The organism is Flavobacterium mesophilum (assembly GCF_039581405.1).
Taxonomy (GTDB): Bacteria; Bacteroidota; Bacteroidia; order Flavobacteriales; family Flavobacteriaceae; genus Flavobacterium.
Genome location: NZ_JBCPXZ010000004.1, coordinates 287,722 through 345,392, shown reverse-complemented (window position 1 = coordinate 345,392; position 57,671 = coordinate 287,722). Strand labels below are relative to the sequence as shown.

Here is a 57,671-nt window from a genome sequence, read left to right as displayed (position 1 = left end):
CTATTTCGTTTTGTAAAACAACATTATAGAACACGTTGGGTATTCTTATTGTTTTTGAATTTATTTCTTTATGAAAAACGTTTAGCTCTATTGCCGCTTATATTTTGTTTCTTATATAACAGAAGGAAAATAAAAAAAGATGTGTTGGAAAATATTGCAGTACAGTCAAATAAGAAAGTACTTGATACAGGAACAATTGACGTAATTATTCCAACCATCGGAAGAAAAGAATATTTGTTTAATGTTTTAAAAGATTTATCCGTTCAGACTCAATTGCCAAAAAAAGTAATCATTGTAGAGCAAAATCCAAATCCTGAAAGTACTTCCGAACTGGATTATTTAACTAATAACGAATGGCCTTTTGTAATCAAACATATTTTTACACATCAGGCGGGCGCATGCAATGCACGAAATTTGGCCTTAGCAGAAGTTGAAAGCGAATGGGTATTTTTAAATGATGATGATAATGAATTTAATGCTGATTTAATTAAAGAAACGCTTTCAAATTGTGTAAAATACGGGACAGCTGTTGCAAGTAACTCTTATTTGACATCAAATGATATAAAAACAATGAATCACATACATCAGGCTTCTTTTTTTGGTTCTGGAAATAGTTTTGTTTTGAGTAAATTACTTGAAAAAGTTTCCTTTCGAATGGGATTCGAATTTGGTTATGGAGAGGACAGTGATTTTGGAATGCAATTGCGTAATGCTGGTTTTGATGTGCTTTATTTTCCACATCCTGAGATTTTACATCTAAAAGCGCCAATAGGTGGTTTTAGGACTAAACCTGAACTGCTTTGGAATCAAGATTTAGTGAAACCAAAGCCATCACCAACAATATCGTTGTTTAAATTGTTGCATGAAACTAAAGAGCAGCATCTTGGCTACAAAACAATTTTGTTTATTAAAGCTTACAGAAGGCAACCAGTAAAAAATCCGTTTAAATATTTTTTTAAGTTTCAAAGAGAATGGAAAAAAAGTATATACTGGGCAAATCAGTTAATCGATAGATCATGAAGTTTTCTTTAATTATTTGCACCTATATGCGACCAGAGCCTTTGCTGAAATTATTGCAGTCGGTTCAAAAGCAAAGTATTTATCCAGATGAAATTTTAATTATTGATGGATCTTTGAATAAAGATACTCAAGTTGTCCTAGAACAGAATCAATTCAAAAATTTAAAGTATTTTTTAATTGATGATGAAAATCGCGGACTTACAAGACAAAGAAATTTCGGGATTAAGAATGTAAATAACGATAACGAAATTGTTTGTTTTTTAGATGATGATACAGTTCTGGAGACAGAATATTTTCAGAAAATATTAGAAACCTATCAGATATTTCCTGATGCGCTTGGAGTTGGAGGTTATATCAGCAATGAAATAAAGTGGGAAAAGACACCAGAGAATTATATTCCGAAAAAGAATGAATTTTATTTCGATGGCTGGAAACGAACTGATGGAAGCCGTTTTGTCCTGAGAAAAAAATTGAAGCTAGACAGCGATTGCCCACCCGGTTTTTCACCTAATTTTTCACATGGAAGAAGTGTTGGATTTTTGCCACCAACCAATAAAATATATTTAGTAGAACAATTAATGGGAGGGGTGTCGTCCTTTAGAAAATCGGTCTTTGATAAGTTTTCTTTTTCAACTTATTTTGAGGGTTACGGTCTTTATGAAGATGCCGATTTTACAATCAGAGTTTCAAAAAATGGAAACCTATATTTAAATACAGCGGCAAAATTAGATCATTTTCATGCCGCTTCGGGGCGTCCAAATCAGTATAAATATGGAAAAATGGTCGTTCGGAATGGATGGTATGTTTGGAGAGTAAAGAATCCAAATCCAAATTTTAATGATCGTTTTAAATGGAACGCGATAACTATTTTGTTGACAATAATCAGATTTACTAATACATTTACAACCAATAATAAAAAAGAAGCTTTTACAGAAGCAATAGGGAGAACAATCGGATGGTGGAGTTTGTTATTTGTAAAACCAAAAATTGAAAAATGAAAACAAAAGAAACAATTTTAGAAACTAATATTAAGCAAAAGGAATTTTATAATCATAAAAAGAAAAATTTTGCTACGAGTGTTTGGTCGAAGATCAGAAATGGACTTTTAAACCGAATTAAAAAAAATATCGGGGTTCAAGATCAGGCATATGTTTTGCATAAAGAATGGTTTGGTGATTTGTCTTCAAAAAAAGTTTTAGATTTAGGCTGTTTTTCAGGTAATTATTGGTCAATGCATTTAGCAGAAAATGCAAAAGAGTATTTGGGTATTGATTTAAGCGATGTGGCAATTTCTAAATTAAATGAAAGAATCAAACATTTGCCAAATGCAGAGGCAAAAGCAATTGATTTTCTTTCGGATGAATTTACGGCCAAAGATTTTGATTTGATTTACGCTTATGGGGTACTACATCATTTTGAAAACACTTCAATTTTAATTGATAAATTAAACGAAAAACTAGCAACAGAAGGAGAAATTATAAGTTATGATCCACTTGAAACAAGTTTTCCAGTTAAAGTTTTAAGAACTTTATACAGACCTTTTCAGTCAGATGCAGCTTGGGAATGGCCATTCACAAGAAAAACATTTTATTTGTTTCAGCATTCTTTTGATATAATTGAACGTAGAGGGCTATTGGGAAAATCTAAATGGATTGCCCTTGTAAACATACTGCCGATTTCAAACGAAAAGAAAAATAAAATTGGAATAAAATGGCATAAGGAGGATTGGAATAATTCTAATTCCTCAGATTCGGCTTTATTTAGCTGTATGCACCTAACAATGCTGATGAAGAAAAAATAATATAAATGAATTTATTTCAGTTAATAATTTCGGACTATAAGAAATATCAGAAATATGGTGGGCATTTTTTTAGCATCGTTTTTCTGACACAAGGTTTTTGGGCTATTTTTCAACATAGAATTGCACATTTTATTCACATAAAGATTACATGGAAAATTTTTAGATTTCCTTTTATAGCTATTCTTATATTTTGGCAAAAAAGCATTGAAATTTTTACTGGAATTTCAATTCCTTACTCGACAAAAATTGGGCATTCTTTTTATATAGGCCATTTTGGAGGAATTATTATAAATTCAAAAACTGTAATAGGAAATAATTGTAATATTTCGCAAGGGGTAACAATTGGAGTTTCTGGTCTAGATAATAATAGAGGGACACCAATTTTAGGAGATGAGGTTTATATAGGTGCAAATTCAGTAATTGCAGGCAAAATTAATTTGGGAAATAATGTTGTTGTTGGTGCATGTTCAATGGTGAAAGATTCTTTTCCTGACGATTCAGTTGTATTAGGAGTTCCAGCAGTCTTGATTTCTCAAAAAGGTTCAAAAGGTTATATTTAATGAAATTATTAGTTGTTTCGAACGCTCCTATTATTTATAAGGAAGACAAAGCATTTGCATATAGTCCGTATGTAAAAGAATTAGAAGTTTGGTCAAAATACGCAGATATTGTTTTTTGTTGTCCGGTTTGGAAAAATGATAATGGTCTTCTTATTTCTGAAATATCTTTTGGATTTAATAAAAATTATGAATTATTCGATACTAATCTTAAATCAGTTAAAGAGATTGTAATTACATTTTTTTTAAGTTTTTATAATTTTTTTATAATATTTAAGGCAATGAATAATTGTGATCATATTCATTTGAGGTGTCCTGGAAACATTGGTTTGCTTGGGTGTATAGTGCAGATTTTTTTTCCAAGAAAAAAGAAAACAGCTAAATATGCGGGCAATTGGGATCCTAAAAGCAAACAGCCTTTGTCATATAAGTTGCAAAAAAGGATTTTAAACAATTCATTCCTAACTCGAAATATGCAGGTTTTAGTGTATGGAAATTGGGAAAATCAATCCAAAAATATCAAGCCTTTTTTTACCGCAACATATTCTGAAAAAGAAAAAGAAGTTGTTCAAGAAAACAGATCAAATGAAGTAGTAGAATTTATTTTTGTTGGCAGTTTGGTGACTGGTAAAGATCCTCTATATGCGATTAAATTAGTACAAAAATTAGTGGAAAGCGGTAGAAAAGCAAATTTGAATTTATATGGAAATGGAGTTGAAAAAGACAATCTAGAACTTTATATTAAAGCAAATAAATTAGATGATTACATTTTCTTGAAAGGAAACCAAGATAAAAATGTGGTTTTAAAAGCATACCAAAAAAGCCATTTTGTAATATTGCCATCTAAAAGTGAAGGCTGGCCAAAAGCTATTGCAGAAGGAATGTTTTGGGGATGCGTGCCTGTTGCTACAAAGGTTTCATGTGTTCCGTTTATGCTTGATTATGGTAAGCGAGGCATTTTACTTGAAATGAACCTTGAAAAGGATTTTGCTCAGATTATTGAAATACTTGACAAAAAAGATGTTTTTACAGCAAAAAGCAAAGCTTCACAGTATTGGTCGCAAATATATACCACAGATTTCTTTGAGAAAGAAATTAAAAATTTACTGTAAACAATGAGAATTGTACAAATTATAGATTCCTTAGATGCTGGTGGCGCTGAACGCATGGCAGTAAATTATGCAAATGCGCTGGCAAATAAAATTGAGTTTTCTGGTCTTGTGACGACTAGAAAAGAAGGAGCTTTGAAACAACACTTAGGTGTAGGGGTTAAATATCTTTTTTTACAGAAAAAAAGACAGATTGATATAGCGGCAATTTTTCGGTTAAGAAAATATATTGCTAAAAATAAAATAGAGATTATACATGCACATAGTTCTTCATTTTTTATAGCAGTTCTGGTAAAACTAACTTTGCCCAAAATAAGAATCATTTGGCATGACCATTATGGGAATAGAACCAATCAATCTTATAAAGAAAATCGAGTTTTGATATTTTTATCTGTATTTTTTTCTTCCATTTTAGTAGTTAATCTGCAATTAGAAGAATGGAGTAAGAAATATATGAAATGTTCACAAATATTTTTCATTCCTAATTTTGCGTCCATAAATAATATTTCTAATCCTATTACGGCATTAAATGGTGTTGAAGGCAAAAGAATTGTTTTTTTGGCTAACCTTAAAAGGCCTAAAAACCATATTTTGATTCTGAAAGCGTTTTTAAGTTTAAATTTGAATGAATTAGGTTGGAGTTTGCATTTGATCGGTAAGGATTATTATGATAATTATTCGAATGTTTTAAAGGATTTTATAGAATCGAATTCTCTAAAAGATCATATATTTTTGTACGGTGAAAAAAATGATATATCGCACATTTTATCGCAAGCAAATATCGGAGTATTAGCATCAACTGATGAAGGATTTCCTGTAACATTATTAGAGTATGCGCTTCATTCATTGCCAGTGGTCTCGACAAATGTGGGGTATTGCTCATCAGTTATAAAAAATGAGGTAACAGGATTGTTATTTAACCCTTCTTCAGTAAATGAGGCTGCTGAAAAGTTAAATAAAATGATTGAAAATGTCAGATTCAGACAGCAAATGAGTGAAAGTTTGGAAAGATTTGTAATAGAAAATTATTCAGAGGATGTTGTTATTAATAAATTAGTTTCTATTTACCAATTTAGTTATTAAATGAAAAACTTTAAACTTTCATATCCACTTATACTATTGATTCATGCATTTATTGCATTTGCAATTTTTATTTTACCAGTACTTTCTAAAGTTTATGCTTTTGCAATTCCCGTATTTGGTTTTTATTTGATGGTAAAAACTAGAAATCGAAATAATGAGGTTCTTTTGGTTTGTGCATATCTGGTAGGAGCAGAGGTTTTTTTGCGAATGACAGGGGGGAATTTTAATAATGAGTATGTAAAATTTAATCTGATTTTTTTCATGCTTTTAGGTATGATTTATAGCAGTTTTTCATCATTATCATTTATCTATTGGTTTTTTTTGATTCTCCTTATTCCTTGTATTCTAGTGACATCAACAGTTGATGATGTTAATATCGATGTGAAAAAATTATTGTTTTTTAATCTTTCTGGTCCAGTTTGTTTAGGGATTTGCTCAATATATACTTTTAGTAGACGGATTCCATTTTCTTCTGTTCAGAAGATTCTTTCTGTAATGGGACTGCCAATTTTAACTACAACAGTTTATCTTTTTCTTTATAATCCAAGTGTAAGAGATGTAGTGACAGGAACAGATTCTAACTTTGAAACTTCAGGTGGATTTGGCCCAAATCAAGTTTCAACAATTTTAGGTTTAGGAATTTTTGTTTTTTTTACTCAACTTACATTGTTTTCAAAATCGATTAGAGACATTGTTTTAAATACATGTCTTTTATTGTTTGTAAGTTATCGAGGAGTTGTAACTTTTTCTAGAGGTGGAGTTATAACGGGAATTGTGATGATTGTTTGTCTTTTGTTTTTGTTGTATTTATTTTCAAATACAAAAGGAAAAGGGAAATTTGGATTAGTCTTTATTTTAACAGGTTTAATGGGAATGGGGATTTGGACATATAGCTCGATTCAGACTAGTGGACTTATTGGAAAACGTTATGCAAACAAAGATGCTTTAGGAAGGGATAAAAAAAGTAATTTGAGTGGGCGTGAGGAGATCATGGACTCAGAAATAAAGCTGTTTTTAGATAATCCTATTTTGGGCGTCGGTGCAGGAATGGGGAAAGAAATGAGAAAAGAATCTGGAACAGAAATCGCCTCTCACAATGAAATAACAAGAATGCTTGCTGAGCATGGTATGTTTGGTGTTTTTGGACTTCTGATATTATTTATAACACCACTAATTCTTTTTATAAATAATAGACAACATCTTTATTGTATATCTTTTTATTTGTTCTGGCTCTTAACTATTAACCATGCTGCGATGCGAATTGCCGCGCCAGCATTTGTATATGCTTTATCATTACTTTCCGTACGAATTACATTCCCAGAAAAAGCTGAAAAATCAGAAGGTTAAATATAATTTTTATAATACATTTGCGTTGAAGAAAAAGTCCCCAACTTTAAAACTTACAACTTATTATGGCACAAAAAAAAATGCATTTCGAGATTTCGGAAAGGAAAATATTATTGCGCTTTTTTGATGCTGCTTTTATTTTAACAGGTTTATATGCATTGCATTTTTTGTTTGATAATCGCTACTACATTTTAGACTGGAATTATTTTTATAGACCAATTTTATTAGTTGCCTATGTTTTTATTTTCGGAGTAATTTTCGAAATGTATAATCTCCAAGTTTCCAGCAACCAATTTCAGATACTTCGAAGTGTTATTCTAACAGTTACCGCTTCAGTAATAGTATATTTGTTTACTCCTATTTTATCGCCAGAACTTCCAAAAAAACGTTTGGTTATTCTGGTTTTTTATTTTGTGGTTCTTGGCTCTTTGCTGATTTGGCGTTTTTTTTATGCCATTTTCCTAGCTTCACATCGTTTTTCACAAAATGTTGTCTTAATATGTGACAAAGACGAAGTCGAAGGATTGGTCTTAGGACTGGAAAATGTTGACCCACATTATAATATAATTGGTTTTGTAAATTCTGATTCAGTTGTTGGTGAGGTTAGTGATTTTCAGTATGTGAAAGAGATAAAAAAACAAGATTTAGAGGGTTTTGTTCATCACAATAATGTTTCTGAAATAGTTATTGCAGCTCAGAAGACAGATGGAATCACTCCAGATCTTTATCAACAATTGCTTCATTTATTAGAATCTGGAAATATTATAAAAGAATATACGCACGTTTATGAAAGCAAAACGCAACGTATTCCGGTACATTATATCGAACGCGACTTTTATAGATTTTTCCCATTCAGCCGAAGCAATAGTAATAAATTATATTTGGTTTTAATCCGTTTAATAGAGTTTGTTCTTTCTTCGATAGGTTTGGTCTTTTGCGTTTTTTTTATTCCGATTATTTTTATCGGAAATCTTATTGCGAACAAAGGAAGCTTATTTTACACGCAAGAACGCGTGGGAAAAAATGGTGTCGTCTTTAAGATTTACAAATTTAGAACCATGATCGAAAATACAGATGTGAATGGTCCTTTTGCTCAAGTAAATGATCGAAGGATTACGCCATTTGGGAAATTTATGCGAAAATCCAGATTAGACGAACTTCCTCAGTTTTTCAACATTTTGATTGGCGATATGGGCGTAATCGGACCTCGTCCTGAACGTCCTTATTTTGTTAATGAAATTGCTAAAGTAATGCCCTTTTACGAAACGCGTCATGTTATAAAACCAGGTTTGACCGGTTGGGCTCAAGTTAATTACTCGTATGGAGAATCTATAGATGAGAGTTTAATAAAACTTCAATATGATTTGTATTATATCAAACATCGAAGCGTTTTTCTTGACTTAAGTATCACTTTCAAAACCATTACAACCGTTTTATTTTATCGTGGACAATAATTTTAGATAATAATCGGAATACGTTTTTTGTTTCTGATTGCTACTCTAACTAAAACAAATCCGCTGGTTATAATCATTGGCAAAACAATAAAAAAGTGCGCTTTGTTAATTAGGAATAAAGTGTAGACAAGTAAAAAAAGTACGTGTAAAACGGCAAATCGATACGTCCATCTTTTGTTTTTCAACAGTGAAAAAACAAGCAAAATCAACAATAGCGGACTAAACAAAAGTACATTGTAGTTCATTGCCAATTCGTGGTGAAAAGAATAAAACCCAACAGCAACAAAAAAGACGCCCATCAACGATAAAATCAAAAGAAAGATTTTGTCCACTATTTTGTTTTTCGCCAAAATTACAAAACCCAATATAATGATATAAGTGTAAACATTATTCCACCATGAAGATGGCGTTTCTTTTTCAAAACTTAATAATGTTTGGCTTTTTCCGGCTAAAGGATGTCCTTGAAATGTTGTTTTATCCAAACTGTTTTTCAATTCAAAAGGTAAAAATATTTTGGTTCCCAATTGATCTACTTTGGTTCCAAAAATAATGCTGGTTCCAAGTTTATCGTAAAAATGTCCATCAAAATAAGGGAATAATATAGAACGATAGGTTTTGTCCGTATCTCCTTTTTTAGTGATAACGGTTCCGTTTAGCGTTTTATTGATAATGTCCACAACCATAGAAGTACAGTTTTTATCAATAAATTTATAGGTATAATAACGATCTTCAGAAAGTAAAGTGGCATTCAAATTATCAAATAGCTTTTGTTTTGAATCTTGCGGAATTAATAATTCTTGTTCAAAAACGCTTCGTTTCTCATAATTGTATTCATTCATAAAATCAATAAACGGGTGGACAATTACAAAATATTGAAGATCTCCTTTTGCAAACTTGGCAACAAAATTTGGCGTTCTGAAATCAAAAGCCCCATAATTATAAACGTAGTCGATATTGTTGACAGGATCAGCAACACGAATGGCTGTATGGCCAAAATAAGAATACGTTTCATTTCCAAGCCCGCAGGTTAGAACGCTTATTTTAGCATCTTTTGATAAAGGAACATTTTGGCTGAAGCCAATGAAACTCCATAAGAATAGTAAACAAAAAAGTGTTTTTTTGAAAAGGACATTTTTCATAATTTAAAATTTTTAAGAAGTTTTATTGAGTTGCAAAAATTATCTAAAGATACCTAAATCTACTTTTAAAGAAAAAATATTCGAATACAATGCTGCGCTTTGATTTCCTAAGTCAGTCAAAGCATAATCAACCTGAATTCCTTTGTATTTAAATCCAAGGCCGATATTGGGCTGGAAATTTACTTTTTCAGTATTGTCCAATTGCATTACATTCTGAAAATTTCCTGCGCCGGCTCTTAAAAAAACAAGATCAGTATAACCAAATTCAAAACCAATTGCAGGATCAATACTTACTGCTTTTGTAGAAATAATATCATTTGTTTGCTCAAATCGCATATTCAAATTTACAGCTGTCATAAGGCTGTAATCATTATGGAAATCAAATCTTCGTGAAACTCCTAATTGTGCTTTTGGCAAAGTAATTTCGGTACTTTCAGGCAATTCATTGTTTTCTCCCGGAATGGCATTGGCGATTTTTGCGTATTCTTCTTCGTCAATATTCCAGATGTTATAAGTGGTCGTAATATCACGAAGCATCAATCCGAATTTCCAGTCGTTATGTTCAAATTGCAAACCGATGTCAAAACCAAAACCCCAAGAATTGGCAAATTTTCCAATAATTCTTCGAATCACTTTTGCGTTTACACCATACTGAAAACCTTCAACAGGTAGTTTTCTCGCATACGAAAAGGTGAAACCATAATCGGCAGTTGAGAATAAACTAATTCGGTTGTAATCGATATTTCCTTGGCTGTCGATCAATTGCGTAGTATCCATAATATCATCGACGCCAAAACGAATCATCGAAATTCCCCATGCACTTCTGTCGTCAATCGGGCTTGCGTAGCCAATGTAATCGTATTGTGCGATATTAGCGAAATAATTCGCGTGCATTAATGAAATTTGATGGTCTTCAAGATTAGTCAAGCCCGCCGGATTCCAATAAACGGCGTTTACATCGTTTGTTGACGCAGTTACAGCGCTCGACATTCCTAATGCAGCGGCATCAACACCAATATTCATAAACTCATTCGAATATTTCCGAACGGTTTGTGCATACTGTGCAGTAAAACTCCAAAATAATAAAAGCGCAAAAAGTTTTTTCAACTGATGTTTATTTGCAGATTTAGGCCTGTTTTTAATTTTCTTCAAAAATATAATTTTTTGGCCATGTAATTTTCGTCCTTCTGATAAATATCAAGAAAGTTGTAATTTCAAACTTCTTTTTTAACGAACTCGTTTTCTATTGAGTATAAAAAATCAAGTAGATTGTTTAAATAATTTATGGCAAATGTAAAAATGGCATGTTATTTTATACGAAATTTGTTCTCACCATTATCAAAATTTAAAAAGATGAATATCAAAAAACACATTCCTAATTTAATTACCTTAATAAATCTTTTCTGTGGCTGTGTAGCTATTGTTTTTATTTCGCAAGCCAATTTTGAGATGGCTTTTTACATGGTTTGTCTAGGAATCTTCTTTGACTTTTTTGATGGTTTTTTCGCGAGATTATTCAAAGTTTCAAGTCCGTTAGGTTTGCAATTAGATTCTCTGGCGGATATGGTAACCAGTGGTGTTGCGCCAGGATATGTAATGTACAGCCTTTTTTCTAACAGTGCACATGAATTGGGAACAAATCCAGCGATCCCTTTTCTTGGATTTATTGTGACTTTGGGATCTTGCTACCGATTGGCAAATTTTAATATTGATACACGTCAAACAGATTCATTTATTGGATTGCCAACTCCGGCAAATTCCTTGTTTATTTTGAGCTTGCCTTTGGTTCTGAAATTTTCAGATTCTTTGATGTTGCTTGAAATTTTAACGAATCAATATGTACTATTGGCAATTACTTTATGCAGTGCTTATATTTTAAATGCTGAAATTCCTTTGTTTGCTTTAAAAATTAAGAAATTCACTTTTAAAGATAATGCATTGCAAATTGTATTTTTAGCAATTTCTCTTGCATTGCTTTTATTACTTCACTTTGGAGCAATTCCGGTGATCATCATTTTTTATGTATTGTTATCAATCGTAAATAATATGTTTTTGAAAAAGTAGTTGTACCCGAATGGCTAGAAAAACGACAAGACGAACTAATTATTCGCGAAAAGCACAACCATCGCTTTTTAGCAGGCTGATTCGGTTTTTGGTATACTCTTTTTTGACAGTACTTTTTATTGGAACAATTTATCATTATAGCGCGGGATTAGCATATTATCTCGGATTTAAATCAGATAAAACTTTAGATGAAAATGAAGTTGACAAACATCTTTCAGATGTTCGAAATATTCGCGTTCTTGAAAATCACAAAGGAAAAGTTGTAGGTTTTGATGTATCTGAATTTCAAGGAAAAGTTGATTGGGAAGAAGTTGAAATTTTAGACGAAAAATATCCTGTGCAATTTGTTTTTATAAGAGCAACCGCCGGAAATGATTATGTTGACAGGCAATTCAAACGCAATTGGGAAGGAGCGAAGGAAAACAAAATCATGCGTGGCGCCTATCATTATTACCGTCCAAACGAAAATTCAATCGAGCAAGCCAATCTTTTTATTAAAACGGTAAAATTGCAAAAAGGCGATCTTCCACCGGTTTTGGATATCGAAAAATTACCAAAAAATCAACCTTTAGACAGTTTGAAAAAAGGTTTAAAACGTTGGCTGACTAAAGTTGAAAAACATTATCAGGTTCGCCCAATCATTTACTCGGGAGAAAGATATTATACTGATTTTTTGAAAGAAGAATTTGGTGAATATTTATTCTGGATTGCCAATTATAATTTCTACAGAGAAAAAATTGAAGATGATTGGCTGTTTTGGCAGTTTACAGAAAAAGCTTCATTGCCAGGAATTGATCATCGCGTTGATGTTAATATTTATAATGGCGATTTAGAGCAATTGCAGTTTATTACTGTCGAATAAAAAAGTCGAAAGTTAAAAGTCAAAAAAAAATGGTAAAAAGTTAATTTGTTTCACTTTTTACCATTTTTATATTTTTTTAGAATTCCAATTTCTTTTTACGAAGTTCGAAGTTTTGTCCAAGATATACACGGCGAACCATTTCATCTTCAACCAGTTCTTCTGGAACTCCAGCTTTCAGGATTCCTCCCTCAAACATTAAGTATGTTTTATCGGTAATCGCTAGCGTTTCTTGAACGTTGTGATCCGTAATCAAAATCCCGATGTTTTTGTTTTTTAATTGCGCGACAATTCGCTGAATATCTTCAACCGCAACCGGGTCAACTCCCGCGAAAGGCTCATCCAATAAAATAAATTTTGGATCGGTTGCCAATGCACGTGCAATCTCAGTACGACGACGCTCACCTCCAGAAAGTAAATCGCCTCGGTTGGTACGAATGTGCTCTAAACTGAATTCTTCAATCAAGCTTTCCATTTTAGCAATTTGTGCTTCTTTAGAAAGTTTTGTCAATTGCAAAACACTCAGAATGTTATCTTCAATACTTAATTTTCTAAAAACCGAAGCTTCTTGTGCCAAATATCCAATTCCTTGCTGTGCGCGCTTGTACATTGGATAATCGGTAATATTTAAATCATCAAGATAAATATTCCCCATATTTGGTTTTACCAATCCTACAATCATATAGAAAGAAGTGGTTTTTCCAGCACCATTCGGACCCAAAAGGCCCACAATTTCTCCTTGATTTACTTCAACAGAAATTCCTTTTACAACACTTCGGCCTTTGTAGGTTTTGATTAAATTATCGGCTCTTAGCTTCATTTAGTTCAATTAGATAATTAGATAATTAGATAATTTGAAAATGAGATAATTGAAAAACTAACTCAATTTTTAATTTTAAAATTTATTCGAAGAGGCAAATTAAAAGTAAAATAATCAATCAGATAAATGAATTAACAAATTATTGCATTTTAAAATCAGATATTTACGTTTTTAAGGCAATTATCTAATTATCTAATTGACACATTTTCTAATTATTTCCCCGCTTCTTCAAGAGCTTCCCAGAATTCGTAAGCTCTTCTTAAATGAGGAATAACAATTGTTCCGCCAACAAGAGTTGCGATTCCCATTGCTTCCATCATTTCTTCTTTAGAAACACCTTCTTTATAGCTTGTTTCTAAATGGTATTTTACGCAGTCATCGCATCTTAAAACTGTTGATGCAACTAGACCTAAAAGTTCTTTTGTTTTAACATCAAGAGCACCTTCTGCGTAAGCGTTAGTGTCAAGATTGAAAATTCGCTTTACAATTTTGTTATTGTCAGCTAATAATTTTTCGTTCATTTTAGAACGATAGTCGTTAAATTCTTGTACGATATCAGACATTTTCTTTCATTTTATTTCGATAAACAATCTTTGAAATAAGGATACTCACTTCGTAGATAATCAACATCGGGATAGCAACAATAGTTTGGCTTACTACATCCGGTGGTGTTACAATTGCGGCGATAATTAAAATAATTACAACAGCATATTTCCAATATTTTCTTAAAAAAGCAGGTGTTACTAAACCTAATTTGGTTAAGAAATAAATAGCGATTGGCAACTCAAAAAAGATGGCACTTCCGAGGATACTCGTTTTTACCATTCCCATATACGATTCAAGCGTAAATTGGTTTTTTACAATATCACTTACCGAGAAAGTAGCAACGAAGTTTACCGACATCGGAATTACAACATAATACCCAAACAATACGCCTAAAAAGAAAAGCAATGAGGAAACGAATATAAATACTTTAGCATTTTTTCTTTCTTTTTCATACAAAGCCGGGCTGATGAATTTCCAGATTTCCCATAAAATATAAGGGAAACTCAAAATGAATCCTGCTAATAAACACATCCAAACGAATATATTTACCTGACCTTCCATTTCAGTATTTTGAATAATGAAATTCAGTTCTGTAATACAAATGCTATCCGCAAATCCTAATGAATGTGATAAGTCGCAAAACCAAACATACGTAAAGAATGTTGGTCGGATTGGACCTAAAATAATTTGATCAAATAAATAATCACTCACAAAATAAGTCACAAATGCCATAATACATATCGCAATTGTGCTTCTAACTAATAACCATCTAAGTTCTTCAAGATGGTCCAAAAATGACATCTCGCCAAGGTTTTTCTTTGCCATTATACGATTCCTTCTTTTAAAATGTCATGTAAATGTAATACTCCTTTATATTCGCCATTATCGGCAACGATTAGCTGTGTGATAGAGAAATCTTCTAAGATATTCAACGCATCAACAGCCATTGTTTCTGATGAAACTAATTTTGGGTTTTTCGACATGATATCTCTCGCCGTCAAATCAGCAATAGAATCTCTGTCGTTCAGCATTCTTCGGATGTCTCCATCCGTAATAATTCCGACGATTTTATTGTCTTCAATAACGGCAGTTACGCCCAGTCTTTTTTCAGAAATTTCAAAAATTGCTTTTTTGATTGAAGTTTCTGGAGTAACCATTGGTTTTAAAGAATGCTCAATCATGTCTTTTACTTTAAGCAATAATTTTTTGCCTAAAGCGCCTCCCGGATGATAAATTGCAAAATCTTCGGGTTTAAAATCGCGCATTTCCATCAAGCAAACCGCAAGTGCGTCACCCATGACAAGTTGTGCCGTAGTACTGTTTGTTGGAGCAAGATTTATTGGGCAAGCTTCGATTTCGACAGTCGTGTTCAAAACATAGTCCGAACCTTTTGCCAAAAATGAAGTAATATTTCCTGTCATTCCAATTAATGTATTTCCGAAACGTTTTAATAACGGAACCAAAACTTTAATTTCAGGACTGTTCCCGCTTTTTGAAATACAGATTATGATATCTTCATTTTGAATCATTCCCAAGTCGCCGTGAATGGCTTCTGAGGCATGCAAAAACATCGATGGAGTTCCGGTTGAATTAAAAGTAGCAACCATTTTTTGTGCAATAATGGCGCTTTTTCCGATTCCTGTAACGATCAAACGGCCTTTACATTCATAAATACGCTGAACCGCTTCGTAGAAATTTTCGTCAAGAAAATCAATTAATTTTGTAATTGCCTCACTTTCAGATAGTATTGTTTTTTTGGCAATCGCCAATATATTTTCTTTTGAGATCAAAACAGAATATTTAAAATTTGTATGTATAAAAGAAAGTTGTATCTTTATGTGTTGCAAATTTATACAAAAATATCCATTAAAATAAAGAATGAATTCAAACGAAATTGAAATACACAAGGAATTAAAGAAGTATTTCGGCTTTAGCCAATTTAAGGGCTTGCAGGAGCAAGTCGTTACGAGTATTTTAGGTAAGAAGAATACTTTTGTAATTATGCCTACGGGCGGTGGAAAGTCTCTTTGTTATCAATTACCCGCTTTAATTCAGGATGGAACGGCAATTGTCGTTTCTCCCTTAATTGCTTTGATGAAAAATCAGGTCGATGCGATTCGAAGCCTTTCTTCAGAAAATGGAATTGCGCATGTGCTCAATTCTTCTCTTACAAAAACAGAAATTGCCCAAGTTAAAAAGGATATTAGTTCAGGCCTGACAAAGCTTTTGTATGTTGCGCCCGAATCTTTAACTAAGGAAGAATATGTGGCTTTTTTGCAAAGTGTGCCCATTTCTTTCGTCGCAATTGACGAAGCACACTGTATTTCAGAGTGGGGACATGATTTTAGGCCGGAATACAGAAATCTTAGAAATATAATTAAACAATTAGGTAAAGTGCCAATTATTGGACTTACCGCAACTGCAACCCCAAAAGTTCAGGAAGATATTCTGAAAAACCTTGATATGGCTGATGCAAATACTTTCAAAGCATCATTCAACAGACCGAACTTATTTTATGAAGTTCGCACAAAAACGAAAAATATTGAATCGGATATTATTCGATTTATCAAACAACATAAAGGCAAATCGGGAATTATTTATTGCTTAAGCCGAAAAAAAGTAGAATCGATTGCCGAAGTTTTACAAGTCAACGGAATTAGCGCTGTTCCTTATCACGCAGGTTTAGATGCAAAAACACGTGCCAAACATCAAGATATGTTTTTGATGGAAGATGTTGATGTTGTGGTGGCAACAATCGCCTTCGGAATGGGAATTGACAAACCAGATGTTCGTTTTGTAATTCACCACGATATTCCAAAATCGCTTGAAAGTTATTACCAAGAAACGGGTCGTGCTGGTCGAGATGGAGGAGAAGGACATTGTTTAGCGTATTACTCTTATAAAGATGTAGAAAAGCTGGAGAAATTTATGTCTGGAAAACCAGTTGCTGAACAGGAAATTGGTTTTGCGCTTTTGCAGGAAGTTGTGGCTTACGCCGAAACCTCAATGTCGCGCAGAAAGTTTCTTCTTCATTATTTTGGCGAAGAATTTGACAGCGAAACTGGCGAAGGCGCAGATATGGATGACAATGTTCGTAATCCAAAACATAAAGTGGAAGCCAAAGATCAAGTGGTCAAATTGCTTGAAATTGTTCGTGATACGAAACATATTTATAAATCAAAAGAAATTGTGTTCACTTTAATTGGTCGTATTAACGCAGTAATTAAAGCACACAAAACAGATACGCAATCTTTCTTCGGAACGGGTTCAGACCATGATGAAAAATATTGGATGGCATTATTGAGACAAGTTTTGGTTTCTGGTTATTTGTCAAAAGATATTGAAACGTATGGCGTTATCAAAATAACGAAAGCAGGTTTGGATTTTATTAAAAAACCGGTTTCATTTATGATGTCTGAAGATCATGAATATACTGAAGCTGATGATGAAACTATTGTTTCAGGTTCTAAAGCTTCGGGTACCGCTGATGAAGTTTTGACTGGAATGTTGCGTGAACTTCGTAAAAAAGTTGCCAAAAAACTGGGAGTTCCTCCATTTGTAGTTTTCCAGGATCCTTCGCTTGAAGATATGGCGTTGAAATATCCAATCTCATTAACTGAATTATACAATATTCATGGAGTTGGAGAAGGAAAAGCCAAAAAATATGGTGGAGAATTCGTAGCCTTAATCAGCCGATATGTTGAGGATAATGATATTATTCGTCCAGATGATTTGGTTGTGAAATCTACAGGAGTAAATTCTGCCAACAAATTATACATTATTCAAAACATTGACAGAAAACTGCCTTTAAGCGATATTGCTTCTGCAAAAGGGCTTTCGATGGATGCTTTGATCAAAGAAATGGAACAGATTGTTTATTCAGGAACAAAACTGAATATCAAATATTGGCTAGACGATATGTTGGATGATGATCAACAAGAAGAAATTCACGATTACTTCATGGAATCAGAATCGGATAAAATCGAAGATGCCTTAAAAGAGTTTGATGGCGACTATGATATTGATGAATTACGTTTGATGCGTATTAAATTTATCAGCGAAGTTGCAAACTAAAGTTAAATTCCAAAAACAAAAAGTTTAAAATATAAATTCCAAATTCCAATTGCTTCATCGCTTGGAATTTGGAATTTTTTTATTGAGTTTTCCAAAGGTTGGAATTTTGAATTTAAAATATTGGAATTTTACTCGGTATAAATTTCCCCTCGGTGCGGTTTCAAAGCATCTCTTACTTGAATCATATTTTCGTCGGTAACCACCATAAATGCTGTGGCGTGCATGTCGTTTATGATTTTAAATCCGGTAATATTTAAAGGTAGTTTTTCAATTGCGATATATTCTTTTAAATGAATTTCGTGATGTTCGGCTGTTTTTGCAGAAGCCGGGCCACGAAAATCCCAAATCAATTTTATTTTTCTAGACATTTTTTTTAAGGTTCAAAGTGACAGAGAAACAAAGATACAAAGTCTTTTTTAAAGGGGCTAAGGTTCTGAGATGCTAAGGTTCTGAGTTTTTTTGCAGAGTCGCACTGCAGTGCGTCTAACGTGTTGTGGAAATTCTTTGCGTAGACACACATCAATGCATCTCTACGATATTCTTTGTGCTAAAAAAAATCTCCAAAATCTGCGATATCTGCGAGAGAAAAAACAAATACGATTTCAATATTTTGCTATCGTTCCAATATTTGGTAGAGACGCACTGCAGTGCGTCTTTACGATATACTTTGTGTCAATTTGTGTCCAAATTTTATAGGAAATATAAAATCTCATTTCAAAGTGCTATTTTTGCAGAATATTTTTCGGTTTCTCAAATCATAAAAAAAATAATTATAAATGAAGGATAATTTGGTTTCAGATGAGTTGTTGCTAAGTGAAGGAGCAAAAGCACACTTACAGACAGCAGGAAAATGGGTTTATGCAATGTCTAGTATTGGATTGTTAATTGCCGCTTTTTTTATTCTTCGTTTATTTTATGATTATATATCGCTATCTACTTGGAATGATGTTCCAACGGGAGGAGGGGTTGGTTATGCGATGATTATGTGGTTATTGCCTATTTATATCTTAATCTTTTTGATAATTTTTTTTCCACTTTATTTTTTATATAAATTTTCTTTAAATGTCAATATAGCATTTAGAGATGATGATTCAGAAGCATTAGAAATTTCGTTTAGATATTTAAAAATGCATTATATGGCTTTAGGAATTGGAATATTGGCATATGTTGTCTTGTATTTTTTAATGTCTAAATTCTTTTAATAATATTAATTACCATTTTATAAAATGCCTAAAGAACTTTTACTTCAAGTTACACCAGAAATTGCTGCAAACGAATCATTGCTAAAAGACCATTTGTCTAAGCAGATCAAAGTTTCGGTTCAAGAAATTCAGCATGTTTCGATTTTAAAACGCTCGATTGACGCTCGTCAGAAAGCGATTAAAATCAATTTGAAAGTTCTTATTTATTTAAAAGGCGAAGCTTTTCAGGAAACTAAATTGGAGCTTCCTATATATAAGGATGTTTCAAACGCGCAGGAAGTTATTGTAGTTGGAGCAGGTCCGGCTGGGCTTTTTGCTGCTTTGCAATTAATCGAATTAGGTTTAAAACCAATTGTTCTAGAGCGTGGAAAAGACGTTCGTGGGCGTCGTCGTGACTTAAAAGCAATCAACCGCGAACATATTGTAAATGAAGATTCAAATTATTGTTTTGGCGAAGGTGGTGCAGGAACGTATTCTGACGGTAAATTATATACGCGTTCTAAGAAACGTGGTGATGTAACTCGGATTTTAGAGCTTTTGGTCGCTTTTGGTGCTTCTGAAGATATTTTGGTGGAAGCGCATCCGCACATTGGAACCAATAAATTGCCAAAAATTATTGAAGATATCCGTAATAAAATCAGGGAATTTGGCGGTCAGGTTTTATTTGAAACTCGTGTAAGCGATATTCTCGTAAAGAATAATGAAGTTGAAGGAATTGTAACGCAGAACGGAGATAAAATTCATGCCAATAAATTGATCCTGGCAACCGGACATTCAGCGCGTGATATTTTTGAATTATTAGATAAAAAGAAAATTTTTATAGAAGCAAAACCTTTTGCTTTAGGAGTTCGAGCAGAACATGCTCAAGAATTGATTGACAGTATTCAATACAGCTGTGATTTCCGTGGAGAACATTTGCCTCCAGCACCATATTCAATTGTAAAACAAGTTAATGGTCGTGGCATGTATTCGTTCTGTATGTGTCCAGGTGGAGTAATTGCTCCTTGTGCGACAAGCCCGGGCGAAGTGGTTACAAACGGATGGTCACCATCTAAACGTGATCAATCAACCGCAAATTCTGGAATTGTAGTAGAATTGAAATTGGAAGATTTCAAACCTTTCGCAAAATTTGGAGCTTTGGCCGGAATGGAATTTCAAAAAAGCATCGAACAAAAAGCATGGCATTTGGCTGGGGAAACTCAAAAAGCTCCAGCACAACGAATGATTGATTTTACGCAAAGCAAATTATCAGCTGATATTCCAAAAACATCCTATGTTCCAGGAACAACTTCGGTGGAATTGGGACAAGTTTTTCCGGGATTTTTAACGCAAATTATGCGTCAAGGTTTTCAGGAATTCGGAAAATCAATGCGTGGTTATTTAACTAACGAAGCTATTTTGCACGCGCCAGAAAGTAGAACTTCATCACCTGTTAGAATTCCGAGAGATCCTATGACTTTAGAGCATTTGCAAATAAAAGGATTGTATCCTTGCGGAGAAGGTGCAGGTTATGCGGGCGGCATTATTTCTGCAGCAATTGATGGTGAGAAATGTGCTTTGATGATTGCGGAAACTTTGAGAAAATAATATAATTCTGAATTCGTAAATAATGTTTTGATAACGAGATCGCGTGAGGGATAGGAGCAAGCTACCGAAGTAGCGCGGATAGCCCGACAGCAATAAAAAAGGGGCCGACTAAGCGCATTGCTAAGTTGGGCCCTTTTTTTATTGATGGCACGCCCTGATTATTTACGGAATCAAAATGATTTTCCCTGTACTTTTTCTGCTTTCAAGATAATCGTGCGCCAATTTTCCTTCTGATAATTTGAAAGATGTTGGTCCTGAAATCTTGATTTTTCCGTCGACAATCCAATTGAATAATTGTGTTGCTCTTTTAATTCTTTCTTCTTTAGAATTTAAATAACTCCATAAATCGCCACCTGTTAGGGTTTTTGAAGTATCCATTAGCATTCTTGGATCGACAGGTGCTGGATCGCCGCCCGCCATTCCAAAGAAAACGACTTGACCACATTCTTTTGTGGCTTCAAAACTTTGATTTAATGTACTTCCTATGCTGTCGTAAGTTACGTCGACCCCTTTTGGGACGATTTTGAAAATTTGCGACTTCCAGTTGTCAATATAAAGAAAAACCTGATCAGCGCCTTGTTCTAGCGCAATTTTGGCTTTGTCTGCAGATGAAGTCAAGCCAATAACGTTCGCGCCTAAAAGTTTGCTGATTTGAGTTAAAATTTGTCCAACTCCTCCAGCAACAGCGTGAATTAATACGGTTTCGCCTTTTTGGGTTTTATGGCTATCGGTAGCTAAATAATGTGCCGTCAAACCTTGAAGCAAAACAGAAGCTGCAGTTTCGAAAGAAATGGCTTCGGGCAAAGGCAAAACGTGATTGATATTGACGGCAACCAGTTCAGCATTTGCGAAAGGAACATCGGCGAAAGCCACACGATCACCAATTTTATATTCGGGATGATTATTGGCATCGACCACAATTCCAGCGCCTTCATAACCAGCAATAAAAGGCGGATTTCCTTTTAAATGATAATTTCCTTTTCGTCTGTAGACATCGGCAAAATTTAAGCCGATGGCTTTCATTTCGACTAAGATTTCATCGCTTTTTAATTGTGGATTAGGGATTTCTATATATTCTAAAACATCTGAATCTCCAAAAGAAGAAAATGTAAGTGCTTTCATTTTTAATAAATTTAGAATACAAAGTACGGGAAAATTACGTGGCTTTGATACTCTAAATTTATTGTTTTAACACATAGAGACATAGTTTTTGTAAATCTCGAAAGGCGTTTCACTTGCTTCAATTAACATAGCTATGTGTGGAAGCTAGCTTCTTCTTTTGTCTACTTTTTGTAGAAGTAAATAATCTATGTTTCTATGTGTTAAAATAATCCTTTGATGTTATATTTTAGGAAATTTCATTTCGTTAAAAGTGCTTTTTTGTTTGGCCATAGCTTCAACATCCTGCCATTTTCTTGGAGATTCTGCTGAAAGATTTTCGGATGAGCCTTTTGTGATTAAAATATCGTCTTCGATTCGGACACCAATATTCCACCATTTTTTATCGCATTTGCTGTTTGCTGGAATGTAAATTCCGGGCTCAACGGTAAAAATCATGTTTTCTTTTAGTTTGCCCATGTAATCGCCTTTGTCATGAACATCCAAGCCAAGAAAATGTGAACAACTATGCGGATAGTATATTCTAGCATCTTTGGGATCTGTTATGATTCCGAGTTTGACAAGTCCAGCAGCAATAACTTCTCTTGCTTTTGTATTTAAATCCTGAAATGGAGTTCCTTCTTTACAAATTTTAAAAACCTCTTCTTGTGCCTCATAAACCAATTGATAAATGGCTTTTTGTTCTTCTGTGAATTTTCCGTTTGCAGGAACTGTTCGAGTAACATCAGCAGAATAACCGTGATATTCTGAACCAACATCCATTAATAATAATTGGTTGTCCATTTTTTGCGCATTATTTTCGCCATAATGTAAAATACAGCCGTTTGCACCAACACCAACAATTGGCGGATAACCTTCGTCTTCAGCACCGTAATGTCTGTGAACGTAGGCATGAATTCCGTCAGCCTCATTTTCGCTCATGTCTGGTCCAACAGCCTTCATTACTTCATTGTGTGCAATGCAAGAAAGTTTAACCGTTTTTCGCATCAAATCAAGTTCTTCCGGGGTTTTGATTTCTCTTAATGAATTGGTGATTGTGCTAAAAACATTCTGAGCATCTTTATTTTCTGTTGTGATAGAAGCTTTAGACTTGAAAGTTTCAATTAAACCCGCTAAATCAAAACCGCTTTTATCATTGCTAATATCTGTTGGGATTTTATCATAAATTATTTTGCCGAATTTTTTAAAGTCGATATTGAAATCTTTAAATTCTTTTCCGTTAAAAACATTTGCAAAACCCAATTTCGATTTCGCGCCTTCAACTCCTAAACGCCTTCCTGTCCACATTTCTCGACTAGCATTTCGTTCTCTCACAAAAAGAACTTCATTGTATTTTTCGCTTCCTTGAGATTCTTTAAAAAGCAATAAAACGGCGTCTGGCTCTTTGTAACCTGTTAAATAATACAGGTCAGGATTTTGATGGTAATTGTAATTGATGTCTCTTGAAAATACTCTTTCTGGATACGAAAAAATTACAGCAACAGAATTGTCCGGCATCAAAGCTCTGAAAGCTTCGCGACGCCCTTTGTGGAATTCTTTTGAAAGGTAATCTGTAGGAAGGTTTTCCTGTGCTTGTATTTGGTGGATTGTAATTAAGAATGCAAAGAATGCTAATAATTGCTTCATTTTTTTGGTTTTTTGATGAGGTTTCTTGGTTTTTATCCTTGCAAATTACAAAAAAAATAGAATTGCGAATTGTAATTTAAACATTTGATTAAGATTGTTTTGAATAAAATGACGTAACTTAGAGATCAAGAAATTTCAATTTGAAATGAAATTTAAGTTTAAATAGGCATGAATGTTGAGAATGGAATGTTTATAACAGAATTTTAATCTTCAAAAAAACAAATTTTATTAATTTTTAAAAATGCATTTTATGAAAAAATATACACTTGCTATCGTTTCAGTTTTGACTTTATTGCTAAACTCTTGTGGGGCATCAAAAGATAAAAGCACTGCTAGTATTTATGATACAACTTGGGAATTAGAATATATTTCTGGGCCAAGAATTGCTTTTGAAGGATTATATCCAAATAAAAAACCGCAAATTACTTTTGATCAAAAAGAAACAAAAGTTTTTGGGAATAATGGATGCAACGGATACAGCGCACCTTATACATTAAGCGGAAATTCTTTGACTTTTGGGGAGCCAGGCCCGTCAACATTAATGTTTTGTGATGGAGGAGGAGAGCAACAATTTTTGCAGCAAATGAAAAAAATCACAAGCTATTCTATTGATAAAGATGGAAAACTGATTTTGAATGAAGGCGATGTAGCAACGATGCGATTCAAAAAAGTAGCAAAACAATAATTTAAGATTATTCAACTTTGTCAAAGTTTCAAACTTTGACAAAGTTCAAGCCATAAAAAAAGGGAAATGATATCGATTCATTTCCCTTTTTTTTATGATTTCTTTTTCAGTTTGTCTTTAAAGACTTTCTCAAATTTCTCTATTTTCGGCTGAATGACCATTTTGCAATACGGCTGATTTTTATTATTCGCATAATAATTTTGATGATAATCCTCCGCTTTGTAAAAAACTTTGAAAGGCTCAACTTTAGTCACAATTGGATTATTGTAAACCTTTGCTTTATTCAATTCGGCTATAATGCTTTGTGCCGCTTTTTTCTGCTCTTCGTTTTTGTAAAAAATCACAGAACGGTATTGTGTTCCAACATCTGCGCCTTGACGATTTAAGGTTGTTGGATCGTGAACGGTAAAAAAGACTTTGAAGATTTCGTTAATATCGGTTACGTTTTTGTCATACGTAATTTGTACAACCTCGGCGTGACCTGTTTCGCCAGTGCATACTTCTTCATAGCTAGGATTTGGAACGGTGCCTCCAGAAAATCCAGAAACCACAGATTTTACTCCGTCCAAGTTTTCATAAACTGCTTCAACGCACCAGTAGCATCCGCCTCCGAGCGTAATAGTTTCAAGATTTGAAGCTTTTTTATTTTGCGAAAATCCATTTAATGATAAGGCAAACAGACAAGTTAAAAGTATATTTTTCATTGGAATTAATTATTTAGAATCAGGGATAAAATCTAAGGCAATGGAATTCATGCAATAACGCTTTCCAGTTGGTTCTGGTCCGTCATCAAACAAATGGCCTAAATGTCCGCCGCATCTTCCGCAAAGTGCTTCTATTCGTTCCATTCCGTATGAATTATCATTTTTGAAAATTATGCTCGTTTTGTTTTCTTGTTCAAAGAAACTTGGCCAACCGCAACTGCTCGAAAATTTAGCAGTCGATCTAAAAAGCTTATTGCCACAAGAAGCGCAATAATATGTTCCTTTTTCGTCTGTATTCCAATATTTTCCTGTGAAAGGTCTTTCGGTATCTGCCTCACGCATTACGGCGTAAACATCTTCAGGCAACACTTTTTTCCATTCGGCGTTGCTTACATTTAACTTGGTCGTATCGGTATTTGAATAATAAGGATTTCCGGGTTTTTTAATTACATTTTCCATGGAAGTTGTTTTTGCAGGTTCTTTTTTGGTGTTTTGACCGCATGCTTGTAGAATAAAAAGCGGTAGTAAAAAACAAAGACTTAAAATTAGATTTTTAGATTTCATGAGTTCTTGGGTGCTTTAATCTGTATTTCAAAGATACGTCGAGAATTAGCTTCAAATTACAGTTGGAGTTATTATTGAGATTTTTTTAAGTGTGTTTTAACTTTTTATTAGTTACGTAAAATAAGGCAATGTAGTTTTTATGTCTTAATTTTAACAGCTTTTAATTTTTGACATAAATTATAATGTTGTAAATCAGGAAAATAGAAATTCAATGCTAGGCTTAGATTTTATCAAGCTTAATTAGCATTTTTAAGCCATTTCTTTTTTCGTATTTTTGTTTGCTTAAGAAGCCTTATGACAGAAGAAAACGTAATATTAGTTAATCAAAACGATGAACAAATTGGCTTGATGCCAAAATTAGAAGCACATGAAAAAGCGCTTTTGCACCGTGCCTTTTCGGTTTTTATTTTAAATAGTAAAAACGAAATTATGCTGCAACAGCGTGCGCATCATAAATATCATTCGCCATTGCTTTGGACAAATACTTGTTGCAGTCATCAAAGAGAAGGGGAAAGTAATATTGAAGCTGGAAGCCGAAGATTATTTGAAGAAATGGGATTTAAATCTGAATTGAAAGAGCTTTTCCATTTTATTTATAAAGCGCCTTTTGATAATGGTTTAACCGAGCATGAACTCGACCACGTTATGATTGGTTATTATGATGATGAGCCAAACATAAATTTAGATGAAGTTGAGGCTTGGAAATGGATGAGCATTGAAGATGTTAAAGCTGATATTGAGAAACAGCCCGAAATTTATACCGTTTGGTTTAAGATAATTTTCGATGAATTTGATCATTATCTTGAAGACCACAAATTATAACCAAAGCAACCAAAAACCTAAATGAGAGTAACCATATCAAGAAAAGCACATTTTAATGCTGCGCATCGATTACATAGGAAAGATTGGACATCAGAAAAAAACAATGCTGTTTTTGGAAAATGTAACAATCCCAATTTTCATGGTCACAATTATGGTTTGACAGTTAGTGTTACAGGAAAAATTGACCCGGAAACTGGTTTTGTTTTAGATGTGAAAGTATTAGCGGATATCATACTTGAAGAAGTTGAGATTCCGTTTGATCACAAAAACCTAAATCTGGATGTTCCAGAATTTCAGGATTTGAATCCAACTGCAGAAAATATTGCTGTTGTGATATGGAATAAAATTAGAAAAAGAATTCAGCCCGATTTTGATCTAGAAGTTGTGCTTTATGAAACCGACCGCAATTTTGTAACTTATAAAGGAGAATAATAAATGTCATTAAAAATAGGAGATATAGTTCCGAATTTTACTGCAAAAGATAGTCATGGGGAACTTTTTGAAAGCCAAAGCGTTTTAGGTAGAAAACCGCTCGTTATTTATTTTTACCCAAAAGATAATACGCCGGGCTGCACGACCGAAGCTTGTAGTTTTCGCGATCAATATGAAGATTTCAAAGATCTAGGCGCTGAAGTTATTGGTATCAGCAGTGATAGTGTCAAATCACATCACAAATTTGCCAATAAGCATAAGTTGCCTTTTATTTTGCTGTCAGATCAAGATAAAAGATTGAGGCAATTGTTTGGCGTACGAAATAACCTTTTTGGGCTTTTGCCAGGAAGAGTAACTTATATCGTTGATCGCAATGGTGTCGTAATCTATATTTTTGATAGTATGAATGCGGCAAAACACATTCCGAAAGCATTAGAAACGATTAAAGAATTAGTATTATAAATTAAGAAAATAGTATTATTTCAATATTTAAATAATAAAGATATTAGCAAAAAAAACAACAACAACTATGCAATTTTATCCATTACAATTTGAACCTATTTTAAAAGAAAGAATCTGGGGAGGCGAAAAATTAAAAACTTTATTAAATAAGCCAATTACTTCTAAAATTACTGGCGAAAGCTGGGAACTGTCAACAGTTGAAGGCGATGTTAGTGTAGTTTCAAATGGTGCTTTGAAAGGAAAATCATTAATGCAACTGATTGATGAAACTCCGAATGAAATTCTTGGAACTAGAGTTTATGAACGTTTTGGAAAACAATTTCCGTTGCTTTTTAAATATCTTGATGCGCGCGAAGATCTTTCGATTCAGGTGCATCCAAATGATAAATTGGCAAAAGAGCGTCATAATTCATTCGGTAAAACGGAAATGTGGTATGTAATGCAAGCCGACGCCGATGCAAGAATTATTGTTGGATTTAAAGAAAACTCAAGCAAAGAGGAATATTTGAAACATTTGCATGATAATACGCTGGTTTCGATTTTAGATGATGTAAAAGCAAAATCTGGAGATGTTTTCTTTTTAGAAACGGGAACGGTTCACGCAATTGGAGCAGGTTTGGTTGTTGCCGAAATTCAGCAGACTTCAGATATTACATATCGTTTGTACGATTTTGATAGAGTAGATGCTCAAGGAAATAAAAGAGAATTGCACGTAGATCTTGCTTTAGATGCAATTAACTATAATAGAGTAGAAACTCAGAAAAAATATGAGACAAAAGTCAATACTTCCAATACAGTTGTAGATTGTCCTTATTTTACAACCAATTTGATTCCGCTAGAAAATAAAGTTGAAGTTTCTAAATCTGGCGAGACGTTTACGGTTTATATGTGTGTTGAGGGAAGTTTCGAAATTGAATATGACGGATTTAAGCATACATATATAAAAGGAGATACAGTGTTGGTTCCAGCTGCGATAAATTCATTTAATCTGAGTGGAAAAGCTTCAATTTTAGAAATTTACATTTCTTAACACTTAATATAAAGAATATGTGTATTTTTGCAGACGCAAATTAAAATTATAATAAAATGGCAAACGTTAAAAATTTAAAGAAAGACATCAATTTCGTATTAGGAGATATTATTGAGGCAGTTTACTTGTTTGAGATGTCTACAACAGGAAATCCTACTCCAGAAACGAATGCTTTAATCGATGAAGCTATCGCTGCATTCGATACTTTGATTACAAAAGTGAACGCTAAGAACGTTGAAAATAAAAAAGCACACTTCAAACAAATCAATGTTGAATTAGAACAAACTGCTAATCAATTGATTGAAAAAATCAACGCACTTTAATCAAAAAAAAGTGTAAAAAAGTGCAAATTTATTTTGGGAAAACGAAAAACCGCTTTATATTTGCACCCGTAATGACGCCGATGTAGCTCAGCTGGCTAGAGCAGCTGATTTGTAATCAGCAGGTCGTGGGTTCGAGTCCCTCTATCGGCTCAAAAAACGGAAACCATCACAGTAAATGTGGTGGTTTTTTTAATTATAGAGAGTGGTGTGAAATTTTTTTTTGGAATATTAAAAAACATTTCTATCTTTGCACTCGCAAAATAGGCCGATGTAGCTCAGCTGGCTAGAGCAGCTGATTTGTAATCAGCAGGTCGTGGGTTCGAGTCCCTCTATCGGCTCAAAAACCATCACAGAAATGTGGTGGTTTTTTTTTGTTCAAAACTTAAGGTTGCAAGTTTAAGGTTTCGGGTTTCAAGCTCTAGTTGGAATTTTAATTTTGAAATTTAATCATTAGCTTTTTTTAAACAATAAATTTCTTATGTTTGTTTTTTAACCAAAAACATATTTAATAATGGAAGAAACTTCAGTGTTTGAAAAATTCGAGTTGCAGCTCGATCAATCTGCAAAAGATTTTTTAAAAGAAACCGCAAAATGGGCATATTTCTTGTCAATTTTGGGATTTGTAGGAATTGGATTTTTTGTTCTTTTTGCAATTTTCGCAGGAGCAATTTTTGCGTCTTTAGGTAGTGCGGCAGGCGTGGGAATGTTTGCTGGTTCTTTAGGGGCATTTATGAGCTTTATTTACTTAGCAATTGCAGCTGTTTATTTTTTCCCTGTTTATTATTTGTTTAGATTTGGTTCTAATGCAAAAAGAGCCTTTAAAGAAAATGATTCTGAAGCATTAACATCTTCTTTGGGTTATTTGAAATCACACTATAAATTTATTGGTATTTTTATGGTTTCAATACTTTCTTTATATGCGATTATTTTTGTGTTTGCAATCCTTGGAGGTTTACTCGGAAGATAATTTCTTGAAATAAGATTTATAGATTTAAATAAGCATAAAAAAAACGTCCTTCGGGACGTTTTTTTATTTTGGGTTATTGTTTCTGTTCTTGTTTTTTGATGTCAGCAACATATTTGGTCAATTTTTTTCCGTATAGTGATTGTGCCACTTTTGGAGTCATCGACTTTTGAATTGTATCTAAGAATTTAACATTGATATCGTAGATCTCTGCTAAAGCAATATAAGGCGCAATTTCGTGATCTTTGTTGTTAAGGGCGAAGTTTGTAGCAAACAAATATTTTCTTTTCGTATTTGAGTCGTCTTTTGCGTTAATGCTGTCTAAAGCTTTTTGATCATTTCTTTTCATTGCTTTAAATCTTGGCTCAACCAATGCTAAACTTTCGTCATTAAAACGACTGTTTATTTTTTTATACTCTTCGTATAATTCTTGATTTTTTGATCCTGTGATTTTCGCACTGTAAATGAAATTATCAAGATTAGTGTCAATATTAATATTTCCAGGTTCTGCAAAAAATAAAATATTGTTGTCTTTTGAATTCGTAACACCTCGGTCTAAAAACAAATAAAGCATTTCTGGAGATTCTAATTTGATATCGCTTTCAAAAGCTGAATTTCCATCAATTTTGATACTGTCGATTGCAACAAGTGATGTGTCAACAATTCTTTGAATATATAAAGTTCCGTTTTTTAATCCTTTAATATTTCCTGTAATGTGCAAGCTGTCAGTAGGTGTTTCTTTTTTGCTGCAAGATGCAAGTAGGGCAATTGCGGCAAAGGCAATAATAGATTTTTTCATTGGTTTTTAGATTTTGGTGCAAAATAAAGAAAATAGTTTGAATGTAGTGGATGTGATTAAAATTTTAATAAAAAATAAATCCCAATCTATTTCTAAATTGGGATTGTTGTATTTTTATAAAAATGAGACTTTTACATTTGCAAATTGTAACTCACGCCGCTTTCATGTGTGTAAGTGAATTTGCTGTCGCAGTCATCGTTTCCGTAGTCAATCACGCCTTTTAAGAATCCGCCTTCGATTTTTAATTTTCCTTTTGAAATATATAAGCAAGAGTATTTTTTTACTAAAGCTTCTTGTACTGTCAATGTCAAAGTTGCTCCTTTTTCTGTAGTTACAGTATGAGTTCCTTCAGTCATTTGATATACGTTATCTTCAAAAACATACGGAGTGTCAACACCAGCAGTTTGTTTTATAGTGTATGATCCAGAATTAGTGTAAACTCTTCCTTGTAAATCGGTGAATTTTCCATTTGTTATTTTTCTAGTCCATTGCGGAATAGTTGCTGTGGTTGTCGTGTTTGTGTACTCGATAGTTCCTTCTAGTTTTATTCCGTTAATAGAATAGTCGATTCTTTCGATTGTCAATTTGCTCCCAGTAGTTGTTATTGGTCCAGAAAGCGTAAGTTTTAATTTTCCTTTTCTTGTAAGTTGGTTGTCTGCACATCCAGCAGTTCCATAATCTACCGTAAATACTTTTGGGTAAGTAGTTCCAGAAACCGTTACTGTTGCACAAACTGCTCCTGTGCTTTTTGCAGTTGCTGAGCTGTTTGTTACAGCTAATCCTGTATTGACGTCCATTTCGTTAGCGGCATCAATAGAAATTGAAGCGCCAACAGCTGTAGTGTCTGTTACGTTAGCGACGTCGTCACCGCCTGAACATGAAATGTAGGTAAATGCTGTTACACAAACCGTTGTGATTAAAATGGCAATTTTTTTCATAGTAGTTTTTTGTTTAAGATTAGATTTTAAAGGTTCTCAAATGTAACAAAAAAAATGAATTGCAATAAAAAAATCCTGTAAGCAGAACTTACAGGATTTTGAGGTTGTTTTTAAGATGAAAATCTTATTTGATCATCTCGAAACTTCTTTTTACAAAAGCAGTCAAAGCTTCGCCTTTTAAAAGATTTTGCGATAATTTAGCCAAATCCAAAGCTTGTTTTACCAAATGCTCTTGATGTGTTTTGTCTTCAGTGTTCAAAATGCTAGAAGCCAAATCTGAATTTGTGTTTACAACCAAATTGTACATTTCTGGCATATTGCCCATTCCGAACATTCCGCCGCCGCCAGTTTGACTCATTTCTTTCATTCTTCGCATAAATTCTGGTTGCGTAATAATGAATGGAGCCGCTTGCGAATCCATAGCTTCTAATTGAACGCTATATGCTTTTGGAATATAAGCTTCCAAAGAAGTTTTTAAAGCCGCTTTTTCGTCATCAGATAATTTTGAAATTGCATTTTCTTCTTTTTTAATCAAATTGTCAATGTGATCTGAGTCTACACGAACAAAAGTCAAATCGCTATTATCGTTTTCAATTTTCTGAATCAAATGTGAAATAATAGGAGAATCTAAAAGCAATACTTCGTAACCTTTATCTTTTGCTGCTTCAATGTATGAGTGTTGCGCATCTTTGTTTCCTGCATAAAGAACTACTAATTTACCATCTTTATCCGTTTGGTTTTCTTTTAGTTTTTCTTTTAATTCTTCTAAGGTAAAATAAGTATCATCTACAGTTGGATATAAAACAAATGCTCCAGCTTTTTCGTAGAACTTATCTTCAGAAAGCATTCCGTATTCCAAAACGATTTTAATGTCGTTCCATTTTGCTTCAAAATCAGCACGGTTTTCGTTGAATAATGATTTTAATTTATCAGCAACTTTACGAGTGATGTAGTTTGAGATTTTCTTAACCGCTCCGTCGGCTTGTAATCCAGAACGAGAAACGTTTAATGGGATGTCTGGTGAATCGATTACACCTTTTAACATTGTCAAGAATTCAGGAACAATTCCTTCTACGTTATCAGTAACGTAAACTTGGTTTTGGTACAACTGAATTTTGTCTTTTTGGATTTGCATGTCTGTACCCAATTTTGGGAAATACAAAATACCAGTCAAGTTGAAAGGATAATCTACATTTAAATGAATGTTGAATAAAGGCTCCTCGAACTGCATTGGATACAATTCTCTGTAGAAGTTTTTGTAATCTTCATCAGATAATTCAGAAGGCTGTTTTGTCCAAGCTGGATTTGGGTTGTTGATGATGTTGTCGATTTCAACAGTTTCATTAACGTAGTCTTCTGGAGCATCTTCTGGTTTTGGAAGCGTTTCAGTTCTTGTTCCAAATTTAATTGGAATAGGCATGAACTTGTTGTACTTGCTCAACAAACCACTGATTTTAGAATCTTCTAAAAATTCTAAAGAATCTTCGGCGATATGAAGAATGATTTCTGTTCCGCGTGAAGTTTTGTCAGCAGGTTCTAAAGTAAATTCAGGGCTTCCGTCACACGTCCAGTGTGCTGCAGGCTCGTCTTTGTATGATTTTGTAATGATTTCAACTTTTTCTGCAACCATAAAAGCAGAGTAGAAACCAAGACCAAAGTGACCAATAATTCCAGAGTCTTTAGCAGAATCTTTGTATTTGTCCAAGAATTCCTCAGCTCCAGAAAAAGCAACTTGATTAATGTATTTCTCTACTTCATCAGCAGTCATTCCTAAACCTTGGTCGATAATATGAATTTTTTTTCCTTCTTTATCAACTTTGATTTCGATGATTGGATTTCCGTATTCAACTTTAGCTTCGCCAATGCTGATAAGGTGTTTTAACTTTAAAGTAGCATCAGTTCCGTTTGAAACCAGCTCACGTAAAAAGATTTCGTGGTCGCTGTACAAGAACTTTTTGATTAAGGGAAAGATGTTTTCTACCGAAACATTAATTTTACCTGTTGTCATATTTTTTTAATTTTTGAGTTTAATGTGATGATTTTCATTTATTCAAATAGAATACCAATTGTTTTTTGGGTGACAAAATGTCGGAAGTGTTAATTTTGAAAGAAAATAAATAGATTTTGGAAGAGAATTTATCTTAACGAATCGTATATTTGTGGTATAATAATTGTTAAACGTGTAAGTATTAACTTAAAAAATGTACAAAATGAAGAAAATAATTTTCATTTGCATGATCGCCACGATGTTTTTTGCGTGTAAATCAGCTTCGTCTACAACTGCTTCAACTGAAGCGCAATCACCGACACTTTCAACTAAACTTGACAAATCAACTCAAGTAGCGCTTAAAGGAAATTGGGTACTAACTAATGTATCTTATCCAGGTTCTGACTATATTAAAGTTAACTCATTTGATCTTGCCGACTCAAAATGTTTTGTGGGCAGTACTTGGAGCTTTGTTTCTAACAACAATAAAGGAAAGATGGCTTTGACTTCTCCAAGTTGCACAGCATTTAATTCGCCAATTGTTTGGAGTATCAACAACCAAGGAATGTTTATTCTTAAAATTCTTGATGCTGGTGAAAAGGCTAAGAAAGTAAGAGATGGTTATTTACTTAAAGTTGCTGGAGTGACTGAAAGTTCTTTTCAGTTAATCGATAACATTAATGTTGGTGGTCAGACTAAAGATGTGGTATACCAATTTCAAAGAGCTAATTAATATTTAAAGATATAGAAAATGAAAAAGATAACTGTTTTAAGTTTAAGCTGTTTAATGGTTGTGGCTAGTTTTTTTACTAGCTGTGAATCTGTACAAAATGCAAATAATACACAAAAAGGAGCCGGAATTGGAGCAGTTGCGGGTGGTGTAATTGGTGGTATTTTAGGAAACAATTTAGGTCACGGTGGTAACGCTGCCTTGGGAGCTGCAATTGGAGCTGCCGTAGGTGGAGGAACTGGAGCTCTTATTGGAAACAAAATGGATAAACAAGCACGTGAAATCGATCAGGCACTTCCTGGTGCAGATGTTGAAAGAGTTGGTGAAGGGATTCACTTGACTTTGAACGAAAATGCTGTTCGTTTTGATACTAATAAATCAACTTTGACTACTCAAGCAAAAGCAAATCTGGATAAATTAATTCCTGTATTTACTGAATACGGAGATACTAATATTGAAATTTTTGGTTATACTGATAACACAGGAAAACCAGACTATAACTTGACATTATCAGGGCAAAGAGCAGCTTCTGTTCAAGCTTATTTAGTTTCAAAAGGATTAAAAGCTAGCCGTTTCAAAACTTCAGGTTTAGGAATTGCTGATCCAATTGCAACAAATGATACGCCAGAAGGAAGAAGCCAAAACCGTCGTGTGGAGTTTGCTATTACTGCAAATGACAAAATGGTAAATGATGCAAAAGCCGAAGCTGGAAAATAATTTCAGATAAAATAAAATGTAAAAAAAGCTGTTTCATAATTGAAGCAGCTTTTTTTTGACTTTAGAAATTAAACATCGTAAATTTGACCTCTCAAATTCAACTCATGCTCGATATTCAAAATATTTCTTTTTCGTATACTGATAAACCCGTTATAAACAACGTTTCTTTTACTGTAAATAAAGGTGAAAATATCGCTATTATAGGTGAAAGCGGTTGCGGGAAAAGTACCTTGCTTAAACTTATCTATGGTTTGTATGATTTAGATGAAGGCAAGATTTTTTATGATGAAAAACCAGTTTTGGGACCAAAGTTCAATTTGATTCCCGGAATGCCGTATATGAAATATTTGGCTCAGGATTTTGATTTGTCTCCTTATGAAACGGTTGCAGAAAATGTTGGGAAATTCTTGTCGAATGGTTTTGCAAATATGAAAAAACTACGCGTTCAAGAACTGTTGGAAATGGTTGAGATGGAGCAGTTTGCTAATGTGAAAACGAAATTTTTGAGTGGTGGTCAGCAGCAGAGAGTAGCATTGGTAAGAGTTTTGGCTTTAGAACCAGAAGTAATCTTGTTAGATGAACCTTTCAGCCAAATCGATGCTTTTAGAAAAAATGCTTTGCGTCGAAATTTGTTTCGATATTTGAAGCAAAAAGGCATTACCTGTATCATTGCTACACACGATAGCACAGACGCACTTTCATTTGCAGATGAAGCAATTGTAATGCGAAATGGTGAAATAATTACAAAAGGTGATCCAGCAAAAATTTACGAAGACCCTCAAACTAAATATGTAGCCTCTTTATTTGGGGAAGTGAATGAAGTCGCAACACATTTATTATTGGATTATGAAGATGAAAATCATAAAACCTTAGTATATCCACACCAATTTAAAATGGTTTCTGAATCAAAACTTCCGGTGAAAATCAGAAGGACATATTTTAGAGGAAATCATTACTTGATTGAAACGGTTTTTAAAAGACAATTAATCTTTTTCGAAAGTGAAATTGATTTGCCGCTTGAACAGGAAATTTTCTTAGGATTGAATTATTTGTAATTAGATAATTAGATAATCTTTCGTCTTAAAAAAAACAAACCCGACAGGTTTAAAAAACCTGTCGGGTTTGTTTTATATAGTAATTAAGATTGTGATTAGTTTTTCAAATATTTTTCTAAAAACTGATCTTGTTCCCAAAGCAAGTGCAAAATGTTTTCTTTGGCAACATAACTGTGTGCTTCTTTAGGCAGAATTACCATTCTCGCATTGGCGCCTAAACCTTTCAAAGCTTGGAAATAACGTTCTGTCTGCAAAGTGAAAGTTCCAGGATTATTATCGGCTTCGCCATGAACTAATAAAATTGGTGTTTTCATTTTGTCAGCATTCATAAATGGCGACATTTTGTTGTAAACATCTGGAACTTCCCAATAATTACGTTGCTCTGTTTGGAATCCAAATGGAGTCAAAGTTCTGTTATAAGCACCGCTTCTTGCAATTCCACACGCAAAAAGATTAGAATGTGTCAACAAGTTTGCGGTCATAAATGCTCCATATGAATGTCCTCCAACAGCTACTTTTTTACGATTGATGTATCCTAAAGCATCTACAGCATTAATTGCAGCTTCTGCATTGTCGACTAGTTGCGAAATGAAATTGTCATTTGGTTCTGTCGTGCCTTCTCCAATAATTGGAAACGAAGCATCGTCCAGAACAACATAACCTTTAGTTACCCAATACACAAACGATCCATAGTAAGGAGTAGTAAATTCATTTGAATTTTGAGTTGATTGTCCTGCACTGTTTTTGTCTTTGTATTCTGCAGGATAAGCCCAAATTAATAAAGGCAGTTTTTCTTTTTTAACCTTGTCGTAACCAACAGGCAAATATAAAGTTCCAGAAAGTTCAACCCCATCTTTACGTTTGTATTTGATTACTTCTTTACTCACATTTTTAATGCTTTCAAAAGGGTTTTTAAAAGCTGTGATAGGAGTCAGGCTGTTCTGTTTTTTTATGTTTCTGAAATAATAGTTCGGATATTCGCTTTTCGACTGAATCTGAACTAGAATTTTACCTGATTTAAAATCTTCGATTTCTAATAAATCTTCTTTTTTGTCTTTATATGTAGAAGTATAAAGACGTTTTGATTTTAATGTTTTTAGATTGAATTCATCAATAAAAGGAAACTGTCCATCTTTAGTAAATCCTTGTCCTATTAGGAAAGCATTGTCTTTTTCAATAGCTAAAACATATTTGTTGTATTCGTTTTTCTTAGTCTCAAAAGCTCCCGGATCAGAATAAACATCTTGCGAATTTCTGTCTGTGATTAATTTTGGCTGCTCACTTGGATTTGACGGATTGATTAAATACGTTTTTGTATTTCTTGTATCATACCATTCATCAGAGATCACAGCAACGTTGTCGTTCCCCCAAATAATATCACTCAAACGTTGTGGCGTTTTTGCTAATGAAGTCGGATTGTTTGTAAATGGTGCTTCCCAAAGGAAGATTTCATCTCTAAATTCTACTTTATTTGCAGGATCTCCTTCATCTAATGCTGTTACATAAGATAATGTTGCAGGTTTGTCATTTCTCCATGCCATTTCACGTTTTCCTTTTCGAACAGCCATAAAACCTTTAGGCATTATTTCGCTTAACGGCACTTCGTTTACTGTTTTGATTTCTTTTCCTCTTGCATCATAAACAATTGTTCTTGAAGGGAATCTGTATAAAGGAACTACATATGAAAAAGGTTTTTGAATTGTAGTCAACATGATGTAGTTTCCATCTGGCGAAATTCTTTCTCCAAAATACATCGCGGCATCTTTAAATAAAACAGCATCGCCATTAAGTTTTACTTTGTATAATTCAGAAGTTACAATGTTCTCAAAATTAATTTCGTCATTTTTGTTTTTCAGCATATCAGGATACGTTCTGTTTTGAGATTTTTCTCCAGAAGTATTTGAGATAATTGGTCCAGTTGGCAAATCTTTTTTAGCATCCAATAACGGTTGTCTGTTTTTTGGAAGCATTTTCACTAAAATAGTCTCATTGTCTAAAAACCAGCTAAACGGATTTCCAAGATTTGCATTTACAGTAGCTTCAGTAAGTTTTGTAGCGCTGGCAGTTGCAACATCTAAAACCCACAGTTCAACTCCAGTTGCAGTAGTGTGCGAAAACAATATTTTTTTGTCATTTGGAGACCAAAGAATATTGCTGATTTTTGGATTTGTAGGCAAACCTGTTACTTGTACTTCGGCAGTACTATTTATTTTGCGAATTTTTAAGTTGTTTAAATACGTTACCGTACTTGATATATTTGTAATTGGATTGATTCTTAATCCGCCCAAACGAAGTTCTTCTTGATTTAAGTCATCTAATGTTTTATAGGTGTTTCTATACATTAATAGCATGTATTCTTTTTTGGTATCCATTGATACGGTAGGAGCACGCTCATAATCAGCCAAATCTAAAATAGATTTTGATGGTTTTTGATACGTTAAGTTTTCTTGGGCAAAAGCAATAAAACCAATGTTTAGAAATAAGAGTAGTGTAACCTTTAATTTCATAATTTGAATTTTAGGGGTTTAAAAAATGGTATTCATAAAGTTTGACTAAAGTACTTTAATCTTGTTACATTTTAAAGCATAATTTAGATACTTTTCATCATTTTTAGCAAAAAGCTGATTTTTTTCAAAAGAAATAGTTTCAACTAACTTTAGAATTAAAATATATTAAATTGCTAATAACGAAAAAAATAGTAATTTGGATGCTTATGTTTTAAACTATACGTAAATTTGCAATCCAATTTTTAACAAACAATAAAAGAATATGTATCATTCAAAAATAGCGGGCTTAGGATATTATGTTCCTTCCAATGTTGTGACCAACGATGATTTGTCTAAAATTATGGATACGAATGACGAATGGATTCAGGAAAGAACCGGAATTCAGGAGCGCAGACATATCATTCGTGGAGAAGACACCACAACTTCAATGGGAGTAAAAGCAGCTAAAATTGCAATAGAACGTTCTGGCGTAGCCAAAGAAGATATTGATTTTGTAGTTTTTGCTACGTTAAGTCCAGATTACTATTTTCCAGGACCAGGAGTTTTGGTTCAGAGAGATTTGGGATTGAGAACTGTTGGAGCTTTAGATGTTAGAAACCAATGTTCAGGTTTTGTGTATGCAATTTCTGTAGCGGATCAATATATTAAAACCGGAATGTATAAAAATATTTTGGTTATCGGTTCTGAAGTTCACTCTACAGGATTAGATATGACAACACGTGGACGTGGTGTTTCGGTAATTTTTGGAGATGGAGCGGGAGCAGCTGTTTTAAGCCGTGAAGAAGATTTGACAAAAGGAATTTTATCAACGCACTTACATTCAGAAGGACAACATGCTGAGGAATTGGCTTTGCAAGCACCTGGAATGGGCGCACGCTGGGTAACGGATATTATTGCGGATAACGATCCAAACGACGAAAGTTATTACCCTTATATGAATGGGCAATTTGTGTTTAAAAATGCAGTTGTTCGTTTTGCCGAAGTAATCAATGAAGGTTTAGAAGCAAACGGTTTGCAAGTTTCAGATATTGATATGTTGATTCCGCATCAAGCGAATTTGAGAATTTCACAGTTCATTCAGAATAAATTCAAATTATCTGATGATCAAGTGCATAACAATATTCAGAAATATGGTAATACAACAGCTGCATCTATTCCAATCGCTTTGACAGAAGCTTGGGAACAAGGAAAAATCAAATCTGGAGATACAGTGGTTTTAGCTGCTTTCGGAAGTGGATTCACTTGGGCAAGTGCTATTATTAAATGGTAAAATAATCATCTTACATTATATTTTTTGAAACCTGCTTCATTTTTGGAGCAGGTTTTTTTATTTTTGATATCCCAAATCATGTGATTTCATTAGGAATGACAAAAAAATAATAAAATGAAAAAAAATCAGCTCGAAATAGCGTGTTTCAATTATGAATCGGCATTGATTGCTCAAGAAAGCGGTGCGGACAGAATTGAATTATGCGAAAACATGAAACTTGGTGGCACAACGCCAAATTCAATTTTAGTAGTGAAAGTCCGCGAAAGCGTAAAAATAAAAATGCATGTCATTATAAGGCCTCGCGGCGGTAATTTTGTTTACACCGATGAAGAATTGACCGAAATGAAACAAGATATCAAACAGTATAAAAAACTGGGAGTTGATGGTTTTGTTTTCGGAATTTTAAAAGAAAATGGAAAAGTAAATAAAAAGCAAAACAAAGAATTGGTTCATTTAGCACATCCACTTTCTTGTACTTTTCATCGCGCTTTTGATATTGTAGATTCAATCGAAAAAGGTCTTGAAGATGTAATCGAATGTGGTTTCAAAACCATTCTAACATCCGGACGTGGTATCAACGTTGAAGAAGGAATTTTTGATTTGGAGCATATTCAGAAATTAGCCAAAGACCGAATAGAAATCATGCCGGGCGGCGGTTTACGATCTTCTAATATTAAGTTACTGCAAGATAAACTAACTCCAACTTTTTATCATTCCTCTGCAATAACTAATAATTCTGAAATTGCAAATCCGGAAGAAATTAAGGAATTGAGAAATTTTTTATAATCGTCTAAAATAAAAAAGCCTGGAGTTGGCATACTCCAGGCTTTTCTTTTCTACAAGAACTATTAAAATCTACTAATCAAAGTGGGATTAAAACATTCCGCCACCACCTTTATTAGTGTTATCTTCTCTTTGTTTACGCTGTAAATTTTTGATTTTTCCTCCTCCAAAGTTGTAAGTCAAACCTAAATAAACGGTTCTGCTTTCCCAAGAAAACTGACCTGTTTGTGGATAAGGATAAATTCCGTCGAAAGCATATTTCATTGTTTTGAAAACGTCGTTGAAACGTACGCTAATATTCATTTTGTTGTCTAACAATGTATAGCGTGTACCAATATCCATTTTGTACATTTCATGTCTGTTTTGCTGAACATCTTCAACTGGACCTCTGTAAAAACCGAATAATAAGAAACTTAAACGTTTTGTTGGTTTGAAGTTTGAGTTCATACGAGCATTAAATGCCGTAGTCGTAACTGCGCGCTCGTGAGGTACACTTGTACTTGTTGTAGGATCAAATTCAAATACAACACCTTGTTGTTTAATGCTTGAGAAATCAATAGATGGTTGGATATCCCACCATTTTGTAAGTTTGTAATTCAACGAAACATCAAAACCATATGCGCTATTGTGATCGTAGTTTGTGTAGCTCAAAATTTGTTTGTATCCAGACGGATCATTTGGATCTGGGCTTAACGTTCTGCTGATTTGATCGTTGATGCTTCTAACAAAGACACCAGCTGTTACGCTTCCTTTATCAAGAGTTTTAGTGTAATTTACTTCAACAGAATTTGTAAACTGAGGTCTCAATTCAGGATTTCCGTATGAAGTTACTAAAGGAGTTGAGAACTCACGAATTGGCTTAGTTTGTTCTATACTTGGACGGTCAACACGACGGCTGTAGCTCAATTGAAGAACATTTTTTTCATTTAAATTATAGGTCAAATAAGCAGATGGATATAAAGTAATATAATCATCATTAAATTTATCTTGGCCGTGATTTAAATTCGCTTGAACTTTATAGCTCTCGAAACGAGTTCCTAATTGGTAACTGAATTTTTTGAATTTCTGACCAAATGTTACGTAAGCTGAGTAGATATCAGTATCATAAGTATAATTTGAAACTCTTTCATCAACAGGAACAAGAGGATTACCTGTACTGTAATCGTTGTTTGTTCTTGTAATTCTAGCTTCAGCACCAGCTTCAAGTGTAGTTTTGTCGTTTAACGGATTTACATAATCAACGTTTATTGTGCTCAATTTTCTTTGATCGCCAATTTGATCGCTGTAAACTACGCTATTTGAAGTGTTGTCAGGTCTAGTTGTTTTAGTATCAAAGCTTGCATTTTGTTCTGCTTTAGTATCGCTGTAGTTACCTTCAAAATCTAAAGTATGTCCTTCTTTATTGAAAATGTGTTTGTAAGCTAAATTGTAAGTTCCAGTTTTTGTTGGCCCTTTGTAAAGTGAATTTTGGTAGATGTTTAAAATACTTGGATCACCATTGTTGTAATCAATGTCAGTAATTACATTTCCATTTCCAGTTGATTTGTTTTGATTTGTATAGAATGACAAAGTATTTTTGTCATTGATCAAATAATCCATTCCTAACTTATATAAGTAGTTGTCATTTTCGTTAGAAATTTTCAAATTTTGCTCAACATCTTGATCCAATCTTTGGATTCTTCCTTTGTTGTAATACGTACCAAAGTTTTGTCCTCCGTTTCCAAAGAAATTTACTTTTCCTGTTTTGTAGTTTAAGTCAAGTGATTGGTTGTATTTTGCAGTTTCTCCAAAAGTAATACCGCCACTGTAGCTTCCGTTGAAACCAGTGTTAGCACTTTTATGCAATATAATATTGATAATTCCAGACATTCCTTCTGGATTGTATTTTGCACTTGGATTTGTGATCAACTCCACTTTTTTGATAGAAGTTGATGGAATTTGTTTCAATAATTGAGCAGGGTCAATGTTAGATGGGCGTCCGTCAATTAATACACGTACATTGTCATTTCCGCGAAGCGAAAGTTTTCCGTCTTGATCCACGTTTACAGATGGAATATTGCTCATAATGTCAGATGCAGATGCTCCAGCTGTTGTTAAATCTTTCCCTACAGTGATTACTTTACGGTCAATTTTTTGTTCAATTGTCGAACGTTCAGCAACAATATTTACACCTTTTAATTGCGTTGCTTCTTCTTCAAGAGAAACATTTACTGTAGCTGTTTTTCGGTTTTCACCTAAAACTACAGAACCAACATATTTTTTGAAACCAATATATTGAATTTCGATAGTGTAGCTTTTTAATGCTAAATTTTTGATTGTAAAATCTCCATTGTCATCTGTGTTAACACCAGAAACTACTTTTCCGTTTTCTTTAATAGAAACCGTTGCGTACGAAATAGGTGCGCTATTCGATTTCTCGATAATTTTTCCGGTGACCGTCCCGGAATTTTGGGCCTGAGCTGTTGCGACTAAACTGAATAATGCGAACAGAAAAATTTTTAATTTCATAATAAATAATTGATTATTTGATTTGATTGATGATGATTGTTTTTTTTGTTTTTGTTAGATTTTTTTTGGCTTTAAATAATTTCAAAGTCACTATTAAGACTCTTTTATGTTAGATATGTTACAAAAAAAAGTGAATTATTTTTTAATTTAAATCGTGACCTGTTGTTTTGTAGGAGATTAGCGTTTTAATTTTTTGATAATTTTAACATTCCAGAACATGTGATTTTTAAGAAATTCTAAACGTTTTGTTCGATTTTATATGTTTTTCATTTTCTGTAATTGATGAATAAGCAGTATCTTTGCTCACTTTAAAATAAGTTTACATGTCATTATCACAAATTCTTACACCTTCTATACAAAAAGCAATACAAGCATTATTTGATGTTTCAGTAGATAAAATCGAGTTTCAGACTACCAGAAAGGAGTTTGAGGGCGATATTACTATGGTGATTTTTCCACTTCTGAAAGTCATCAAAAGTAATCCTGCCGAATTAGGAAACAAAATTGGAAACTACTTGGTTGAAAATGTTTCTGAAGTGGCGCGCTTTAATGTCGTGTCAGGTTTTTTGAATATTGTAATTTCGGATAGTTACTATGTAGATTTCTTTAACGGAATAAAAGATCAAAAACAATTTGGATTTATTGCTCCAAACCCAGCTGAAAAAGCGGTTATGGTGGAATATTCTTCTCCAAATACAAATAAGCCTTTGCACTTAGGACACGTTCGTAACAATTTGTTAGGATATTCTGTTGCCGAAATTTTAAAAGCTTCGGGTAAGAAAGTGTACAAAACCCAAATAATTAACGATCGTGGAATCCATATCTGTAAGTCAATGTTGGCTTGGGAAAAATTCGGAAACGGAGAAACTCCTGAAACTTCGGGTTTAAAAGGTGATAAATTAGTTGGGAAATATTATGTTGAGTTTGATAAAGCTTACAAAACAGAAATCAACCAAATAATAGAAACTGGAAAAACGGAAGAAGAAGCTAAAAAGCTGGCTCCAATTATCATTGAAGCACAAGATATGCTTAAAAAATGGGAAGCTGGTGACGAAAAAGTAATTGCGCTTTGGAAAAAAATGAATGAATGGGTTTATGAAGGTTTTGCAACAACTTACACAAACCTTGGAGTTAATTTTGACAAATATTACTACGAAAGCAATACTTATTTATTAGGTAAAGATGTTGTACAAGTAGGTCTAGATAAAGGTGTTTTCGAAAAAGATCCAGATGGTTCTGTTTGGATTGATTTGACGGATGAAGGTCTTGACCGTAAAATTGTTTTGCGTTCTGACGGAACTGCGGTTTACATGACGCAGGATATTGGAACTGCAATTCAGCGTGTAAAAGATATGCCGGATGTTGGAGGAATGGTTTATACAGTTGGAAATGAGCAAGATTATCACTTTAAAGTGTTGTTCTTAATCTTAAAAAAATTAGGTTTTGACTGGGCTTCAAGTCTATATCACTTGTCATACGGAATGGTTGATTTGCCTTCAGGAAAAATGAAAAGCCGTGAAGGAACAGTTGTAGATGCAGATGATTTGATGCAAGATATGACCGATACAGCTAAACAAATTTCTGAAGATTTAGGAAAATTAGACAGTTATTCTGCTGACGAAAAAGCTAAATTGTACAAAACAATTGGTCTTGGCGCTTTGAAATATTACATTTTAAAAGTAGATCCTAAAAAACGTATTTTGTTCAATCCAGAAGAATCTGTTGATTTCGCTGGAAATACAGGTCCGTTTATTCAATATACGTACGCGAGAATTCAATCAATAATCCGTAAAGCCGATTTTGATTTTGCGGCTAAAATTGAAATCGAAGAATTGCATGAAAAAGAAAAAGAATTGGTAAAACAAATCGAACTTTTTCCAGAAGTAATTCAAAATGCGGCGCAAAATCATAGTCCAGCTTTGATTGCAAATTATACGTATGATTTAGTAAAAGAATATAATTCGTTCTACCAATCTGTTCACATTTTAGGTGAAGTTGATTTGACAAAAAAGATTTTCAGAGTACAGCTTTCTCAAAAAGTGGCTGAAGTTATAAAATCTGCATTCCAATTATTAGGAATTGAAGTTCCAGAGCGAATGTAAAAACTGAAATTTATATAAATTTTAGCCGGAAGTTTTGTGACTACCGGCTTTTTTTATTGTTTTAAAAATAGGTTTTCCGCTAAAAGTTCAAATAGTGTTACAATAGGACTTATTTTGAGTTAAACAGGTATTTTAAATAGGTTGTTTGAATTTAATGTAATAATTTTCCGACTTGTTAAAAAGATTAGTTATTCGAATATATTTCATAATAGTCACTTTTAAATAGCTGAATTAGTAACCCTTTTTAATAAAAAGTATTTATAAAAAAAGCCGGAAGTCTTAATACTTCCGGCTTTTTTCCTACTAACTAAACAATTTTTATTTTTTAACGAACTTGTCGATAATAGCATCTGATTCTGCTTTTGTAGCATCTGGTTTTAAATCAAATAAAAGAGAATACAACGCTTTGCGGTCAACTTTAGCTTCTAAATTTAAATCTACATGTCTATCAAAAAGAGTTTGCCATTTGTCACGAACATTTTTCCAAAGAATCTTGTTTGTTGCCCACCATTTTTGAGCAGCAGCACATTTAGAATCTGGAACTTTAGTATAAACATCAAATCCTTTTTCTTGAGCTAAAAGAACATCTTTTCCAGCGTCGTCACGAACTAATTTGTCGTTATCTTGCTCATGATTCCATCCTGTAGAAGTGATTTCGTGGATATTTCTTCTTTTTAAAACATTATAATCGTTACGTTTTGTTTGCTCTCTTCTAGGAAGTGGTGCGTCAGCAACGTTTGCCCAATAATCCTGTCCGTCAACATGTACCCAAGTTGATGAACCTTCATATCTTGGACTATCATCTACTTGATATACTTTTTGAGTCCATTGTCCCTTAACGGCTTTTTTATCTAGTTTTTTATATTTCCAAGAAGTCCCTTTGTCAAATGAATATAAGTCTGTGTTTTCAAAAAGCCAGTCTTGTCTCCAGTGTTTGATGATCATGTCATCGCTCACAATCAATAAATGCTGCATTACAATTTTGTTTGGAGTATCTTCTAACAATTCAACCCATTCTAAAGCAGATTCGTGTTTTGTTTCAGAAGGCTTATAAGTAAGAGAGTCTTTTGGGTACGAAAAAGTTTCTGTGAAATTGAATTTTACTTCATAACAACCACACATCGATTTAATTGATTTAATGTCTTGTTGTTTTTTGTCCTGAGCGAAACCAAGACCACAATTCAAAGCCATTACGGCCGATAAATAGAGGCTTTTTGTAATCATAACTTATTGTTTTGTTTTAAAATTTTTTGCAAATATATATAATTTATTTAGAACAAATAAAAATAGTTTATATATTTGCGCCATTATTAAGACTGAATAAAAATAATGAAAATTAAAATTACCCTTTTTGCTGGATTTCTTTTTTGTACATATTCTTTTGCTCAGCAGAAAGATAGTATTGCCTCTCAGGAAAAACTTTCTGAGGTTGTTGTAACGGGACAATTTGAACCACAGTCAATTAAAAAATCGGTTTTTAATGTTCGTGTGATTTCAAATAAGGACATTCAAAATTTGGCGGCGAATAATTTGGCTGACATTTTAAATCAATACTTAAATATTACAGTAACTCCAAGCGGGACAAGCGGACGCTCAACGGTTTCATTATTTGGTCTTGATGCGCAATATTTTAAGATTTTAGTGGATAATGTACCTCTAGTAAATGAAGCTGGTTTAGGAAATAATATCGACTTATCGCAAATCAATCTTAATGATGTTGATCATGTTGAAATTGTTGAAGGTTCGATGGGCGTTAGTTATGGAGCCAATGCCGTAAGTGGTGTTTTGAACATCATCACAAAAAAATCTTCAAAATATAAATGGGGAATTAATGCTTCAGTTCAAGAAGAAACGGTTAATAATGAATATTCGCTTTTTGATGAAGGACGTCATATTCAGTCTTTAAGGGTTTCTCATACTTTTAATAAACATTGGTTTGTTTCGGCTGGAATAAATCGTAATGATTTTCAAGGATATTTAGATGATAAAAGAGGAGTTAACTATGCCGAAAATGATGGAACTCGAGGCTATAGATGGCTTCCAAAAGATCAGTTAAATGGAACAGCGACTATTGCATATCAAAAGGACAGTTTTCGCTTTTACTATAAATTCGAATTTTTAGACGAAAATGTTGATTACTATAATAGTACAGTGCAATCTGGATATAACAGCACTTTAGGCTCATATCGTTATGCAGATGACAAAAGATATTTTACAGATCGATTTTTTCATAATCTGAATGCAACAGGAAGATTGTTTTCTCAATTAAATTATAATGTTTCGCTTTCTCATCAAAAACAAGAACGTGATGTTGAAAGTTTTAGATACTATTTAGGAAGCAAAACAGAAGCAAATAATACGACTGTAAAAGATCAGTCGATGGAAGTGCTTTATTCGACGGGAACTTTAAACAACTTTTTTTCTGATAAAACAATTGATCTCCAATTAGGTTATGAGTTTGTGAACAATAAGGGTTATGCATTAGTTCAGGAGGCAAACAATATTTTTAGTCCGGTTCGAAAAACACTTGAAAACTACGATTTTTTTGCTTCTTCGGAGATTATGGCAACGCACAAATTTTCGATCCGTCCCGGAATCCGATTTTCCGCGCAATCTCAATTTAAAAATCAATATGCTTCTTCACTTGGTTTAAGATACTTGTTTGAAAAAGGAATCGAACTTCGTGGTTCTTATGGTAATTCATTTAGAACACCAACTTTTGACGAATTATACTCAAAACAAATTTTTGATGGACACTTTTTTACAGGAAATGAAAATTTGATTCCTGAAACGAGTACTTCATATGAAACAAGTCTTAAGAAAATGACAATGTTTTCATCAGGATTACAACTTTCAAACACTTTCGCTGGAAGTTATTTGGACGTAAATGACAGAATCGGAATGGCTTTGGTACGATTTAATCCAGATACTGGAAATCCAGAATATCAATACATCAATATCAGTAAATACAGAATGTGGAATTTCTCAACCATGAACCAATTGAGAAAAGACAATTTTACCTTCAATTTTGGAGCAGCATTAATTGGCGTTTCACAAGAAATAAACAATCAAGTATTTACTTCTGATGATCGATTTCTTTACTCTTTCAATTTAAATACGAGTTTCTCTTATACAGTTCCAAAATGGAAAACAATTATTTCCGGATACTATAAATATAATGGAAGAACACAGCAATTTGTAGAAGGAACCTCTTCTTATATTTTATCTGAAATAGCTCCAAGTAATTGGCTAGACGTTACGGTTCGACAAAATTTCTTCAAAGATCACTTTGAAGTGACAGTGGGAGCAAGAAATGTTCTTGATGTGACCAATGTAACACAAACGGGAACGGGTAGCGCTGCCGGACATGCGGGGCCAGGCGAAGTAATGCTTGCTTACGGGCGTTCTTATTTTATAAAATTAGCATATAACCTTAATCTTTAATATATAAACAGAAATACTATGAAAAAGTTATTATTTTTATCAATCGCACTTTTATCACTTGCTGCTTGTTCAAGTGACGACGATACTCCAGTTGAGATCCCAACAGTTGGAGCAACTTTAAAGCCTGCTATTGGCGGAGCTAATCAGCCAAATCAAGTTTATCTTGACTTAAGTGCTGCAGATTCTAAATCAGTAAGTAGAACGGCTTGGGATTTTGGATTCTCTTCTGGTTCAGATTTTAGAGTAATTATTAATGGTTCTGTTAAAATGGCTGTTAAAAAATTAGCTACTTCTGATATTACTTTAACGCAGGTAATCGATGCAAATGTTGCAGTTGGAGGTGGAACAACACTTTCTAATAATGGATTTGTTGACAATCCTACTGGTGTTTTAGCTGGTGCTGGTGCTGGAATTGGAACTGCAATTGCTGAAATCTCAGCTACAGATGCTGACAATAAAGTGTACTTGGTAAATTTAGGATTAGCTGTTTCTACGACACAACCTGCTGTTGGTTCAGTTAGTGTTGATGGAGAAGCTAGAGGATGGAAAAAAGTTAGAATTTTAAGAAGTGGAAACGGATACAAAATTCAATATGCTGATTTAGCTTCTGCAACTTTTACAGAAAAAACGATTTCTAAAGATGCTGCTTATAATTTTTCATTTTTCAGTTTAACTACAGGAAGCACTGTATCAGTAGAACCAGAAAAAACAAAATGGGATTTAAATTTCACAACATTTACAAATTATATTCCATCTGAAGATGCTAATAAAAACCCAATCGAAGTAACTTATGGTTATTCAGATTTTATTACTACAAATTCAAAAGGTGGAACTCAAGCTTACCAAGTTTTAGTTTCTGCTGGAAAAAGTTATGCAGACTTTACTAAGGCAGACGTAGTTGAAACTAATTTCGCAGTTTCAACAACAGATCAAAGAGTTATTGGTTCAAACTGGAGAAGCGGTGGTGGACCAACTAGTTTGCCAAGTATCAGAACAGATCGTTTTTATGTGGTAAAAGATGCTGCTGGAAATTATTATAAAATTAAATTTCTTTCATTGACAAATGATGCAGGAGTTAGAGGAAATTCTGTTTTTGAATACGCTATTCTAAAATAATCCCAAAAACACTAAAAATCTAAAGAACATCAAGATTGTTTTCATTCTCAGATATAATGTAACGACATTAATTGTTAGTTAATCATTAGCTTTGTTTTTTTTATTTTTTTTTTGATAAAGAGGCCAGATTCATCTGGTCTCTTTTTTGTTTTTTTACTTTGTTGACAAAAACAATTATTAATTAAGGTTTAATCTTATCTTTGCACAGATTTTTTTTAAAAGAATTAGCAGAAATTTCGCATAATTAATTTTTGTAATTCCTCTCTCAAAACTTAAAATTACAAGTGAATACAAAATCATATTTTTTTCAGTCTTTTGCCATCGTTGCATTAGCATTAGTTGCTTTTATTGGGTTCAAGCAAATTTTGCCAGATAAGATTTTTTCTGAAAGCAAAATGAATTCAAAAAATGTATTGATCGACAGCTTGCTTTTAGAGGCTGTTGCCAAAGATTCATTGGGGACAAATGACAGTCTCGATGCAATTGAAGATGAAGAAGGAAAAGAAGAAATCGTTTATGAAAATGTTGAAGGAATTGAATTTCCATCTGAAACTTTTGATAATTATAAAGGATATCAATATCTGATTTCGTTTTATGAAAAATTATACCAATTAGAAAAACATCCAGAATCGAATGTGAGAATCGCGTATTACGGAGATTCAATGACTGATGGTGATTTGATTGTTCAAGACGTAAGGATGAATTATCAGGAACGTTTTGGTGGAAACGGAGTTGGTTTTGTTCCGATTACTTCAGAATCGGCGGCGTCGCGCGGCTCTGTGAAATCTACTTACTCTAAAAATTGGAAAACACAATCGTATTTGAATGTCAAAAAACCTTTAAGCCCTTTTGGCGTTAACGGACATGTGTTTTTTGCCAATGATATAGCAAATCCAACTTGGGTTCAGTATGAAGCTGGAACCAATAAATTTTCGACTACTTTAGATAATCCGACTTTATTTTATGGAAGAGCATCTAGAAGTGGAAAAGTGAATTTCATTATCGGAAAGGATACATTGAAGAAAAATCTTGCTCCAAATAATTTGGTTAATACTTTAAAAGTAAGTTCGGGACATGTAAAAGCTTTCAAAGCAAATTTTGTAAATGCAGATTCTATTCCGATTTACGGATTCAATTTTGATAACGGAAGCGGTGTTCACGTTGATAATTTCTCTCAAAGAGGAAATTCAGGATTGCCAATTTCGATGTTTAATGCCAGTGTGATGCAGGGGTTTAATAATCGTTTGAAATACGATTTGATTATTTTGCATTACGGAACAAACGTTTTGAATTATGGAACTAAAAATTATTCTTGGTACGAAAGAGGAATGACGAAAACCGTGAATAAAATTAAAGAATCATTTCCTGGAGTTTCAATTTTAATCGTTTCTACGGCAGATAAATCGACCAAATATGATTTGGAAATGAAAACCGATTCAGCTGTCGTGCCTTTAATGAAATCGCAAAAAAGATATGCTTTGGATACAGAATCTGGTTTTGTGAACTTGTATACCTTAATGGGCGGTGACGGATCGATGGTAAAATGGGTTGATGAAACGCCGGCAAGAGCCAATAAAGATTACACGCATTTTAATCAGCGTGGTGCAAAAGCAATCGGGAATTTATTGTATACCCAATTAAATAAAGGTTACGAAGAATATAAAATATTGCGTGAAAAACGTGAAGCTGTTTCTAGCCAACAACGGGCAGCTCGAAAAACCAGAACAGATTCCACTTCTGTTATAAAGGATAGCGTAAATGAATAAACTGATTATTTTTTTCTGTTGTCTTTTTTTCTCAACGAACGAAAAGACGCCAAAAACAGATTCACAAACAATACCCAAAAATATGATTCATAAAGTCGATTCAGTAGTGATTGAACCTATTTCTGATGGCCAAATTTATAATGCACAAGTATTAGAAAGTGTTTTCAAAAAATTGAAAGAAAACGAAAACAATGGAAATCAAAAAATCAATATTGTTCATATTGGAGATTCTCATATTCAAGGCGATTTGATGACAAATGAAGTACGAAAAAAATTGCAACAACAATTTGGAAACGGAGGTCGCGGTTTGGTTTTTCCGTATCAATTGGCAAAAACAAACGGATCGTATAACGAACGTTTTTATTCGAATCGTGCGTGGGAAAGCTATCGAAATATTTATCCGGTAAAAAATAATCCTATTGGAATTTGCGGTATTGGACTTTGGAGAGAAACAGGCGGTTTTGCAGTTCAATTGCAAGTAAAAGATTTGGCTTATAAGTTTAATACCATTCGTATTATTACGCCAAATAATCAGAATATGTTTGATTTGGCCACTTCATCTCAAACCAATATTATTCAGTCTACAGAGCGAAAAGTAATCACGCATAAGATTAAAAAAGGAGAAGCAATTTCGACTATTGCCGATAAATACAATGTTTCGGTGACTGAGATTAAGAAAGCAAATGGTTTGAAATCAAATAATATTCGAGCCGGAAGAACTTTGAAAATTCCGACTAACGAAACGAAACCAAAAACAATTAAAAGTTCGGCATTTGTTCCGTTGGATATTCAAGCAGATGCATTTTCACACCATTATTATTCTGAAAAACCTTTAGACCGAATTTATTTGCTTCCGAATAACGAGGCTTCAAAATTTGAATTAAACGGAATTGTTTTAGAAAAAGATGCGCCAGGTTTGATCTACAGCAGTATTGGTGTAAATGGAGCAAAGTATTCAGATTATAATAAATATCCTTTGTTTTTTGAACAGCTAAATGCATTGCATCCAGATTTGTTGGTTTTTTCACTTGGAACAAATGAAAGTTACGAAAAACTGGAATCGAGAGATTACATCAAACATTTAAGAGAATTTATCAGCAACATAAAAGCGCAAAATATCAATGTTCCGATAATTGTGATGACGCCACCACCATCATTGCTTAGAAAAAGACCAAATACGTATATAAAGGATTACACCAAAGAAATCATTGAAATTGCACAAACGGATGGTTTTGCAGTTTGGGATTTGTACGACGAATTTGGAGGAATGGACGGAATCAGAAAGTTAAAAACGCAAGGATTAATAGGTCCGGATTGGGTTCATTATTCTAAAAAAGGATATGAAAAACAAGGAAACTTGTTTGCGCAGGCAGTTTTGAAAGCATACGATAATTTTAAATCAAAGAATTAAGTTGACAACAATAGATAGCATTAATAATTGGTTCATCCAGAATTTTGGTGCAATTACAACAGAACAGGTTAAAAGCTGGTTTATTTACAATCCAGACGAAAAACTTTTATTTAATACCGGTTTATTCTTAGGATTATTTCTGGTTTTTTATTTTGTATATGCCTTTTTGCGCAAAACATTTTATTTGAGATTAACCTATGTGATTCTCTTCTCGCTTTTCTTTTATTATAAGTCAAGTGGTATTTACTTTTTGCTTTTATTGCTTTCTTCTGTGGTCGATTATGGGCTGAGCCAGATTATTTTCAGAGCATCAAAAGACAGTGTCAAGAAAGTGTATTTGGTAATTAGTGTAATCCTGAATCTGGGATTATTGGGTTATTTTAAATATATGAACTTCATGATTGTGACTTACAATGATATGTTTCATGGTAATTTCCAGCTTCATGATGTTTTTCTTCCTGTCGGAATTTCGTTTTATACATTCCAGTCGATGAGTTATATCATCGAGATTTACAGAGAAGAAATCAAACCAACAAAAAATTACATCGAATATTTATTTTTCGTTTCGTTTTTCCCGCAGTTGGTTGCTGGACCAATCGTGCGTGCAAAAGATTTCTTGCCTCAGATTTATCAAAAATTAAATTTGACGCAACAAGACGTAAACAACGCTTTGTTTTTGATTATTGGTGGATTGATTAAGAAAACGGTAATCTCAAATTATATTTCAGTAAACTTTGTTGACCGTGTTTTTGATACGCCACTGAGTTATACTTCGTTTGAAAACTTGATGGCTTCTTACGGATATGCAATTCAGATTTACTGTGATTTCTCAGGATATTCAGATATGGCAATTGGTATCGCATTATTGCTTGGATTTAAATTGCCAGTCAACTTTAGAACGCCTTATAAATCAACTTCGATTACTGATTTCTGGAGAAGATGGCATATTTCGCTTTCAACTTGGCTGAAAGATTTCTTGTATATTTCGATGGGAGGAAATCGAGAAGGATCATTCGCAGGATATTTATTCCCGAGTTTGTTCTTCTTCGGGTTATTGCTTTGGGGAATCACAAGTTACAATACGAGTGTAATTCCGTTGATTGTTGCTTCGGTTTCGATATTGCTTTTTTGTTTGTCATTTTTGCTTTCCAGCAAAAGAAAACAAACTTTAGTAACCAATCTGAATTTGTTTACTACAATGCTTCTAGGCGGATTATGGCATGGAGCAGGAGCGCAGTTTATCGTTTGGGGTGCACTTCATGGATTAGCTTTAGCAGTTCACAAAATTTTCATGGAATTATTTCCTTCGAAAAAAGATAAAAAGCCAAATTTCTTTTGGAGATTCTTTTCAATTATAATCACATTTCATTTCGTGGTTTTCTGTTGGATTTTCTTCCGAGCAAGAGATTTCGAAACAGCTTTGCAAGTAATTAATAATATCGGCCAATTAACATTCGAGCCAGAACTTTGGAAAACAATTGTAATTGGATATAAAAATGTTTTCGGATTAATGTTGTTCGGTTACGTTTGGCATTTCTTGCCAGAAACATTCACAAACGGAATGAAATCTGTTTTCGACAAAACTCCTTTATTGCTAAAAGCAGTAATCTTAGGATTTGTTTATTGGATTGTTTACGCAACCGCAATTGCAGGTTCGCAACCGTTCATTTACTTTCAGTTTTAAAATAAAGAGACAAAGAGACAAAGTTACAAAGGCGCAGAGGTTTTTCTTCTTGCGCCTTTTTTGTTTGCCACTAAGGCGCAAAGGCGCGAAGTTTTTTCTCTCGCAGATTGCGCAGATATTTTATGATTGAGAATAAAAATTCCTTAAATCTGTTTAAATCCTTTTATCCCGATAACTATCGGGAGCGTGAAACAAAAATTTCAAGTTTTTGTGATTTTGCGAATAATCCGCAAAATCTGCGAGAGAAAAATAGCCGTTAAGCAATTCAAGAAATTAGTGTAATTCGTGTCAAAAAACCTTAGTCCCTTAGCAACTTTGTCCCTTTGAACCTTAAAAAATAAAAATTGCCTGAAATGTCTAATTAGATTATCTTTGCACTTCAAATAAAGAAAAAGATATGTTTGATAATTTAAGCGATAAGTTAGATAAAGCGTTCCATATATTAAAAGGACACGGCAAAATTACAGAAGTAAACGTTGCCGATACTTTAAAAGAAGTTCGTCGTGCGTTACTTGATGCCGATGTTAACTTTAAAATTGCTAAAGATTTTACTGCTAGAGTAAAAGACAAAGCAATTGGTCAGGATGTATTAACAACACTTCAACCAGGACAATTATTGGTGAAGTTGGTTAAAGACGAACTTACCGAATTAATGGGTGGAGATGTTGCTGGTGTGAATCTTTCAGGAAATCCAACAGTGATTTTGATGTCAGGTTTGCAAGGTTCTGGTAAAACGACTTTCTGTGGAAAATTAGCAAACTTCTTAAAAACAAAGAAAAACAAGAAACCATTACTTGTAGCGTGTGATATCTACCGTCCGGCGGCGATCAATCAGTTGCATGTTGTGGGAGATCAAATAGGTGTTGAGGTTTACTCAGAACCAGAAAATAAAAATCCTGTAGAGATTGCTCAAAATGCAATCAAACATGCCAAAGCAAACGGATTCAATGTTGTGATCGTCGATACAGCAGGACGTTTGGCAGTAGATCAGGAAATGATGGACGAAATTGCGCGTGTACACAAAGCAATTCAGCCACAAGAAACATTGTTCGTTGTCGACTCTATGACAGGACAAGATGCTGTAAACACAGCAAAAGCTTTCAACGATATCTTGAATTTTGACGGAGTTATCTTGACGAAATTAGATGGTGATACTCGTGGTGGAGCTGCGCTTTCTATCAAATCTGTGGTTAACAAACCAATCAAATTTGTAGGTACTGGAGAGAAAATGGAAGCAATTGACATTTTCTACCCAGATCGTATGGCTGAGCGTATCTTAGGAATGGGAGACGTAGTGTCTCTTGTTGAAAGAGCTCAAGAACAATTTGACGAAGAAGAAGCAAGAAAACTTCAAAAGAAAATCGCTAAAAACGAATTTGGTTTTGACGACTTCTTAACGCAGATTCAACAAGTGAAGAAAATGGGTAACATGAAAGACTTGGTTGGAATGATACCAGGTGCTTCAAAAGCCATGAAAGATGTTGAAATTGAAGACGACGCTTTCAAGCATATCGAAGCGATTATTTATTCGATGACGCCAGGAGAAAGAAGCAAACCAGCCATTATCGATGTGAAAAGAAAAGCCAGAATCGCAAAAGGTTCAGGAACAAAAATCGAGCAAGTAAATCAGTTGATGAAGCAGTTTGACCAAATGAGCAAAATGATGAAGATGATGCAAGGTCCAGGCGGAAAAAATCTGATGAAAATGATGGGAGGCATGAAAGGAATGCCAGGAGGAATGCCGAGATAATAAAATTAAAAGTTTCAAGTTTCAGGTTTCAAATTATGAAATCAAAACTTGAAACTTTTTTAATTAAATATATAAGAGTTTCGTTTTTCAACTTGACCCGAGGCAAAAAGCCGAATTGGCGAAGCAAACTTGAAATCTGAAACTTTGGACAAAAATTAAAACCTGAAACAAAACAACAACAATGCAACTACTAGACGGTAAAAAAACATCTAACGACATTAAAAACGAAATTGCAGCCGAAGTTCAATCTATTAAAGCAGCGGGAGGAAAAGTACCTCATTTAGCGGCGGTTTTAGTGGGTAACAACGGAGCAAGTTTAACTTACGTAGGAAGTAAAGTAAAATCTTGCCAAGAAATTGGTTTTGATTCAACTTTAGTTTCTTTACCAGAAACAATTACAGAAGACGAGCTTTTAGCAAAAATTAAAGAATTGAACGAAGATGATAATCTTGACGGATACATCGTTCAATTGCCTTTGCCAAAACACATCGATGAGCAAAAAATCTTATTAGCAATAGATCCTGACAAAGACGTAGACGGATTCCACCCAACTAACTTTGGAAGAATGGCTCTTGAAATGGAAAGTTTTATTCCAGCGACACCATTCGGAATTATGGAATTATTGGAGCGTTACAAAGTGGAAACTGCAGGAAAACATACAGTAGTTATTGGAAGAAGCCATATCGTTGGGCGTCCAATGAGTATTTTGATGAGCCGTAAAGGAAATCCGGGAGATTCTACAGTTACTTTAACGCACAGCCGAACTAAAGATTTAGCAGAATTCACTAAAAATGCCGATATCATCATTACAGCTTTAGGAGTTCCGGAATTCTTAAAAGCAGATATGGTAAAAGAAGGCGTAACTGTTATCGACGTTGGAATTACACGTGTAGAAGATGCTTCAAACGCAAAAGGATACGTTATCAAAGGTGACGTTGATTTTGATGGAGTAAGCAAAAAAGCATCATTTATTACGCCAGTTCCGGGCGGGGTAGGACCAATGACAATTGCAATGTTGCTTAAAAATACACTTTTAGCTCGCAAAATGAGAAGCGCAAGAAATAAATAATAATTGCCTAAAATATTACTATAAAGCCTGTTCGTTAAGAATAGGCTTTTTCGTTTTATAATCTGGGCGTGACCGTGTTTTGCAAATGGCGCACCAATCTTTACGCTTATGCGCGCCATTCGCAAAACACGGTCGGGCTATACATGCTACTTCGGTAGCTTATTCCTATCCCTCACGCAATCGTATACATAAGAGGATTTCTTTTTGTAAAAGTATTTTAAGACAACCCCAGAAGGACGGCTCTAATTTTTTTTCATTTTTTTATTTGTCAATTCAAAATAAATAATAACTTTGTAACGCAAAGTACTTTTATTATGAATCAGAAACACCAAGAAGATTTAGCACATATTCGTTCCATGATGGAGCGTTCTTCACGATTTATATCATTAAGCGGACTTTCGGGAGTCTTTGCGGGGCTTTCGGCTTTGATTGGCGGATTGTATGTGTACCAATTATTTAAAATAAATGGAATCGACTATTTAACTGATGAGCATATTTTGTTGACAGGTAATTTGGTTTCCCATTTGTTTTTCACTGGAATTGTAATTTTAGTATGCGCTATTGTATTTGGAGCCTTTTTCACGATCAGAAAAAGCAAAAAATACGATTTGCCGATTTGGACATCGGCAACAAAAAATATGT

51 protein-coding genes and 2 tRNA genes (2 of these 53 only partly in view) are annotated in these 57,671 nt (G+C 33.6%); 36 read left to right on the top strand and 17 right to left on the bottom strand.

Translation table 11 applies throughout. The annotated features are described in order from the left end of the window. The 8 genes from AAYQ19_RS14735 to AAYQ19_RS14700 all read left to right on the top strand — a co-directional run. Nucleotides 1–1,020 carry the 3' portion of a glycosyltransferase family 2 protein gene (locus AAYQ19_RS14735; RefSeq protein ID WP_343537250.1) on the top strand. The gene continues 522 nt to the left of window position 1, outside the view, so 1,020 of the gene's 1,542 nt are visible here — the last part of the coding sequence; its start codon lies off the left edge, out of view; its stop codon occupies nt 1,018–1,020. Next, complete coding sequence (locus AAYQ19_RS14730) at nt 1,017–2,018, top strand: glycosyltransferase family 2 protein (protein WP_343537248.1); 1,002 nt, start codon at nt 1,017–1,019, stop codon at nt 2,016–2,018. Before AAYQ19_RS14735 ends, AAYQ19_RS14730 begins: the two co-directional genes overlap by 4 nt. Then, complete coding sequence (locus AAYQ19_RS14725; RefSeq protein WP_343537246.1) at nt 2,015–2,821, top strand: class I SAM-dependent methyltransferase; 807 nt, start codon at nt 2,015–2,017, stop codon at nt 2,819–2,821. The genes AAYQ19_RS14730 and AAYQ19_RS14725 overlap by 4 nt, the downstream gene beginning before the upstream one ends. Nucleotides 2,822–2,826: 5 nt before the next feature. Then, nucleotides 2,827–3,381 (top strand): serine O-acetyltransferase, encoded by a 555-nt coding sequence (locus tag AAYQ19_RS14720; protein ID WP_343537244.1) that lies wholly within the window; start codon nt 2,827–2,829, stop codon nt 3,379–3,381. Then, nucleotides 3,381–4,490: a glycosyltransferase gene (locus AAYQ19_RS14715; protein ID WP_343537243.1), complete on the top strand. Its 1,110-nt coding sequence runs from the start codon at nt 3,381–3,383 to the stop codon at nt 4,488–4,490. Before AAYQ19_RS14720 ends, AAYQ19_RS14715 begins: the two co-directional genes overlap by 1 nt. A 3-nt stretch (nt 4,491–4,493) precedes the next feature. Next, complete coding sequence (locus tag AAYQ19_RS14710) at nt 4,494–5,570, top strand: glycosyltransferase (protein ID WP_343537242.1); 1,077 nt, start codon at nt 4,494–4,496, stop codon at nt 5,568–5,570. Beyond that, on the top strand, nt 5,571–6,917 hold the full coding sequence (locus tag AAYQ19_RS14705; RefSeq protein ID WP_343537241.1) for an O-antigen ligase family protein: 1,347 nt from the start codon (nt 5,571–5,573) through the stop codon (nt 6,915–6,917). It abuts the gene before it with no gap. A gap of 62 nt (nt 6,918–6,979) precedes the next feature. Further along, entirely contained in the window at nt 6,980–8,371 is a 1,392-nt protein-coding gene (locus AAYQ19_RS14700; RefSeq protein ID WP_343537508.1) for an exopolysaccharide biosynthesis polyprenyl glycosylphosphotransferase, read from the top strand. 2 nt (nt 8,372–8,373) lie between these two features. Here the strand turns inward: AAYQ19_RS14700 and AAYQ19_RS14695 are convergent, their stop codons facing one another. Then, nucleotides 8,374–9,510 (bottom strand): Lnb N-terminal periplasmic domain-containing protein, encoded by a 1,137-nt coding sequence (locus AAYQ19_RS14695; protein ID WP_343537240.1) that lies wholly within the window; start codon nt 9,508–9,510, stop codon nt 8,374–8,376. Between the two features lie 39 nt (nt 9,511–9,549). Next, entirely contained in the window at nt 9,550–10,617 is a 1,068-nt protein-coding gene (locus tag AAYQ19_RS14690) for a putative type IX sorting system protein PorV2 (protein ID WP_445709698.1), read from the bottom strand. Between the two features lie 246 nt (nt 10,618–10,863). Between AAYQ19_RS14690 and AAYQ19_RS14685 the strand changes: the two genes are divergently transcribed. Together AAYQ19_RS14685 and AAYQ19_RS14680 are read left to right on the top strand one after the other, a co-directional pair. After that, on the top strand, nt 10,864–11,574 hold the full coding sequence (locus AAYQ19_RS14685; protein ID WP_343537238.1) for a CDP-alcohol phosphatidyltransferase family protein: 711 nt from the start codon (nt 10,864–10,866) through the stop codon (nt 11,572–11,574). 10 nt (nt 11,575–11,584) lie between these two features. Further along, a complete protein-coding gene (locus AAYQ19_RS14680) occupies nt 11,585–12,436 on the top strand; it encodes a glycoside hydrolase family 25 protein (RefSeq protein WP_343537237.1) in 852 nt (283 codons plus the stop codon). A gap of 76 nt (nt 12,437–12,512) precedes the next feature. On the opposite strand, the gene lptB is transcribed toward AAYQ19_RS14680, so the two are convergent. The 4 genes from lptB to AAYQ19_RS14660 all read right to left on the bottom strand — a co-directional run bounded on the left by lptB (nt 12,513) and on the right by AAYQ19_RS14660 (nt 15,589). After that, nucleotides 12,513–13,253: an LPS export ABC transporter ATP-binding protein gene (gene lptB / locus AAYQ19_RS14675; protein ID WP_026727785.1), complete on the bottom strand. Its 741-nt coding sequence runs from the start codon at nt 13,251–13,253 to the stop codon at nt 12,513–12,515. A 212-nt stretch (nt 13,254–13,465) separates the two neighbouring features. Beyond that, nucleotides 13,466–13,816 carry a carboxymuconolactone decarboxylase family protein gene (locus AAYQ19_RS14670; RefSeq protein ID WP_091496500.1) on the bottom strand — a complete coding sequence of 117 codons (351 nt, stop codon included), beginning with the start codon at nt 13,814–13,816 and terminating at the stop codon, nt 13,466–13,468. Further along, entirely contained in the window at nt 13,809–14,624 is an 816-nt protein-coding gene (gene tatC, locus AAYQ19_RS14665; protein ID WP_343537234.1) for a twin-arginine translocase subunit TatC, read from the bottom strand. Before tatC ends, AAYQ19_RS14670 begins: the two co-directional genes overlap by 8 nt. Next, the gene (locus AAYQ19_RS14660) at nt 14,624–15,589 is read right to left on the bottom strand and encodes a KpsF/GutQ family sugar-phosphate isomerase (protein ID WP_343537232.1); all 966 of its coding nucleotides are present in this window, start codon (nt 15,587–15,589) and stop codon (nt 14,624–14,626) included. Before AAYQ19_RS14660 ends, tatC begins: the two co-directional genes overlap by 1 nt. 88 nt (nt 15,590–15,677) lie before the next feature. Between AAYQ19_RS14660 and recQ the strand changes: the two genes are divergently transcribed. Then, on the top strand, nt 15,678–17,873 hold the full coding sequence (gene recQ, locus AAYQ19_RS14655; protein WP_343537230.1) for a DNA helicase RecQ: 2,196 nt from the start codon (nt 15,678–15,680) through the stop codon (nt 17,871–17,873). Between the two features lie 128 nt (nt 17,874–18,001). On the opposite strand, the gene AAYQ19_RS14650 is transcribed toward recQ, so the two are convergent. Further along, nucleotides 18,002–18,241 carry a hypothetical protein gene (locus AAYQ19_RS14650; RefSeq protein WP_343537228.1) on the bottom strand — a complete coding sequence of 80 codons (240 nt, stop codon included), beginning with the start codon at nt 18,239–18,241 and terminating at the stop codon, nt 18,002–18,004. 408 nt (nt 18,242–18,649) lie between these two features. On the opposite strand from AAYQ19_RS14650, the gene AAYQ19_RS14645 reads away from it, so the two are divergent. Both AAYQ19_RS14645 and AAYQ19_RS14640 read left to right on the top strand, forming a co-directional pair. After that, on the top strand, nt 18,650–19,075 hold the full coding sequence (locus AAYQ19_RS14645; RefSeq protein WP_343537227.1) for a hypothetical protein: 426 nt from the start codon (nt 18,650–18,652) through the stop codon (nt 19,073–19,075). A gap of 24 nt (nt 19,076–19,099) precedes the next feature. Further along, nucleotides 19,100–20,662 carry an NAD(P)/FAD-dependent oxidoreductase gene (locus AAYQ19_RS14640; RefSeq protein ID WP_343537226.1) on the top strand — a complete coding sequence of 521 codons (1,563 nt, stop codon included), beginning with the start codon at nt 19,100–19,102 and terminating at the stop codon, nt 20,660–20,662. A gap of 162 nt (nt 20,663–20,824) precedes the next feature. Here AAYQ19_RS14640 and AAYQ19_RS14635 read toward each other — a convergent pair whose 3' ends face one another. Then, complete coding sequence (locus tag AAYQ19_RS14635; RefSeq protein ID WP_343537225.1) at nt 20,825–21,784, bottom strand: quinone oxidoreductase family protein; 960 nt, start codon at nt 21,782–21,784, stop codon at nt 20,825–20,827. Nucleotides 21,785–22,003: 219 nt separating this feature from the next. Further along, the gene (locus AAYQ19_RS14630) at nt 22,004–23,407 is read right to left on the bottom strand and encodes an aminopeptidase P N-terminal domain-containing protein (protein WP_343537224.1); all 1,404 of its coding nucleotides are present in this window, start codon (nt 23,405–23,407) and stop codon (nt 22,004–22,006) included. Nucleotides 23,408–23,657: 250 nt separating this feature from the next. Here AAYQ19_RS14630 and AAYQ19_RS14625 point away from each other — a divergent pair, with 250 nt between their 5' ends. Beyond that, the gene (locus AAYQ19_RS14625) at nt 23,658–24,092 is read left to right on the top strand and encodes an META domain-containing protein (protein WP_343537223.1); all 435 of its coding nucleotides are present in this window, start codon (nt 23,658–23,660) and stop codon (nt 24,090–24,092) included. A gap of 92 nt (nt 24,093–24,184) precedes the next feature. On the opposite strand, the gene msrA is transcribed toward AAYQ19_RS14625, so the two are convergent. Then, nucleotides 24,185–24,796, bottom strand: coding sequence for a peptide-methionine (S)-S-oxide reductase MsrA (gene msrA, locus AAYQ19_RS14620; RefSeq protein WP_343537222.1), 612 nt, complete (start codon nt 24,794–24,796; stop codon nt 24,185–24,187). A gap of 9 nt (nt 24,797–24,805) precedes the next feature. Beyond that, nucleotides 24,806–25,360, bottom strand: coding sequence for a peptide-methionine (R)-S-oxide reductase MsrB (msrB, locus tag AAYQ19_RS14615; RefSeq protein ID WP_343537221.1), 555 nt, complete (start codon nt 25,358–25,360; stop codon nt 24,806–24,808). 294 nt (nt 25,361–25,654) lie between these two features. Here msrB and idi point away from each other — a divergent pair, with 294 nt between their 5' ends. The 8 genes from idi to AAYQ19_RS14575 all read left to right on the top strand — a co-directional run bounded on the left by idi (nt 25,655) and on the right by AAYQ19_RS14575 (nt 29,396). Continuing rightward, nucleotides 25,655–26,182 (top strand): isopentenyl-diphosphate Delta-isomerase, encoded by a 528-nt coding sequence (gene idi / locus AAYQ19_RS14610; protein ID WP_343537220.1) that lies wholly within the window; start codon nt 25,655–25,657, stop codon nt 26,180–26,182. Nucleotides 26,183–26,203: 21 nt separating this feature from the next. Further along, nucleotides 26,204–26,614, top strand: coding sequence for a 6-carboxytetrahydropterin synthase (locus AAYQ19_RS14605; protein ID WP_343537219.1), 411 nt, complete (start codon nt 26,204–26,206; stop codon nt 26,612–26,614). A gap of 3 nt (nt 26,615–26,617) precedes the next feature. Beyond that, complete coding sequence (locus tag AAYQ19_RS14600; RefSeq protein ID WP_343537218.1) at nt 26,618–27,076, top strand: peroxiredoxin; 459 nt, start codon at nt 26,618–26,620, stop codon at nt 27,074–27,076. 67 nt (nt 27,077–27,143) lie between these two features. Next, the gene (locus AAYQ19_RS14595) at nt 27,144–28,106 is read left to right on the top strand and encodes a type I phosphomannose isomerase catalytic subunit (protein WP_343537217.1); all 963 of its coding nucleotides are present in this window, start codon (nt 27,144–27,146) and stop codon (nt 28,104–28,106) included. Between the two features lie 56 nt (nt 28,107–28,162). Next, nucleotides 28,163–28,429 carry a hypothetical protein gene (locus AAYQ19_RS14590; protein ID WP_012022371.1) on the top strand — a complete coding sequence of 89 codons (267 nt, stop codon included), beginning with the start codon at nt 28,163–28,165 and terminating at the stop codon, nt 28,427–28,429. 76 nt (nt 28,430–28,505) lie between these two features. After that, a tRNA-Thr gene (locus tag AAYQ19_RS14585) sits at nt 28,506–28,579 on the top strand. Nucleotides 28,580–28,693: 114 nt separating this feature from the next. Next, nucleotides 28,694–28,767, top strand: a tRNA-Thr gene (locus AAYQ19_RS14580). 173 nt (nt 28,768–28,940) lie between these two features. Further along, nucleotides 28,941–29,396, top strand: coding sequence for a hypothetical protein (locus tag AAYQ19_RS14575; RefSeq protein WP_343537213.1), 456 nt, complete (start codon nt 28,941–28,943; stop codon nt 29,394–29,396). Nucleotides 29,397–29,469: 73 nt separating this feature from the next. Here AAYQ19_RS14575 and AAYQ19_RS14570 read toward each other — a convergent pair whose 3' ends face one another. The 3 genes from AAYQ19_RS14570 to htpG all read right to left on the bottom strand — a co-directional run bounded on the left by AAYQ19_RS14570 (nt 29,470) and on the right by htpG (nt 33,138). Next, nucleotides 29,470–30,192, bottom strand: coding sequence for a DUF4369 domain-containing protein (locus AAYQ19_RS14570; RefSeq protein WP_343537212.1), 723 nt, complete (start codon nt 30,190–30,192; stop codon nt 29,470–29,472). A 131-nt stretch (nt 30,193–30,323) separates the two neighbouring features. Next, on the bottom strand, nt 30,324–31,130 hold the full coding sequence (locus AAYQ19_RS14565; protein WP_343537211.1) for a hypothetical protein: 807 nt from the start codon (nt 31,128–31,130) through the stop codon (nt 30,324–30,326). Between the two features lie 124 nt (nt 31,131–31,254). Then, nucleotides 31,255–33,138: a molecular chaperone HtpG gene (gene htpG, locus AAYQ19_RS14560; RefSeq protein ID WP_343537209.1), complete on the bottom strand. Its 1,884-nt coding sequence runs from the start codon at nt 33,136–33,138 to the stop codon at nt 31,255–31,257. A gap of 202 nt (nt 33,139–33,340) precedes the next feature. On the opposite strand from htpG, the gene AAYQ19_RS14555 reads away from it, so the two are divergent. The 3 genes from AAYQ19_RS14555 (at nt 33,341) to AAYQ19_RS14545 (ending at nt 35,619) form a co-directional block, all read left to right on the top strand. Further along, nucleotides 33,341–33,850 (top strand): lipocalin family protein, encoded by a 510-nt coding sequence (locus tag AAYQ19_RS14555; RefSeq protein ID WP_343537207.1) that lies wholly within the window; start codon nt 33,341–33,343, stop codon nt 33,848–33,850. An 18-nt stretch (nt 33,851–33,868) separates the two neighbouring features. Next, the gene (locus AAYQ19_RS14550) at nt 33,869–34,564 is read left to right on the top strand and encodes a YiaD family glycine zipper/OmpA-like lipoprotein (protein ID WP_343537205.1); all 696 of its coding nucleotides are present in this window, start codon (nt 33,869–33,871) and stop codon (nt 34,562–34,564) included. 104 nt (nt 34,565–34,668) lie between these two features. Then, nucleotides 34,669–35,619, top strand: coding sequence for an ABC transporter ATP-binding protein (locus tag AAYQ19_RS14545; RefSeq protein ID WP_343537203.1), 951 nt, complete (start codon nt 34,669–34,671; stop codon nt 35,617–35,619). A 95-nt stretch (nt 35,620–35,714) separates the two neighbouring features. Here the strand turns inward: AAYQ19_RS14545 and AAYQ19_RS14540 are convergent, their stop codons facing one another. Continuing rightward, complete coding sequence (locus AAYQ19_RS14540) at nt 35,715–38,126, bottom strand: S9 family peptidase (protein ID WP_343537202.1); 2,412 nt, start codon at nt 38,124–38,126, stop codon at nt 35,715–35,717. A gap of 262 nt (nt 38,127–38,388) precedes the next feature. Here AAYQ19_RS14540 and AAYQ19_RS14535 point away from each other — a divergent pair, with 262 nt between their 5' ends. Beyond that, the gene (locus tag AAYQ19_RS14535; RefSeq protein WP_115889760.1) at nt 38,389–39,396 is read left to right on the top strand and encodes a 3-oxoacyl-ACP synthase III family protein; all 1,008 of its coding nucleotides are present in this window, start codon (nt 38,389–38,391) and stop codon (nt 39,394–39,396) included. A gap of 114 nt (nt 39,397–39,510) precedes the next feature. Further along, nucleotides 39,511–40,182 (top strand): copper homeostasis protein CutC, encoded by a 672-nt coding sequence (locus tag AAYQ19_RS14530; protein ID WP_343537201.1) that lies wholly within the window; start codon nt 39,511–39,513, stop codon nt 40,180–40,182. A gap of 87 nt (nt 40,183–40,269) precedes the next feature. Here AAYQ19_RS14530 and AAYQ19_RS14525 read toward each other — a convergent pair whose 3' ends face one another. After that, nucleotides 40,270–42,687 (bottom strand): TonB-dependent receptor, encoded by a 2,418-nt coding sequence (locus tag AAYQ19_RS14525; protein WP_343537199.1) that lies wholly within the window; start codon nt 42,685–42,687, stop codon nt 40,270–40,272. A gap of 323 nt (nt 42,688–43,010) precedes the next feature. Here AAYQ19_RS14525 and argS point away from each other — a divergent pair, with 323 nt between their 5' ends. Then, entirely contained in the window at nt 43,011–44,789 is a 1,779-nt protein-coding gene (argS, locus tag AAYQ19_RS14520) for an arginine--tRNA ligase (protein WP_343537197.1), read from the top strand. Between the two features lie 318 nt (nt 44,790–45,107). Here the strand turns inward: argS and AAYQ19_RS14515 are convergent, their stop codons facing one another. Beyond that, on the bottom strand, nt 45,108–46,013 hold the full coding sequence (locus AAYQ19_RS14515) for a DUF6607 family protein (protein WP_343537196.1): 906 nt from the start codon (nt 46,011–46,013) through the stop codon (nt 45,108–45,110). A gap of 105 nt (nt 46,014–46,118) precedes the next feature. On the opposite strand from AAYQ19_RS14515, the gene AAYQ19_RS14510 reads away from it, so the two are divergent. The 8 genes from AAYQ19_RS14510 to AAYQ19_RS14475 form a co-directional block, all read left to right on the top strand. Further along, nucleotides 46,119–48,233: a TonB-dependent receptor plug domain-containing protein gene (locus AAYQ19_RS14510; protein WP_343537195.1), complete on the top strand. Its 2,115-nt coding sequence runs from the start codon at nt 46,119–46,121 to the stop codon at nt 48,231–48,233. An 18-nt stretch (nt 48,234–48,251) separates the two neighbouring features. Further along, the gene (locus tag AAYQ19_RS14505) at nt 48,252–49,349 is read left to right on the top strand and encodes an HmuY family protein (RefSeq protein WP_343537193.1); all 1,098 of its coding nucleotides are present in this window, start codon (nt 48,252–48,254) and stop codon (nt 49,347–49,349) included. Between the two features lie 284 nt (nt 49,350–49,633). Then, the gene (locus tag AAYQ19_RS14500; protein ID WP_343537192.1) at nt 49,634–51,115 is read left to right on the top strand and encodes an SGNH/GDSL hydrolase family protein; all 1,482 of its coding nucleotides are present in this window, start codon (nt 49,634–49,636) and stop codon (nt 51,113–51,115) included. Nucleotides 51,116–51,197: 82 nt separating this feature from the next. Further along, nucleotides 51,198–52,526, top strand: a complete 1,329-nt coding sequence (locus tag AAYQ19_RS14495) for a GDSL-type esterase/lipase family protein (RefSeq protein ID WP_343537190.1) — start codon at nt 51,198–51,200, stop codon at nt 52,524–52,526. 1 nt (nt 52,527) lies between these two features. After that, nucleotides 52,528–54,210, top strand: a complete 1,683-nt coding sequence (locus tag AAYQ19_RS14490) for an MBOAT family O-acyltransferase (RefSeq protein ID WP_343537189.1) — start codon at nt 52,528–52,530, stop codon at nt 54,208–54,210. Nucleotides 54,211–54,607: 397 nt separating this feature from the next. Then, nucleotides 54,608–55,960, top strand: coding sequence for a signal recognition particle protein (gene ffh, locus AAYQ19_RS14485; RefSeq protein ID WP_343537187.1), 1,353 nt, complete (start codon nt 54,608–54,610; stop codon nt 55,958–55,960). Nucleotides 55,961–56,141: 181 nt separating this feature from the next. Then, nucleotides 56,142–57,029 carry a bifunctional 5,10-methylenetetrahydrofolate dehydrogenase/5,10-methenyltetrahydrofolate cyclohydrolase gene (locus AAYQ19_RS14480; protein WP_149206271.1) on the top strand — a complete coding sequence of 296 codons (888 nt, stop codon included), beginning with the start codon at nt 56,142–56,144 and terminating at the stop codon, nt 57,027–57,029. Nucleotides 57,030–57,343: 314 nt separating this feature from the next. Then, nucleotides 57,344–57,671, top strand: partial view of a hypothetical protein gene (locus tag AAYQ19_RS14475; protein ID WP_343537186.1) — the 5' portion only. Its footprint extends 287 nt past the window's final position; only the first 328 of its 615 coding nucleotides appear in the window; the start codon lies at nt 57,344–57,346; the stop codon falls past the right edge of the window.

Excerpts from the sequence above, each read along its gene's own strand:
- AAYQ19_RS14710 (WP_343537242.1), top strand. The coding sequence starts at position 4,494 with ATGAGAATTGTACAAATTATAGATTCCTTAGATGCTGGTGGCGCTGAA.
- AAYQ19_RS14495 (WP_343537190.1), top strand. The coding sequence starts at position 51,198 with ATGATTCATAAAGTCGATTCAGTAGTGATTGAACCTATTTCTGATGGC.
- AAYQ19_RS14595 (WP_343537217.1), top strand. The coding sequence starts at position 27,144 with ATGCAATTTTATCCATTACAATTTGAACCTATTTTAAAAGAAAGAATC.
- AAYQ19_RS14650 (WP_343537228.1), bottom strand. The coding sequence starts at position 18,241 with ATGTCTAGAAAAATAAAATTGATTTGGGATTTTCGTGGCCCGGCTTCT.
- AAYQ19_RS14640 (WP_343537226.1), top strand. The coding sequence starts at position 19,100 with ATGCCTAAAGAACTTTTACTTCAAGTTACACCAGAAATTGCTGCAAAC.
- lptB (WP_026727785.1), bottom strand. The coding sequence starts at position 13,253 with ATGAAGCTAAGAGCCGATAATTTAATCAAAACCTACAAAGGCCGAAGT.
- AAYQ19_RS14540 (WP_343537202.1), bottom strand. The coding sequence starts at position 38,126 with ATGAAATTAAAGGTTACACTACTCTTATTTCTAAACATTGGTTTTATT.
- tatC (WP_343537234.1), bottom strand. The coding sequence starts at position 14,624 with ATGGCAAAGAAAAACCTTGGCGAGATGTCATTTTTGGACCATCTTGAA.
- AAYQ19_RS14600 (WP_343537218.1), top strand. The coding sequence starts at position 26,618 with ATGTCATTAAAAATAGGAGATATAGTTCCGAATTTTACTGCAAAAGAT.
- AAYQ19_RS14565 (WP_343537211.1), bottom strand. The coding sequence starts at position 31,130 with ATGAAAAAAATTGCCATTTTAATCACAACGGTTTGTGTAACAGCATTT.
- AAYQ19_RS14645 (WP_343537227.1), top strand. The coding sequence starts at position 18,650 with ATGAAGGATAATTTGGTTTCAGATGAGTTGTTGCTAAGTGAAGGAGCA.
- htpG (WP_343537209.1), bottom strand. The coding sequence starts at position 33,138 with ATGACAACAGGTAAAATTAATGTTTCGGTAGAAAACATCTTTCCCTTA.
- AAYQ19_RS14685 (WP_343537238.1), top strand. The coding sequence starts at position 10,864 with ATGAATATCAAAAAACACATTCCTAATTTAATTACCTTAATAAATCTT.
- AAYQ19_RS14505 (WP_343537193.1), top strand. The coding sequence starts at position 48,252 with ATGAAAAAGTTATTATTTTTATCAATCGCACTTTTATCACTTGCTGCT.
- AAYQ19_RS14530 (WP_343537201.1), top strand. The coding sequence starts at position 39,511 with ATGAAAAAAAATCAGCTCGAAATAGCGTGTTTCAATTATGAATCGGCA.
- AAYQ19_RS14510 (WP_343537195.1), top strand. The coding sequence starts at position 46,119 with ATGAAAATTAAAATTACCCTTTTTGCTGGATTTCTTTTTTGTACATAT.
- AAYQ19_RS14635 (WP_343537225.1), bottom strand. The coding sequence starts at position 21,784 with ATGAAAGCACTTACATTTTCTTCTTTTGGAGATTCAGATGTTTTAGAA.
- AAYQ19_RS14480 (WP_149206271.1), top strand. The coding sequence starts at position 56,142 with ATGCAACTACTAGACGGTAAAAAAACATCTAACGACATTAAAAACGAA.
- AAYQ19_RS14725 (WP_343537246.1), top strand. The coding sequence starts at position 2,015 with ATGAAAACAAAAGAAACAATTTTAGAAACTAATATTAAGCAAAAGGAA.
- AAYQ19_RS14590 (WP_012022371.1), top strand. The coding sequence starts at position 28,163 with ATGGCAAACGTTAAAAATTTAAAGAAAGACATCAATTTCGTATTAGGA.
- AAYQ19_RS14730 (WP_343537248.1), top strand. The coding sequence starts at position 1,017 with ATGAAGTTTTCTTTAATTATTTGCACCTATATGCGACCAGAGCCTTTG.
- argS (WP_343537197.1), top strand. The coding sequence starts at position 43,011 with ATGTCATTATCACAAATTCTTACACCTTCTATACAAAAAGCAATACAA.
- AAYQ19_RS14535 (WP_115889760.1), top strand. The coding sequence starts at position 38,389 with ATGTATCATTCAAAAATAGCGGGCTTAGGATATTATGTTCCTTCCAAT.
- AAYQ19_RS14715 (WP_343537243.1), top strand. The coding sequence starts at position 3,381 with ATGAAATTATTAGTTGTTTCGAACGCTCCTATTATTTATAAGGAAGAC.
- AAYQ19_RS14670 (WP_091496500.1), bottom strand. The coding sequence starts at position 13,816 with ATGTCTGATATCGTACAAGAATTTAACGACTATCGTTCTAAAATGAAC.
- ffh (WP_343537187.1), top strand. The coding sequence starts at position 54,608 with ATGTTTGATAATTTAAGCGATAAGTTAGATAAAGCGTTCCATATATTA.
- AAYQ19_RS14605 (WP_343537219.1), top strand. The coding sequence starts at position 26,204 with ATGAGAGTAACCATATCAAGAAAAGCACATTTTAATGCTGCGCATCGA.
- msrA (WP_343537222.1), bottom strand. The coding sequence starts at position 24,796 with ATGAAAAATATACTTTTAACTTGTCTGTTTGCCTTATCATTAAATGGA.
- AAYQ19_RS14625 (WP_343537223.1), top strand. The coding sequence starts at position 23,658 with ATGAAAAAATATACACTTGCTATCGTTTCAGTTTTGACTTTATTGCTA.
- AAYQ19_RS14525 (WP_343537199.1), bottom strand. The coding sequence starts at position 42,687 with ATGAAATTAAAAATTTTTCTGTTCGCATTATTCAGTTTAGTCGCAACA.
- AAYQ19_RS14680 (WP_343537237.1), top strand. The coding sequence starts at position 11,585 with ATGGCTAGAAAAACGACAAGACGAACTAATTATTCGCGAAAAGCACAA.
- AAYQ19_RS14695 (WP_343537240.1), bottom strand. The coding sequence starts at position 9,510 with ATGAAAAATGTCCTTTTCAAAAAAACACTTTTTTGTTTACTATTCTTA.
- AAYQ19_RS14630 (WP_343537224.1), bottom strand. The coding sequence starts at position 23,407 with ATGAAGCAATTATTAGCATTCTTTGCATTCTTAATTACAATCCACCAA.
- msrB (WP_343537221.1), bottom strand. The coding sequence starts at position 25,360 with ATGAAATCTAAAAATCTAATTTTAAGTCTTTGTTTTTTACTACCGCTT.
- AAYQ19_RS14720 (WP_343537244.1), top strand. The coding sequence starts at position 2,827 with ATGAATTTATTTCAGTTAATAATTTCGGACTATAAGAAATATCAGAAA.
- AAYQ19_RS14515 (WP_343537196.1), bottom strand. The coding sequence starts at position 46,013 with ATGATTACAAAAAGCCTCTATTTATCGGCCGTAATGGCTTTGAATTGT.
- AAYQ19_RS14555 (WP_343537207.1), top strand. The coding sequence starts at position 33,341 with ATGAAGAAAATAATTTTCATTTGCATGATCGCCACGATGTTTTTTGCG.
- AAYQ19_RS14550 (WP_343537205.1), top strand. The coding sequence starts at position 33,869 with ATGAAAAAGATAACTGTTTTAAGTTTAAGCTGTTTAATGGTTGTGGCT.
- AAYQ19_RS14575 (WP_343537213.1), top strand. The coding sequence starts at position 28,941 with ATGGAAGAAACTTCAGTGTTTGAAAAATTCGAGTTGCAGCTCGATCAA.
- idi (WP_343537220.1), top strand. The coding sequence starts at position 25,655 with ATGACAGAAGAAAACGTAATATTAGTTAATCAAAACGATGAACAAATT.
- recQ (WP_343537230.1), top strand. The coding sequence starts at position 15,678 with ATGAATTCAAACGAAATTGAAATACACAAGGAATTAAAGAAGTATTTC.
- AAYQ19_RS14705 (WP_343537241.1), top strand. The coding sequence starts at position 5,571 with ATGAAAAACTTTAAACTTTCATATCCACTTATACTATTGATTCATGCA.
- AAYQ19_RS14570 (WP_343537212.1), bottom strand. The coding sequence starts at position 30,192 with ATGAAAAAATCTATTATTGCCTTTGCCGCAATTGCCCTACTTGCATCT.
- AAYQ19_RS14545 (WP_343537203.1), top strand. The coding sequence starts at position 34,669 with ATGCTCGATATTCAAAATATTTCTTTTTCGTATACTGATAAACCCGTT.